At 69.6% G+C, this 54155-nt stretch carries 51 protein-coding genes, 4 pseudogenes and 1 riboswitch; of the genes and pseudogenes, 36 read left to right on the forward strand and 19 right to left on the reverse strand.

Translation table 11 applies throughout. The annotated features are described in order from the left end of the window. Positions 1 to 229: 229 nt before the first annotated feature. The 3 genes from ACGFNK_RS44210 to ACGFNK_RS44220 all read right to left on the reverse strand — a co-directional run bounded on the left by ACGFNK_RS44210 (position 230) and on the right by ACGFNK_RS44220 (position 3529). Entirely contained in the window at positions 230 to 1564 is a 1335-nt protein-coding gene (locus tag ACGFNK_RS44210) for an ABC transporter substrate-binding protein (protein ID WP_393426588.1), read from the reverse strand. Between the two features lie 80 nt (positions 1565 to 1644). Beyond that, on the reverse strand, positions 1645 to 2595 hold the full coding sequence (locus ACGFNK_RS44215; protein WP_386346349.1) for a carbohydrate ABC transporter permease: 951 nt from the start codon (positions 2593 to 2595) through the stop codon (positions 1645 to 1647). Between the two features lie 4 nt (positions 2596 to 2599). Next, positions 2600 to 3529, reverse strand: coding sequence for a carbohydrate ABC transporter permease (locus ACGFNK_RS44220; RefSeq protein WP_393426592.1), 930 nt, complete (start codon positions 3527 to 3529; stop codon positions 2600 to 2602). A gap of 278 nt (positions 3530 to 3807) precedes the next feature. Here ACGFNK_RS44220 and ACGFNK_RS44225 point away from each other — a divergent pair, with 278 nt between their 5' ends. Next, on the forward strand, positions 3808 to 4809 hold the full coding sequence (locus ACGFNK_RS44225) for a LacI family DNA-binding transcriptional regulator (protein WP_393426595.1): 1002 nt from the start codon (positions 3808 to 3810) through the stop codon (positions 4807 to 4809). Positions 4810 to 5327: 518 nt separating this feature from the next. Here ACGFNK_RS44225 and ACGFNK_RS44230 read toward each other — a convergent pair. Next, a complete protein-coding gene (locus tag ACGFNK_RS44230) occupies positions 5328 to 7496 on the reverse strand; it encodes an acyl-CoA dehydrogenase (RefSeq protein WP_393426598.1) in 2169 nt (722 codons plus the stop codon). A 233-nt stretch (positions 7497 to 7729) separates the two neighbouring features. Here ACGFNK_RS44230 and ACGFNK_RS44235 point away from each other — a divergent pair, with 233 nt between their 5' ends. From ACGFNK_RS44235 to ACGFNK_RS44285, 11 genes and pseudogenes are all read left to right on the forward strand, one after another. Further along, on the forward strand, positions 7730 to 9208 hold the full coding sequence (locus ACGFNK_RS44235; RefSeq protein WP_393426601.1) for an MFS transporter: 1479 nt from the start codon (positions 7730 to 7732) through the stop codon (positions 9206 to 9208). A gap of 305 nt (positions 9209 to 9513) precedes the next feature. Then, on the forward strand, positions 9514 to 10164 hold the full coding sequence (locus ACGFNK_RS44240) for a class I SAM-dependent methyltransferase (RefSeq protein ID WP_393426604.1): 651 nt from the start codon (positions 9514 to 9516) through the stop codon (positions 10162 to 10164). 51 nt (positions 10165 to 10215) lie between these two features. Beyond that, positions 10216 to 10449, forward strand: a complete 234-nt coding sequence (locus ACGFNK_RS44245; RefSeq protein ID WP_393426607.1) for an antitoxin — start codon at positions 10216 to 10218, stop codon at positions 10447 to 10449. Beyond that, positions 10446 to 10865: a type II toxin-antitoxin system VapC family toxin gene (locus tag ACGFNK_RS44250; protein WP_393426610.1), complete on the forward strand. Its 420-nt coding sequence runs from the start codon at positions 10446 to 10448 to the stop codon at positions 10863 to 10865. The genes ACGFNK_RS44245 and ACGFNK_RS44250 overlap by 4 nt, the downstream gene beginning before the upstream one ends. Before the next feature lie 102 nt (positions 10866 to 10967). After that, positions 10968 to 11957 (forward strand): N-acetylmuramoyl-L-alanine amidase, encoded by a 990-nt coding sequence (locus ACGFNK_RS44255; protein WP_393426613.1) that lies wholly within the window; start codon positions 10968 to 10970, stop codon positions 11955 to 11957. Positions 11958 to 12135: 178 nt separating this feature from the next. After that, the gene (locus tag ACGFNK_RS44260) at positions 12136 to 12621 is read left to right on the forward strand and encodes a hypothetical protein (protein ID WP_393426616.1); all 486 of its coding nucleotides are present in this window, start codon (positions 12136 to 12138) and stop codon (positions 12619 to 12621) included. Between the two features lie 347 nt (positions 12622 to 12968). After that, positions 12969 to 13274 (forward strand): hypothetical protein, encoded by a 306-nt coding sequence (locus ACGFNK_RS44265; protein WP_393426723.1) that lies wholly within the window; start codon positions 12969 to 12971, stop codon positions 13272 to 13274. Next, positions 13273 to 13429: pseudogene (locus tag ACGFNK_RS44270) on the forward strand (N-acetylmuramoyl-L-alanine amidase); the annotation flags it as partial. The gene ACGFNK_RS44265 and the pseudogene ACGFNK_RS44270, both read left to right, overlap by 2 nt. 161 nt (positions 13430 to 13590) lie before the next feature. Then, positions 13591 to 14481, forward strand: coding sequence for a hypothetical protein (locus tag ACGFNK_RS44275; protein WP_393426619.1), 891 nt, complete (start codon positions 13591 to 13593; stop codon positions 14479 to 14481). A 118-nt stretch (positions 14482 to 14599) separates the two neighbouring features. Next, positions 14600 to 15619: an LLM class F420-dependent oxidoreductase gene (locus ACGFNK_RS44280; protein WP_393426622.1), complete on the forward strand. Its 1020-nt coding sequence runs from the start codon at positions 14600 to 14602 to the stop codon at positions 15617 to 15619. Positions 15620 to 15674: 55 nt separating this feature from the next. Then, complete coding sequence (locus tag ACGFNK_RS44285; protein ID WP_393426625.1) at positions 15675 to 15965, forward strand: hypothetical protein; 291 nt, start codon at positions 15675 to 15677, stop codon at positions 15963 to 15965. Positions 15966 to 16020: 55 nt separating this feature from the next. On the opposite strand, the gene ACGFNK_RS44290 is transcribed toward ACGFNK_RS44285, so the two are convergent. Genes ACGFNK_RS44290 through ACGFNK_RS44300 form a run of 3 tightly spaced genes read right to left on the reverse strand, consistent with a single transcriptional unit; the run spans position 16021 to position 19267 of the window. Then, positions 16021 to 17091: a prenyltransferase gene (locus ACGFNK_RS44290; RefSeq protein ID WP_386346376.1), complete on the reverse strand. Its 1071-nt coding sequence runs from the start codon at positions 17089 to 17091 to the stop codon at positions 16021 to 16023. Then, entirely contained in the window at positions 17088 to 17846 is a 759-nt protein-coding gene (locus tag ACGFNK_RS44295; protein WP_393426628.1) for a methyltransferase domain-containing protein, read from the reverse strand. Before ACGFNK_RS44295 ends, ACGFNK_RS44290 begins: the two co-directional genes overlap by 4 nt. Further along, on the reverse strand, positions 17840 to 19267 hold the full coding sequence (locus ACGFNK_RS44300) for a glycosyltransferase family 4 protein (RefSeq protein WP_393426631.1): 1428 nt from the start codon (positions 19265 to 19267) through the stop codon (positions 17840 to 17842). Before ACGFNK_RS44300 ends, ACGFNK_RS44295 begins: the two co-directional genes overlap by 7 nt. 220 nt (positions 19268 to 19487) lie before the next feature. Here ACGFNK_RS44300 and ACGFNK_RS44305 point away from each other — a divergent pair, with 220 nt between their 5' ends. Further along, complete coding sequence (locus ACGFNK_RS44305) at positions 19488 to 20243, forward strand: TetR family transcriptional regulator (RefSeq protein WP_393426634.1); 756 nt, start codon at positions 19488 to 19490, stop codon at positions 20241 to 20243. A gap of 76 nt (positions 20244 to 20319) precedes the next feature. Here ACGFNK_RS44305 and ACGFNK_RS44310 read toward each other — a convergent pair whose 3' ends face one another. Both ACGFNK_RS44310 and ACGFNK_RS44315 read right to left on the reverse strand, forming a co-directional pair. After that, positions 20320 to 20553, reverse strand: coding sequence for a ferredoxin (locus tag ACGFNK_RS44310; RefSeq protein WP_033324547.1), 234 nt, complete (start codon positions 20551 to 20553; stop codon positions 20320 to 20322). A 3-nt stretch (positions 20554 to 20556) separates the two neighbouring features. Further along, complete coding sequence (locus ACGFNK_RS44315) at positions 20557 to 22020, reverse strand: aldehyde dehydrogenase (RefSeq protein ID WP_393426637.1); 1464 nt, start codon at positions 22018 to 22020, stop codon at positions 20557 to 20559. A gap of 206 nt (positions 22021 to 22226) precedes the next feature. Here ACGFNK_RS44315 and ACGFNK_RS44320 point away from each other — a divergent pair, with 206 nt between their 5' ends. Continuing rightward, positions 22227 to 23252, forward strand: coding sequence for an MBL fold metallo-hydrolase (locus ACGFNK_RS44320; protein WP_393426640.1), 1026 nt, complete (start codon positions 22227 to 22229; stop codon positions 23250 to 23252). 8 nt (positions 23253 to 23260) lie between these two features. Here ACGFNK_RS44320 and ACGFNK_RS44325 read toward each other — a convergent pair whose 3' ends face one another. Further along, entirely contained in the window at positions 23261 to 23953 is a 693-nt protein-coding gene (locus ACGFNK_RS44325) for a phosphotransferase (protein ID WP_393426643.1), read from the reverse strand. Between the two features lie 88 nt (positions 23954 to 24041). Continuing rightward, a riboswitch (cobalamin riboswitch) is annotated at positions 24042 to 24124 on the forward strand. A gap of 124 nt (positions 24125 to 24248) precedes the next feature. Here ACGFNK_RS44325 and ACGFNK_RS44330 point away from each other — a divergent pair. The 8 genes and pseudogenes from ACGFNK_RS44330 to ACGFNK_RS44365 form a co-directional block, all read left to right on the forward strand. Continuing rightward, entirely contained in the window at positions 24249 to 25496 is a 1248-nt protein-coding gene (locus tag ACGFNK_RS44330; RefSeq protein ID WP_393426646.1) for a prenyltransferase/squalene oxidase repeat-containing protein, read from the forward strand. Between the two features lie 59 nt (positions 25497 to 25555). Next, the gene (locus ACGFNK_RS44335; RefSeq protein WP_393426714.1) at positions 25556 to 26212 is read left to right on the forward strand and encodes an SCO2322 family protein; all 657 of its coding nucleotides are present in this window, start codon (positions 25556 to 25558) and stop codon (positions 26210 to 26212) included. Between the two features lie 377 nt (positions 26213 to 26589). Next, entirely contained in the window at positions 26590 to 27699 is a 1110-nt protein-coding gene (locus ACGFNK_RS44340) for a CbiQ family ECF transporter T component (RefSeq protein ID WP_393426717.1), read from the forward strand. Beyond that, positions 27696 to 29438: an ABC transporter ATP-binding protein gene (locus ACGFNK_RS44345; protein ID WP_393426649.1), complete on the forward strand. Its 1743-nt coding sequence runs from the start codon at positions 27696 to 27698 to the stop codon at positions 29436 to 29438. The genes ACGFNK_RS44340 and ACGFNK_RS44345 overlap by 4 nt, the downstream gene beginning before the upstream one ends. After that, complete coding sequence (locus tag ACGFNK_RS44350; protein WP_393426652.1) at positions 29435 to 30259, forward strand: ECF transporter S component; 825 nt, start codon at positions 29435 to 29437, stop codon at positions 30257 to 30259. The genes ACGFNK_RS44345 and ACGFNK_RS44350 overlap by 4 nt, the downstream gene beginning before the upstream one ends. Positions 30260 to 30854: 595 nt before the next feature. Beyond that, positions 30855 to 31661 (forward strand): MHYT domain-containing protein, encoded by an 807-nt coding sequence (locus ACGFNK_RS44355; protein WP_393426655.1) that lies wholly within the window; start codon positions 30855 to 30857, stop codon positions 31659 to 31661. 42 nt (positions 31662 to 31703) lie between these two features. After that, on the forward strand, positions 31704 to 33707 hold the full coding sequence (locus ACGFNK_RS44360) for a nitrate- and nitrite sensing domain-containing protein (RefSeq protein ID WP_393426658.1): 2004 nt from the start codon (positions 31704 to 31706) through the stop codon (positions 33705 to 33707). Between the two features lie 25 nt (positions 33708 to 33732). Then, a pseudogene (locus tag ACGFNK_RS44365) lies at positions 33733 to 33870 on the forward strand (ECF transporter S component); the annotation flags it as partial. Positions 33871 to 33881: 11 nt separating this feature from the next. Here the strand turns inward: ACGFNK_RS44365 and ACGFNK_RS44370 are convergent. Further along, on the reverse strand, positions 33882 to 34352 hold the full coding sequence (locus ACGFNK_RS44370) for an Lrp/AsnC family transcriptional regulator (protein WP_393426661.1): 471 nt from the start codon (positions 34350 to 34352) through the stop codon (positions 33882 to 33884). Positions 34353 to 34453: 101 nt separating this feature from the next. Here ACGFNK_RS44370 and ACGFNK_RS44375 point away from each other — a divergent pair, with 101 nt between their 5' ends. Further along, a complete protein-coding gene (locus tag ACGFNK_RS44375; protein WP_393426664.1) occupies positions 34454 to 35845 on the forward strand; it encodes a pyridoxal phosphate-dependent decarboxylase family protein in 1392 nt (463 codons plus the stop codon). Positions 35846 to 35921: 76 nt separating this feature from the next. Here the strand turns inward: ACGFNK_RS44375 and ACGFNK_RS44380 are convergent, their stop codons facing one another. Further along, on the reverse strand, positions 35922 to 37469 hold the full coding sequence (locus ACGFNK_RS44380; protein ID WP_393426667.1) for a fused MFS/spermidine synthase: 1548 nt from the start codon (positions 37467 to 37469) through the stop codon (positions 35922 to 35924). A 38-nt stretch (positions 37470 to 37507) separates the two neighbouring features. Here ACGFNK_RS44380 and ACGFNK_RS44385 point away from each other — a divergent pair. Further along, positions 37508 to 37691 (forward strand): annotated as a pseudogene (locus tag ACGFNK_RS44385) (IS110 family transposase); the annotation flags it as partial. Between the two features lie 343 nt (positions 37692 to 38034). Next, positions 38035 to 38760 (forward strand): GAF and ANTAR domain-containing protein, encoded by a 726-nt coding sequence (locus ACGFNK_RS44390; protein ID WP_393426670.1) that lies wholly within the window; start codon positions 38035 to 38037, stop codon positions 38758 to 38760. A 78-nt stretch (positions 38761 to 38838) separates the two neighbouring features. Here ACGFNK_RS44390 and ACGFNK_RS44395 read toward each other — a convergent pair whose 3' ends face one another. Together ACGFNK_RS44395 and ACGFNK_RS44400 are read right to left on the reverse strand one after the other, a co-directional pair. Further along, positions 38839 to 39327 carry a pyridoxamine 5'-phosphate oxidase family protein gene (locus ACGFNK_RS44395; protein ID WP_393426673.1) on the reverse strand — a complete coding sequence of 163 codons (489 nt, stop codon included), beginning with the start codon at positions 39325 to 39327 and terminating at the stop codon, positions 38839 to 38841. 1 nt (position 39328) lies between these two features. Beyond that, complete coding sequence (locus ACGFNK_RS44400; RefSeq protein ID WP_393426676.1) at positions 39329 to 39553, reverse strand: hypothetical protein; 225 nt, start codon at positions 39551 to 39553, stop codon at positions 39329 to 39331. Between the two features lie 350 nt (positions 39554 to 39903). Here ACGFNK_RS44400 and ACGFNK_RS44405 point away from each other — a divergent pair. Continuing rightward, a pseudogene (locus ACGFNK_RS44405) lies at positions 39904 to 39969 on the forward strand (hypothetical protein); the annotation flags it as partial. 103 nt (positions 39970 to 40072) lie between these two features. After that, a complete protein-coding gene (locus ACGFNK_RS44410; protein WP_393426679.1) occupies positions 40073 to 41659 on the forward strand; it encodes a carboxylesterase/lipase family protein in 1587 nt (528 codons plus the stop codon). Between the two features lie 44 nt (positions 41660 to 41703). Here the strand turns inward: ACGFNK_RS44410 and ACGFNK_RS44415 are convergent, their stop codons facing one another. Next, on the reverse strand, positions 41704 to 42873 hold the full coding sequence (locus ACGFNK_RS44415; RefSeq protein ID WP_393426682.1) for a steroid 3-ketoacyl-CoA thiolase: 1170 nt from the start codon (positions 42871 to 42873) through the stop codon (positions 41704 to 41706). A 338-nt stretch (positions 42874 to 43211) separates the two neighbouring features. Here ACGFNK_RS44415 and ACGFNK_RS44420 point away from each other — a divergent pair, with 338 nt between their 5' ends. From ACGFNK_RS44420 to ACGFNK_RS44445, 6 genes are all read left to right on the forward strand, one after another. Continuing rightward, on the forward strand, positions 43212 to 44447 hold the full coding sequence (locus ACGFNK_RS44420; protein ID WP_393426685.1) for a cytochrome P450: 1236 nt from the start codon (positions 43212 to 43214) through the stop codon (positions 44445 to 44447). 456 nt (positions 44448 to 44903) lie between these two features. After that, on the forward strand, positions 44904 to 45350 hold the full coding sequence (locus tag ACGFNK_RS44425; RefSeq protein WP_393426688.1) for a hypothetical protein: 447 nt from the start codon (positions 44904 to 44906) through the stop codon (positions 45348 to 45350). A 55-nt stretch (positions 45351 to 45405) separates the two neighbouring features. Further along, positions 45406 to 45873 (forward strand): hypothetical protein, encoded by a 468-nt coding sequence (locus ACGFNK_RS44430; RefSeq protein ID WP_393426691.1) that lies wholly within the window; start codon positions 45406 to 45408, stop codon positions 45871 to 45873. A gap of 189 nt (positions 45874 to 46062) precedes the next feature. Then, positions 46063 to 46194, forward strand: a complete 132-nt coding sequence (locus tag ACGFNK_RS44435) for a hypothetical protein (protein ID WP_393426694.1) — start codon at positions 46063 to 46065, stop codon at positions 46192 to 46194. An 82-nt stretch (positions 46195 to 46276) separates the two neighbouring features. Then, positions 46277 to 46450 carry a hypothetical protein gene (locus tag ACGFNK_RS44440; protein ID WP_393426697.1) on the forward strand — a complete coding sequence of 58 codons (174 nt, stop codon included), beginning with the start codon at positions 46277 to 46279 and terminating at the stop codon, positions 46448 to 46450. A 174-nt stretch (positions 46451 to 46624) separates the two neighbouring features. Further along, positions 46625 to 48286 (forward strand): hypothetical protein, encoded by a 1662-nt coding sequence (locus ACGFNK_RS44445; protein ID WP_393426720.1) that lies wholly within the window; start codon positions 46625 to 46627, stop codon positions 48284 to 48286. Here the strand turns inward: ACGFNK_RS44445 and ACGFNK_RS44450 are convergent. Then, on the reverse strand, positions 48240 to 50291 hold the full coding sequence (locus ACGFNK_RS44450) for a phosphatase PAP2 family protein (RefSeq protein WP_393426700.1): 2052 nt from the start codon (positions 50289 to 50291) through the stop codon (positions 48240 to 48242). The two genes, ACGFNK_RS44445 and ACGFNK_RS44450, sit on opposite strands and share 47 nt — an antisense overlap. A gap of 300 nt (positions 50292 to 50591) precedes the next feature. On the opposite strand from ACGFNK_RS44450, the gene ACGFNK_RS44455 reads away from it, so the two are divergent. Further along, the gene (locus ACGFNK_RS44455; RefSeq protein WP_393426703.1) at positions 50592 to 51263 is read left to right on the forward strand and encodes an O-methyltransferase; all 672 of its coding nucleotides are present in this window, start codon (positions 50592 to 50594) and stop codon (positions 51261 to 51263) included. A gap of 18 nt (positions 51264 to 51281) precedes the next feature. Here ACGFNK_RS44455 and ACGFNK_RS44460 read toward each other — a convergent pair whose 3' ends face one another. Then, positions 51282 to 51677 (reverse strand): hypothetical protein, encoded by a 396-nt coding sequence (locus ACGFNK_RS44460; protein WP_386356475.1) that lies wholly within the window; start codon positions 51675 to 51677, stop codon positions 51282 to 51284. A gap of 139 nt (positions 51678 to 51816) precedes the next feature. On the opposite strand from ACGFNK_RS44460, the gene ACGFNK_RS44465 reads away from it, so the two are divergent. Beyond that, on the forward strand, positions 51817 to 52233 hold the full coding sequence (locus tag ACGFNK_RS44465) for a DUF1992 domain-containing protein (protein ID WP_388672555.1): 417 nt from the start codon (positions 51817 to 51819) through the stop codon (positions 52231 to 52233). A gap of 130 nt (positions 52234 to 52363) precedes the next feature. Here the strand turns inward: ACGFNK_RS44465 and ACGFNK_RS44470 are convergent, their stop codons facing one another. Further along, positions 52364 to 52669: a hypothetical protein gene (locus tag ACGFNK_RS44470; protein WP_386356481.1), complete on the reverse strand. Its 306-nt coding sequence runs from the start codon at positions 52667 to 52669 to the stop codon at positions 52364 to 52366. 5 nt (positions 52670 to 52674) lie between these two features. Then, positions 52675 to 53352, reverse strand: a complete 678-nt coding sequence (locus ACGFNK_RS44475) for a hypothetical protein (protein ID WP_393426708.1) — start codon at positions 53350 to 53352, stop codon at positions 52675 to 52677. Positions 53353 to 53496: 144 nt separating this feature from the next. Between ACGFNK_RS44475 and ACGFNK_RS44480 the strand changes: the two genes are divergently transcribed. Beyond that, positions 53497 to 54018, forward strand: coding sequence for a GNAT family N-acetyltransferase (locus tag ACGFNK_RS44480; RefSeq protein ID WP_393426711.1), 522 nt, complete (start codon positions 53497 to 53499; stop codon positions 54016 to 54018). Positions 54019 to 54155: the final 137 nt, after the last annotated feature.

Below are 54155 nucleotides of genomic sequence, written 5' to 3' on the forward strand. Positions count from 1 at the left end.
GGGGGGCCGTGCGGTGGGGGGGGGGGGGGGGGGGGGGGTGCCCCGGGGCCGCGCGGGTGGGCTACGGCGGGGGGGGCCCCGCCCCCCGTAGGGGGCCCGAGACTGTGACATGTGCGGCTCCGCCGCGATGGTGGTCCCCCCGCTCGAGCGAAGCCGAGCGGGGGGAGCGACCAGCCCCCACCGGCCCGCAGCCCCATCACTGCACTTCCAGCGGAGCGCTTTCGCTCGACTACTCGACGGTGAAGCCCTGCTCCTTGCCGTACTTGACGGAGGCGTCCTGCCAGGACTTCAGACCCTCGGAGAGCTTGGTGTTCGAGACGTACGCCTTGCCGACGGTGTCGTTGAAGATCGAGTTGGCGTACTGCTGGAAGGGCAGGTACGACCAGTCGTCGGACACGTTGGCCGCGGACTCGGCGAATATCTCGTTGGCCTTCTGCCCGCCGAAGTACTCGAACTCGGTGTTCTGGAAGTCCTCGGACTCGAGCTCCGCATTGGTCGCCGGGAAGGCGCCCTCCTTGATCCGGCTCTGCACACCGGCACCGGAGTTCGCGTACTCGACGAAGGCGTAGGCGAGTTCCTCGTTCTCGCCCAGCTCGGGCAGGGCGAGGGAGCTGCCGCCGTTCTCCGCGCTGGCCTTGTCGCCCTTGGTCCAGGCCGGCATCGGCGCCGCGCGCCAGTCGCCGGCCGCCTGCGGCACGCCGGTGACGAAGTTGGCGGGCATCCAGGCGCCGGTGACCAGAGTGGCGATGGTGCCGTCGCCCAGGCCCTTGTACCAGTCGTCGGTCCAGCCGGTGATGGGCGCGAGGAGCTTCTCGTCGATGAGCGGCTGCCAGGTTTCGGTGTACTTCTTGGCGCCCGCGTCGGAGAAGTCGACCTTCACATTGGTGCCGTCGACCTTGTAGGGACGCGAACCGGCCTGCCACAGCATGCTGGTGGTGCCGCCCGCGTCACCGGCGTCGGCGGCGATGAAGGCCTTGGGGTCGGCCTTGTTCAGCTTGCGGGCCGCCTCGACGTACTCGTCCCAGGTGGCGGGCACCGTGATCTTGTGCTTGTCGAAGACCGCCTTGTTGTAGAACATCGCCATGGGGCCGGAGTCCATCGGCAGGCCGTAGACGGCCTCACCCTCGCTCACGGCGTTCCACGGGCCCGGGGTGTACTTGTCCTTCAGCTTGTCGGCGCCGTAGGGCGCCAGGTCGGCGAGGCCCTTGGTGAGGGCGTACTGGCTCACCGCGAAGTACTCGACCTGCGCGACGTCGGGGACGCCCTTCTCGGCGGAGATGGCGTTCGTCAGGGCGGTGTAGTGCTTGTCGCCGGACCGCTCGCCGACGAGCTCCACCTTGACCTTCGGGTACTTCTTCTGGAAGTCGGCGGCGACCGTCTTCAGCGTGGGCTCCCAGGCCCAGACCTTGATCGTGCCGCCCTTCTCCAGGGCGGCCTGCATGTCGTCGGCGGAGACCGGCTCGTTGCCGGCGCTGTCGTCGGAGTCACCGCAGGCGGTCGCGCCCAGGGCGAGGACGGAGAGGACTGCTATGCCGCGCATCAGGCGGTTTGTGGTTATGCGCATGGAGGTGCTTCCACTTCTTCGTGGGTGGGACAGGGCGAGGGTTTTGACGTTGTGTGGGGGCGTGGGGCCTTCGGGGACGGTCACTCCTTGACGCTTCCGGCGGCGAGCCCGGACTGCCAGTACTTCTGCAGCAGCAGGAACGCGGCGATCAGCGGCACGATGGTGAGCAGCGAACCGGTGATCACCAAGTTGAAGATCACGTCACCGCCGATCGTCTCGGCCTGGGAGTTCCAGGCGCTCAGCCCCAGGGTCAGCGGGTACCAGTCCGGATCCTTGAGCATGATCAACGGGAGGAAGTAGTTGTTCCATGTGGCGACCGTGGTGAACAGCAGGACGGTCACGATGCCGGGGGCGAGCAGCGGCAGGGCGACCTGGAAGAAGGTGCGCGCCTCACTCGCTCCGTCCACACGGGCGGCCTCCAGCAGTTCGGTGGGGATCGCCTCGGTGGCGAACACCCACATCAGATACAGGCCGAAGGGCGAGACGAGCGAGGGCAGGATCACCGCCCACGGAGTGTCGGTCAGCCCCATCTTGCTGAACATCAGGAAGGTCGGCACCGCGAGTGCGGTGCCCGGGACGGCGACGGCACCGATGACCGTGGCGAAGACGCCGCGCTTTCCGGGGAAGTCGAACTTCGCCAGCGCGTAGCCGCCCAGGATCGCCAGGAAGGTGGCCCCGCCGGCGCCGAGGACGACGTACAGCAGCGTGTTCAGCAGCCAGCGGGTGAAGATGCCGTCGTTGTACGTGAACGTGTCGCTGATGTTGGACCAGAGGGCGAAGTCGTCTGCGAACCACAGCCCGGACGAGTCGGCCAGCCCCTCCTGGGTTTTGGTGGCGCTGATGACCAGCCAGATCAGCGGCACCACGGTGTAGAGCAGCATCAGGCCGGTGAGCACGGTCAGCAGCACACTGCGCTTGGGGCGCCCGGGGGTGTGCTTCTTTCCGGGCGTACGCAGCCGGGGCGTGCCCTTGCCGGAGCCTGCGGCCGGAGCGGTCGGAGACTTGGCGGCGGCGGTGAGAGGGGTGCTCATCGGGTCACGCTCCCTTGCGCATGCCGCGAAGCTGCACGATGTAGGCGATCACCATGGTGATCAGCCCCATGATGATGGCGACCGCCGCGGAGTAGTTCTGCTGCTGGCCGTTGAAGGACAGCGAGTACGTGTAGAAGTTCGGCGTGTAGTCCGTCGTGATGGCGTTGCGCGCCAACTGCCGCAGGATGTTCGGCTCGTTGAAGAGCTGGAAGCTGCCGATGATCGAGAAGATCGTCGCGATGACGAGGGCGCCGCGGATGGCGGGGAGCTTGATCGCGGTGATGACGCGGAACTGTCCGGCGCCGTCGATCTCCGCGGCCTCGTAGAGCGAGTGCGGGATGACCCGCAGCGCGGAGTAGAAGATCAGCATGTTGTAGCCGACGAACTCCCAGGTGACGATGTTGCCGATCGACGCCAGGACCAGATCGGTCGAGAGCGGGTCGGGCAGGGTGACGCCGAAGGCGTCGTTGATGTCGCCGACCAGGCCGTAGCGGGTGCCGTACATGAAGCCCCACATCAGAGTGGCGACCACGGCGGGCACCGCGTACGGCAGGAAGATCGTGATCCGGAAGAAGTCCTTGCCGTACAGCCGCCCGCTGTCCAGGGCGAGCGCGATGAGCAGGGCGATGCCCAGCATGATCGGCACCTGGACGACGAGGAAGAGGGAGACCCGGATGAGGGAGTCCCAGAACCGGTCGTCCTCGAGGGCCTGGGTGTAGTTGTCCAGGCCGACGAACTGGTTGCCGCCGATCAACTGGTCACGGAACAGGCTGAGATAGATCGAGTACGCGATCGGCGCCAGGAAGACGAGGGCGAAGACCGCCACGAAGGGGCCGATGAACCCCCAGCCCGTCCAGGAGCGGCGGCTGTGTTTCGCCGAGGGCCGGGGGCCTGGAGGCCGGTCCGCGGCCACCGGCGGTTGTAGCGTCGTCATGTCGTTCCTCGTTCATCCATCCCGGAACCGGCGTTGTGCGCCGCCGAAGATGTTTGCGTAAACATTCCGCTTTGCAAGTGTCCATGGGCTGTTATGTTTACGTAAACATCTGATGGCGGAATGTCTACACTGCCCCGATCACGACGGTCAAGGGTCGGCAGCGGAAACTGCGCCCCGAGCGACAAGGGAGACGGGTGGACACTGCGGACAACGCATCGGCGCCGAGAGCACGAGTGCGTACCAGGACAAGGGCAGGTCGCCGCACCCAGAGCGCGTCCATGGCGGATGTCGCCCGGCTGGCCGGCGTCTCCTCACAGACGGTCTCCCGGGTTTCCAATGGTTATGAAGGCGTGACCGAGGAGACCCGCCGACAGGTGCTCGCGGCCATGGAGGAACTGGGCTACCGCCCCAACAGCGCCGCACGGGCCCTCAAACGCGGCGAGTTCCGCACCATCGGGGTCATCACCTTCGGCCTGGCCACCACGGGCAACGTCCGCACCCTGGAGGCGATCGCCACCTCCGCGGCCCACGAGGGCTACGCCGTCACACTCCTGCCCGTCGCCGTCCCCACCCAGAACGAGGTCCGCGGCGCCTTCTCCCGCCTCGGGGAACTGGCGGTCGACGCCGTCATCGTCATCCTGGAGGTGCACCTCCTCGACGCGGTGACCCTCTCCCTGCCACCGCACGTCCGCATCGTCGTTGCCGACTCGGACGCCGGAGACCGCTACACCGTGGTCGACACCGACCAGGCCGGCGGCAGCCGCACCGCCGTACGCCACCTCCTGGATCTAGGCCACCACACGGTCTGGCACCTGGCAGGCCCCGAGGAGTCCTACGCGGCAGAGCGCCGCGCCCAGGCCTGGCGCACCGAACTCACCGAGGCCGGACGCCCCACACCACCTCTCGTACGGGGCGACTGGTCGGCCGAGTCCGGCTACCACGCCGGTCTCGAACTCGCCCGCCAGAAGGACTGCACAGCGATCTTCGCCGCCAACGACCAGATGGCACTCGGCCTGCTGCGCGCCCTGCACGAACAGGGCCGGAAGGTACCGGACGACGTCAGCGTCATCGGCTTCGACGACATCGCCGAGGCCGGCTCCTTCCTGCCTCCCTTGACCACGGTCCACCAGGACTTCGCCGAGGTGGGACGGCTCTGCGTGGAGGGCGTGCTGCGGCAGATGCACCATGACGAGACGGAGCACGGCACGACGCTGGTGCCAACGCGGCTCGTAGTACGTAGCAGCGCGGGGCCGCTGAGCGCTCGGCTGGAACGGGGATGAACCTGCGGGTTCGTTGTGCCTGATCGCGCCGTTCCCCGCGGGGTGCCTCCGGCGGTTGGGCGGCTGCGGGGGCTGGTGGGTGGCTGGTCGCGCCGTTCCCCGCGGGGTGCCTCCGGCGGTTGGGCGGCTGCGGGTTGGTGGGTGGCTGGTCGCGCCCCGCGGCGGAGCCGCTGATGTCACAGCCCCGCGCCCCTGGGTGGGTGGTGGGTGCGGGGCCGTGGGCCGGTGCGTCAGCCCGTCGCAGGCCGGGCATACGGCCCTGGCCTGGTACAGGGTGCGGGTTCTCCGAGACAGAACCTAAGCGACGGGCATACGACGCACCGGCCCACGACCCCTCCCGCCGGAGGGAGGCTGCGGGAGCGTTGGGGTGCGGGCTTTCCCGGGGTGCTGGAGTCGCAGGTTTTTAGGGGCGCGGGGAACTGCGCGACCAGCCACGGCGGACCCGCAGGATCAAACCGCGCCCAGCGGAGCGCTATCGCGCCGGACTTCGCCAAGGCCGCTCATCTGCTGGGGGCGCCTCAGTCCCTCGGTAGCCCGAGGATCCGCTCGGCGACCACGTTCAGCTGTACCTGCGTCGTGCCGCCGGCGATGGTCAGGCAGCGGGAGAGCAGGAAACCGTGTGCGGCGCGCTTCCCCGCTCCCTCACACAACGCGCCCTCCGGGCCGAGGAGTTCGAGGGCGAGTTCGGCGACCTTCTGCTGGTGCACGGTCTGGACGAGCTTGCGTACGGAGGCTCCGGCGCCCGGCTCGACACCCGACACCTGCTGCATGGTCGTACGAAGCCCGATGCAGGCCAGCGCGTGCGCCTCGGCGATCAGCGCGCCGAGCCGGAGCCGTACGGCATCGTCCAAGTCCCTGGCCAGGAGCGCCTCGATGCCGGTACCGAAGGTCAACTGATCGGCCATGTGGACGCGTTCGTTGCCAAGGGTGTTGCGGGCAACCTTCCACCCGTCGTCGACGGACCCGACCACCGCATCAGCCGGGAGGAGGGCATCGTCGAAGTAGACCTCGTTGAACAGTGATTCCCCGGTGATCTCCTTCAGCGGACGGACATCGATACCCTCCGTGTTCTTCATGTCGACGACGAAGTACGTGAGCCCCTTGTGCTTGGGCGCCTCCGGATTCGTACGGGCGAGCAGGATCCCGTAGTCCGCCCAGCGGGCCGAACTGGTCCACACCTTCTGCCCGTTGACCCGCCAGCTCCCGTCGGCGGCCCGCTCGGCGCGCGTCCGCAGCGAGGCGAGGTCGGACCCGGCGCCGGGTTCCGAGAACAGCTGGCACCACAGCACGTCCCCGCTCAGCGTAGGCAGCAGATACCGCTCCTGCTGCTCCCGCGTCCCGTAGGCGATGAGCGACGGTACGACCCAGGTGGCGATCCCCAGATCACTGAGCCGTACGCCCGCAGCGGCCAACTCCTCCTGAACGGCAAGCTGTTGGACAGGCCCGGCACCGAGCCCGTACGGGGCGGGCAGATGCGGGGCGGCGTACCCGGTGGGCGCCAACTCCCGTCGTACTGCAGCCGGTTCGAGACCACGCACACGCTCAACAACCTCACGGGCGTCCGCACGGTGGGCCGCTGCCTCCCCCGGCAGATCCAGCCTCAACTTCCTCCGTACGCCGCCCTCCGCGAGCCGCACAGCACGCAGCCGGTGCACGTCGCCCGAGCCGAACAGCTGCCGCGCCACCACCGCCCGCCGCAGATACAGATGGGCATCGTGCTCCCAGGTGAACCCGATCCCGCCGAGAACCTGAATGCAGTCCTTGGCACAGGAGTACGCGGCGTCCAGGGCCTCGGCGGCAGCGAGGGCCGACACCAACTCCCGTACGCCGTCCGGCTCCTGAACCGCCCGAGCCGCGTCCCAGGTGAGCGCCCGGGCCCGTTCGACCCGTACCAGCATGTCGGCGCACAGATGCTTCACGGCCTGGAACCGCCCGATGGGCTGCCCGAACTGCTCGCGAACCTTGGCGTATTCGGAGGCGGTGTGCAGCGCCCAGGCAGCGGTGCCGCAGGCGTCCGCGGCGAGGACGACAGCTGCCAGGTCGCGCACGAGCGCTGAGTCGACGGCCGCGATGGGCAGTACGCGGTCGGCGGGTACACGCACCCCATCCGCCCGGACCTCGGCGGTGGCCCGCGTAGGGTCGACGCCCTCGTGCGCCCGTACAACGAGATCGGCGGCATCGACGGCCGACCACACCACCCCGCCCACCCCATCCGAGGCGGCCAGGATCAGCAGGTCGGCGTCGGCCCCGGACAGCACCGGCGGGGCGGTCCCGTCCAGGAGGTACCCGCCCTCCTCACGCGGGGCAGCGGTCAGCGAACCCGCCCCGAACGCCACGGCCCCCACCCGCTCCCCCGCCGCCAGCGCCCGCACCAACCCGTCCGCCTCCGCACGGACGAGCACCAGCGAGGCGATCAGGCTCGGGACGTACGGCCCCGGCAGCGCGGCCCGCGCAGCCTCCTCCACCACGACGGCCAGGTCGAGGAGGTCGCCGCCACCACCGCCGTACGCCTCGGGCAGATGCACACCGAGCAGCCCCTGCGCGGCGAGCCCGTCCCAGTACGGAGGTCTGCCCTCGCCGGGCGAATCGAGGAGTTTACGCACTTCCTCGGGCGGCATGGCCCGAGCGATCCAGCCGCGCACGGCTTCGGCCAACTCCCGCTGTTCACGCGTGATCCCGATCCCCATGCAGGCCTCGCCTCCCCAAGGTCGGCGAAAGAGTAGAACACGTTCCAATCTGATGGAAGGTCAGACACTGCCCGGATGCTGACGATGGGTCAGATGGTCAAGAATTCGTTAGGGACCCAAAGCAATGGAATAGTTGCCTTGGCGCACGGGGTTCACCGTGCACGTACCGCACGCACGTCCCCCGGAGGCACGACCCGATGTCCCAGCCCCAGACAACGACGGACCAACGCCCCATGCGGAGGCCGATCGGCAGCGATTCCGGCACCGGCGCCGGAATCGTCCCGGTACTGGCCTTCGCGGGCATCGTTGTCGCGGTGATGCAGACCCTGCTCGTGCCGATCATCAAGGACCTGCCGGAGCTGCTGAACACCTCCCCCGGCAACGCCACCTGGGTCATGACCTCGACCCTGCTCGCCGGCGCCGTGGCCACACCGATCATGGGCCGCCTGGGTGACCTCTACGGCAAGCGGCGGATGCTGCTGACGAGTCTGGCCGTGATGGTGGTGGGTTCGCTGATCGCCGCTTCCACCAGCGAACTGCTCGTGATGATTACCGGCCGCGCCCTCCAGGGCTTCGCGATGGGCGCCATCCCGCTCGGCATCGGCCTGATGCGCGACGCGCTGCCGCGCGAGAAGCTCGGCTCGGCGATGGCCCTGATGAGCTCGTCGATCGGCGTCGGCGGCGGACTGGCGCTGCCGCTGGCGGCGCTGGTCGCACAGAACGCCGACTGGCACGCGCTGTTCTTCGGCTCGGCAGCCCTCGGTCTGGTCTCGATCGTGCTCACCCTCGTCTTCGTACCGGAGTCCCCGCTGCGCGCCAAGGGCACCTTCGACGTACTCGGCGCACTCGGCCTCTCCGCGGGCCTGGTCCTCTTCCTCCTGCCGATCACGAAGGGCAGCGACTGGGGCTGGGGTTCGGGCACGACGCTCGGCTTGTTCGCAGCGGCGGCGGTCGTCCTCTTCCTCTGGGGCGTAATGGAGCTGCGTGTCCAGGCCCCCCTCGTGGACCTGCGCACCACGGCACGCCGTCCCGTGCTCTTCACCAACCTCGCCTCGATCATGGTCGGCGTCGCCTTCTACGCCGTATCCCTTGTCCTGCCCCAACTGCTCCAGCTGCCGACGGCGACCGGCTACGGCCTCGGCCAGTCGATGGTCGTAACGGGCCTGTGCGTGGCACCGCTCGGCCTGACGATGATGTTCACGGCTCCGGTGTACGGGCGCCTGTCCGCCAAGTACGGCCCGAGGACCACGCTCATGATCGGCATGCTGATCATCGCGGTCGGATACGGCGCCGGCCTCGGCCTGATGAGCGCGGCCTGGCAGACGGTCGTCATCGCGGTGGTCCTCGGGGCGGGGATCGGCCTCGCGTACTCCTCACTCCCCGCGTTGATCATCGGGGCCGTGGACGCGTCCGAGACGGGGGCGGCGAACGGTCTCAACACGTTGATGCGGTCGGTCGGTACGTCCGTATCGAGCGCCGTGATCGGGATGGTGCTGGCGAACACGGCGAACCAGGTGAACGGGGTCGCGATCCCCACGATGCACGGGTTCAGGGTCTCGTTCTTGATCGCTGCCGGGGCTGTGGCGGTGGGGCTGCTGTTCGCACTCCTGCTGCCTCGCCAGGCCAGGACGCGCGCTCCGCGGGTGGAGCGGTTCGAAAGCCGCGGGTCGGTTGTGGCTGAGCGCGCCCACGCCGCACGCTCCGCCGGGTAGCGCCGTACGACGGTGCGGGTGATCTGTGGCTGAGCACGCTCACGCCACAGGCTCCGCCGGGTAGCGCCGTAGGCCGGTGCGGGTGATCTGTGGCTGAGCACGCTCACGCCACAGGCTCCGCCGGGTAGCGCCGTACGACGGTGCGGGTGATCTGTGGCTGAGCACGCTCACGCCACAGGCTCCGCCGGGTAGCGCCGTACGACGGTGCCGGTGATGTGGCTGAGCACGCCCCGCGGCGGGCGCACCCCCGAACACCCGCTTACGGCACCATGGGCGCCCACAGCCCCGTACAACCAGGAGAATCCATGCCCGCGGCCCCCAAGCCCGAGACCCTCGCCGCCTTCGAGCAGGCCAAGGGCTTCATGCCCACCCGCGAGGGCCTCGCCCTGCACGCCGCCGCAACCGAAGCGGCAGCACTCGGCCTCCCTCTCCTCGAAGTAGGAACGTACTGCGGCCGCTCCACCATCCTCCTCGCCGACGCCGCCCGCGAGACCGGCGTCACCGCGATCACCATCGACCACCACCGCGGCAGCGAAGAGCAGCAGCCCGGCTGGGACTACCACGACCCGGAGACGATCGACCCCGACCTCGGCCGAATGGACACGCTCCCCACCTTCCGCCGCACCCTGCACAAGGCCGGCCTGGAGGACCACGTGGTCGCGATGGTCGGCCGCTCACCCCAGATCGCGGCCTTCTGGCGGACACCCCTCGGCCTCGTCTTCATCGACGGCGGCCACACCGACGAACACGCGACCGCCGACTACGAGGGCTGGGCCCCCCATATCGCCGAGGGCGGCCTCCTCCTGATCCACGACGTCTTCCCCGACCCGGAGGACGAGTTCACCGGCCAGGCCCCGTACCGCGTGTACCTCCGCGCCGTCGCCTCCGGCGCATTCACCGAGGTCTCGGCCACCGACTCGCTGCGTGTCCTGCGGCGGACGGGAGCGGGGATCTGAGGCCCCCGCGATTTGACTGCAAAATGACGACGCCGACTATAGAATGCAGTCATGACGACTGCATTCACCGTACGGGACGTCCCCGACGACATCGCCCGCACCATCAAGATCCGCGCCGCCGAGGCCGGCCAGTCCATACAGGGCTACCTCCTCGGCCTCATCATGCGGGAGGCATCGAAGCCCAGCCTCGCCGAGATGGTCGCCCGCGCCGAGCGCTACGCGAGCGACCAGGTCACCCACGACGACGTCCTCGCCGCCTTGGACGAGGGACGGAGCGGCCGGTGATCGTCGTCGACGCCTGCGCGGTCACGGAGTTCCTCACCTCCAGCGGCATGCTCGCCCGGCGTGTGCGCGAGCGGATCGCGACCGAGGACGAGATCCACGCCCCGTACCTGATCGACACGGAGGTGGCCTCGTCGGTCATCGGCATGGGCAAGGGCACCAGGGGCGGCAAGCCGAAGCTCGGCAAGGGCGAGGTCGACCACTATCTGAAGGAGTTCGCCGACCTGCCCCTCACTCGCCATCCGGCACTTCCCCTCACTGCCCGCGTGCGTACGTTGGCCGCGAACCTGTCGGTGTATGACGCGACGTATGTGGCGCTGGCCGAGGTCCTCGGCCTCACCCTGGTGACCACCGATTCCCGTATCAGGCGAGGCGTCGGGCGGATCGCCAAGTGCGACATCGTCGACTTCGGCACCTGAGCGTGAGTCCACGCGGCAGAGCCGCGCGTTGACGCAGACCCGCCCCTCTTTGGAGCGCAGCCACCGCACCGGACTCCGGCGAGTCCGCTTAGGGTGGCAGGCGTGTCGTATGTAGGTCCGGACTTCGATCCTCCCCGCCCGCCGCGCCGTTCCTGGCGCAGACCCCTGACCGTCGCCGTCGCCGCGCTCGTACTGGGCGCGTTGGTGGGGTGGCTGGTGTGGCAGGCAGTGGGGGATTCGGGAGGGGACGGCTCGGACGGATCGGTGGCGCAGTCGTCGCCGTCGCCAGCGTCGCCGGATACGTCCGCATCGGACGCACCCTCCTCACCCATCACCGGGACGGACGACGGCGACGCCAAGGAGCCCGGCAAGTCCCCCGCCCCTTCCAGCTCCTCGACCTCCCGCCCCGCCGCCTCCGGCCCCCTAAAGGGCAAGGTCTTCGTCATCGACCCAGGCCACAACCCCGGCAACTTCCGCCACACCACCGAAATCAACCGCCAGGTCGACATCGGCACGAACTCCAAGGAGTGCGACACGACCGGCACGTCCACCAACGACGGCTACACAGAAGCCCGTTTCACCCTCGACGTCTCGCACCGCCTCCGCACCCTGCTCGAACAGCAAGGCGCCACGGTCAAGTTCACGCAGGACGGCGACCGCCCCTGGGGCCCATGCGTCGACGAACGCGCCCGCATCGGCAACAAGGCAAAGGCGGACGCCGTGATCTCCATCCACGCGGACGGCTCAGGGCCCGGCAACCGCGGCTTCCACGTGATCCTGCCGGGCGCCGTGAACGAGGGTGAAGCCGACACCCGCCCGATCGTCGCCCCGTCCCGCGAACTCGGCGAACGCATCGCCGGCAACCTCGTCAGCGCCACCGGCAGCGCGCCCTCCAACTACATCGGCGACGGCACCGGCCTCGACGTACGCACGGACCTCGGCGGTCTCAATCTGTCAACGGTTCCCAAGGTGTTCATCGAGTGCGGCAACATGCGCGACAGCAAGGACGCGGCGCTGCTGACCAGCGGCGCGTGGAGGCAGAAGGCGGCGCAAGGGATCTCTGAGGGAATCGTCAGTTTCCTGGCGGAGTAGGAGGTTCGAGGCCTCACAGTCGCCATGCACACCTCAAATCTAGCTCAAGACCATTGCAGAAGCACACCCCCTCTTGATCAGCTGTTCTCGACCGGAGGCGATCAAAGCTTTCTCTTTTCCGATCATGGGGGATCACTTGAAGTTCCAAACAATCCGACGCGGGGCCACCGTTGCCACCTTGTCCATGACCCTGATCGCTGTGGGCGCCTCGGCAGAGGCTGCGCCAAGCACGAAGAACACCAATGTCGCGAGCGCGGAAGCGACCACATCCAGCCTCAAGAGGATGATCAATATTCGCTCAACCGGGACCAAGTGCGGCAAGACAGTTATCGCGGAGGCTTCGGGCAGAGGACGCATGACACTGCGTATAGACGAGACCCGAAGCACAGGCTCGGTGCTCTCGAAGAACATCGAACTTTCGAAGGGTGCCATCAGCGCGGGTGTCGGCTGGGACGTGACGAAGTCGCGCAGCATCACCGTGAGCGGCTCCAAGGAGGTGCCTCCCGGCAAGTACGGCACGCTCAAAGCCTACGTGAAGTACACCGGGAAGAAGTTCGACGTGGAGGAATTTCGCCACGGAATCCCTGATGACTGGGTGACCATTCGGAAGAACAAGACGGCCTACAGGCCGATCGGCGTCTGCTTCAAGTACAGCGAGCGATAGCCGGGCCCGCAACACGCCCCAGTCCTTGACGAAGCGGCTCGCCGGGGACGTCCCCGGCGAGCCGCTTCTCGCTATGGGAAACGCAAGCCTGCCCCATAGCGAGCGCACAGTTGAACCTTATTGATCAGACTTGATCAATAAGATGAGCATCACGGTAAGCAACCTGCGCCAGCACCCATTTCCTTGACGCAAACCGAACAACTGAAGCGGCCCACACAGGCGATATCGTCGTCCAATACGCGTAGCAGCGCCGACAACGCGCAATACGACCGACGAGCCATACCCTGGATGCCCTGCGTGTCGGGCTGCTTGAGAGCGTGGCACGTCACCCTGCAACCATTCTTGCGGTGACGTCGACCGGACGCGGAACCTACCGTCGTACCGCTCCCGACCGGTACGGCTTCCCCCCACTCACCCTGCGCCGCACCAAGCAACACTTCGGCTACGCCACCGGCGATCTTGTACGCGCAAATGCCCCCACCGGCAAGAAGCAGGGCAGCCGCAAAGGCCGCGTCGCGTCCGCACTACCGGCAACTTCAACATCAAGACTCTCCACGGCCTCGTCCAGGGCGTTCACCACCGGCACGTCCGACTTGCTCCAACGAGCCGACGGCTACGCCTACACGCCCCGGACGGAGGCGTCATGCGCCTGACCTGTGCGGTCTCAATCTGTCAACGGTTTCCGAAGCCTTCGACAGCCAGCCAACTGCGCGACAGCAAGGACGCGGCGCTGCTGACCAGCGGCGCGTGGAGGCAGAAGGCGGCGCGTGGGATCTCTGCGGGAATCGTGAGTTTCCTGCGGGGGTAATGATCTGCGAACGGATCCGGCCACACACCCCTCGCAGTCGGACGATAGTGTCGCCCCTACGATGAGGGGCCACCCCCGCGCTTCACACCGCGGCCATACGGCGACATGGTGACAGCGACGCCTCCACCGAAGACGAGACGACGACTGATGAAGGACTTGAAGTGAATATCCGCTCCCTCACTCGAGGCGACGGCGTGGTGATCGGAGCAGCGGTGTTGCTGTTGATCGCGTCGTTCCTTGACCTCTATTCGCTCGACGGGGCCCCTGACGACTACGCCATCCCGAATGCCTGGGGAAGCGCGCCGGTGCTCATGGGCGTCGTACTTGCCGGCATCATCGGCGCCGCGCTCATCGTCGTCGCCCACGGGCTGCCGCAGGCACCCAAGGTCGCGGGCCTCGACATCGCTCCGTTCGGCATCGCGTTCACGGTCTTCGCCGCCTGGAGCGCGCTCGGCAACGTCTTCGACCCGGCCGGCGGCGCGGACAACATCGGCCCCAACGCCGGTGACGGCGGGGTCGAGGCCGGCATCGGCCTGATCCTGGCACTCATCGCCACCCTCCTCCTCGCCGCCGCCGCGATCGCCACCCCCCTCGTCCCGGCCCTGAAGGGCGCCCTCCTCCCCGCCCCCAAGCCCGCCGCCCCCCAGCCCTACGGCGCCCAGCCGCAGGGTGGTTACGGCTACCCGGGCGCCCCCGGCGCCCAGGGCCAGCCGGGTCAGCCCTTCGGCGGTCAGCCGGGACAGCCGCAGCCGGGCCAGCCGTTCGGCGCGCAGGGCGGCCCGCAGCCCGGTCAGCAGCAGCCTCAGCCGCAGCAGGCCCAGGCGCCGCAGGCTCAGCAGCAGCCGCCCGCCGCGGAGTTCTCGCCGTTCTGGTTCGCGGTGCCGGTCCCGCGTCCGCTGTACGGGGAGGACGGCTCCCCGACACCGATCGCCGAACTGGCGCCCGGTACCTGGTACTTGGCCGTCGAGCAGCGCGGCCCCGGTCTGGTGGCCCAGACGCAGGACGGCCGTCGAGGCGTACTGCAGGACACCAGCGGAATCCAGCGCGGCTGACCCGCCCGCTTCCGCCCACACCTCACGGCCAACGGCCCTTCGCTCTTCCGAGCGAGGGGCCGTTGTCGTACAGTCACCGTTCTCGGCTGATGGCTGACGGACCGTCAGGAGGCGGCTCATGCGACTCGGTCTCGCACTCGGCTACTGGGGGCGCGGCCCCAACGCGGACCACGTCCCGCTGGCGCAGGAGGCGGAACGCCTCGGCTACGACTCCGTGTGGACCGCCGAGTCCTGGGGCTCCGACGTCTTCACCCCGCTGACGTGGATCGCGGCGCAGACGTCCCGCATCAAACTCGGCACGGCGGTCGCCCAGATGGCCGCCCGCTCCCCCACGACGACCGCCATGCACGCGCTGACCCTCGACCACCTCTCGGGCGGGCGCATGATGCTCGGCCTCGGCCTTTCGGGCCCGCAGGTCGTGGAGGGCTGGTACGGCCGCCCGTTCCCGAAGTCACCGCTCACGGCAACGAGGGAGTACGTCGATGTCATACGCCAAGTCCTCCGCCGCGAGGCCCCGGTTGAGCTGAACGGCCGCTTCCACACCCACCCGTACCAGGGCCCGGACGCCACAGGCCTGGGCAAACCCCTCAAGCCCATCACCCACCCCCTGCGCCCCGAACTCCCCGTCCTCCTGGGCGCGGAGGGCCCGAAGAACATCGCGCAGACGACCCGGATCGCGGACGGCTGGCTCCCGTTGTACTGGTCTCCCCTGCGCCCCGACGTATACGAGGCGTCGCTGACGGACGTACGAGACGACTTCCTGATCGCCCCCATGGCCCAGGCCAGAGTGTGCGACGACGTATCGGAAGGCCTCCTCCCCGTAAAGACGATGCTCGGCTTCTACATCGGCGGCATGGGCCACGCGAAGCGCAACTTCCACGCCGACCTCATGGCCCGCATGGGATACGAGGCGGAGGCGCGGCGAATCCAGCGCCTGTTCCTGGAGGGCCGCCGGGAGGAGGCGGTCCTGGCCGTCCCCGACGCCTTCGCGGACGAGATCTCCCTGGTCGGCCCGCGTGAACGGATCGCGGAACGCCTGGAGTTGTGGCGGAAGGGCCCGGTGACCGACCTGCTGGTCCTGTCCCCCGACCGCCACACCCTCCGAGTCCTGGCGGAGCTCAACGAGGCCTCGGCGTAAGGAAAATCGCGCCGCCGGGCGGTTTCATCCCGGATTCAAGGGCTACTCGGCGAGCATGTCCCCTCGATATCGCACCAACCAGGCAGGCAGGGTCATCGCGATCGTCGCCGACATCATGGCGTTGATCCTCGGACTGTGGATCCTGATGTACCTGCTGGACGCGAACCGGGCGAACGACTTCGTGCAGTTCATCCAGGACGCGGCCCGCTGGCTCGCCGGCTGGTCCCACGACCTGTTCACCTTCGACGAGGACTGGGCCCGGGTCGTCGCCGGGTACGGCCTGGCCGCCGTCGTGTACCTCTTCGTGGGGCACGTCATCGCCAACCGCATGTACCGCCACCACTGACACCACTGAGGCGCTACGCCCAAGGCGTTACGCGCAAAGCGTTACGAGCACAACGCTACGAACAGCAGTCGGCGTCCAGCCCCCAAGGCAACCGCTCCCCGCTGAACACCGCACACGTCGCCTCGTCCCCGCCCAGTGCGGCCACGGCGAGCAGCAGCGAGCCCGCCGTCCAGGCCGTCAACTCCTCGGGCCAGACCGCCTCGTCCTCGAAGACGTAGCCCGTCCAGTACAGGCCGGTCTTCGGGTCGCGGAGGTGCTGGATGGACTGGAGGATCTCCAGGGCCCGGTCGGACTCGCCCACGGCCCAGAGCGCCAGGGCGAGTTCGGCGGACTCGCCGCCCGTCACCCAGGGATTGGGCACGACGCACCGTACGCCGACTCCCGGCACCACAAAGCGATCCCAGTCCCGCTCGATGCGTTCCTTCGCCTCGGGCCCGGTGAGCGCCCCGCCCAGCACGGGGTAGTACCAGTCCATGGAGTAACGGCTCTTGTCGAGGAACCGCTCCGGATGCCGCCGTATCGCGTGCCGCAACGCCCCCACCGCCAACTCCCAGTCCGGCTGCGCCTCTTCCCGCTCCTCGGCGATCGCGAGCGCGCAGCGCAGGGCATGGTGGACGGACGAACTTCCGGTCAGCAGCGCATCGTCGGCCCCGGTCCCGTCGTCCTCGCACCGCCAGCCGATCTGCCCACCCGCCAGCTGGAGCCGCAGCACGAACTCCATGGCCGAGTAGACGGTGGGCCACATCCGGTCCAGGAAGGTGTCGTCGCCGGTCGCCAGATAGTGGTGCCAGACCCCGACGGCGACGTACGCGCAGAAGTTGGTCTCCCGACCGCGGTCGGTGACGTCGGCGGCGTCCCCGTCGGCATAAGCCGCGTACCAGGATCCGTCCTCGTTCTGATGCCGCGCCAGCCAGTCGTACGCCCGCTCTGCCGCCTCGTGCTCGCCCGCCGCGTCCAGCGCCATCGCGGCCTCGGTGTGGTCCCACGGGTCGAGGTGGTGCCCGCGGAACCACGGTATGGCGCCGTCCGCCCGCTGCACGGCGAGGATGCCCCGCACCGTCTCGGCGGCCTGCTCCGCGGTGAGCACCCCGGCCAGGACGAGGTGTTCTGTACGGGGTGTCGTCACGAAGCGTCCACCGAGGCGTCGGTCGAAGCGGCCTCAACCGGCAGATGCGGCTTGGTCGCGTACGCCACGAAGGACTTGCCGATCAACGGGTTCAGCGCCTGCTCGGCGACCCGCGTGGCGAGCGGCTTCTTCATGATGTCCCAGACCAGAAGCTGGTGATACGCCCGCACCGGCAGCGCCTTGTCGTTGTCGACGCCGAACGCGCACTTCAGCCACCAGTACGGGCTGTGCAGCGCGTGGGCGTGGTGCGTGCCGTACGGCTTCAGTCCCGCCTCTTGCATCCGGCCGAGCAGTTCATCGGCCTTGTAGATGCGAATGTGGCCGCCCTCGACCTCGTGATACGCGTCGGACAGCGCCCAGCACACCTTCTCGGGCCCGTAGCGCGGGACCGTGACGGCGATCCGCCCGCCCGGCTTCAGCACGCGCACCATCTCCGCGAGTACGCCCTTGTCATCGGGTATGTGCTCCATGACCTCGGAGATGATCACGACGTCGAACGACTCGTCGGGGAACGGGAGTTGAAGCGCGTCTCCCTCCATGGCGACGGCGCTCGCGCCTTCCGGCGCCTCCCCCGCCTCCTTCATCGCGGCAAACCAGGTCGCGACCTCGCGGATCTCCTCGGCGTTCTGATCCAGCGCCACGACCCGCGCTCCGCGCCGGTAGCACTCGAAGGCGTGCCGGCCGGCTCCGCACCCGAGGTCCAGTACGCGGTCGCCCGGGGCGAGCGGGAACCGGGAGAAGTCGACGGTCAGCACGTGGCCCTGCTTTCGCGATCGGTTACGACTACTTCTGCGGCTGCTTGTTCGACAGCTTCGGCCTCAACAGCGCTGACGGCGGCGGGCCGACGGGCTCCCCCGGCGTCGGCGATCGCCTCGCGATACCGCGCCACCGTCCCCTCGGCCGCCCGCGCCCAGGTGAACCGCTCAAGGACCCGCGCACGCCCGGCGGTTCCGAGCCGCGCACGCAGCGAGGGGTCTCCGAGAAGCCTGCTCAGGGCGCCGGCCAGCGCCCCGGAATCACCCGGCGGGACAGCCAGGCAAGTCTCACCGTCCCTTCCCGCCACCTCGGGAATCGCCCCGCCGGTGGTGGCCACGAGCGGCGTCTGAGTCGCCATCGCCTCGGCGGCGGGCAGCGAGAAGCCCTCGTACAGGGAAGGCACGCAGGCGACCTCGGCGGACCGTACGAGGTCGACCAGTTCCTCGTCCGAGATCCCCTTCACGAACTCGACGGCGCCTTCGAGCCCGTATCGCTCGATGGCCTGGGCGACCGGTCCGTCCTCGGCGCGCTTGCCGACGACGACGAGGTGGGCGGCGGGGTGCTCGGTGCGCACCTTGGCCAGCGCCTCCAGGAGGAAGACGAGCCCCTTCAGCGGCACGTCCGCGCTGGAGGTGGTGACGATGCGTCCCGGTGTCTGCGGCACGGACGGATCCGGCGAGAAGAGGTCGGTGTCGGCGCCGATGTGCACGACGTGGATGCGTTCGTCGCGTACGCCGAGGTGGTCCACGATCTCCTGACGGGACGTGCCGGAGACGGTGAGGACGGACGGGAGGCGTCGCGCGACGCGCTTCTGCATGCGGGTGAAGGCGTACCAGCGGCGTTTGGAGGCGCGCTCCCGCCAGCCGTTCGCCGCGTCCAGCTCCAACTGCCGGTCCACGGTGATGGGGTGATGGATCGTCGTGACGAGGGGCGCGCCGATGCCGCCCAACAGGCCGTAGCCGAGGGTCTGGTTGTCGTGCACGACGTCGAACTCGCCGCGACGGGCGCGGAGATGGCGCCGGGCCCGCAGCGAGAAGGTCAGCGGCTCGGGGAAACCGCCGGTCCACATCGTGCCGACCTCGAGGGCGTCGATCCAGTCGCGGAACTCGCCGGGCTTCGGGGTGCGAAAGGGGTCCGAGGGACGGTACAGGTCGAGGCTGGGCAGCTCGGTGAGGGAGAGCCCGCCCGGTGCCTCAGCCGCGTCGAGCACGTCCACGTCGAGTACGGGGTACGGCTGGGCGCCGATGACCTCGATCCGGTGGCCGAGGCGGGCGAGCTCGCGCGAGAGGTGCCGTACGTAGACGCCCTGGCCGCCGCAGAACGGGTTCCCTTTGTAGGTGAGGAGCGCGATGCGCAACGGTCGGTCGCCGTCGGCGGCCGAGCCCTCCTCGGGACCCGCCTCCATGGCCTCAGCGGTCACTCCGGGCCCCCTTCTTCCAGCAGTTTCCCGCGAGATTACTTCGGGACGGTAATCTAGAACAAGTTTCAGACTTGATCGTTCAGGGAGCACTGAATCTACCGGCAGGTAGCCCTCCTGTGAGCGGTGGATCGGGTGATTCACGCCACGGCGAGGCCCTACTCTGCTGTCGCTCCCCCCGCCCCCCACCGACCCTCTGCACGAACGTCACGGAACGGGACACATGCCAGCGGAAGCCAAACCTTCGGCGAAGACGGCACAGCCGAAGACCGCGCAGCCGACGACGAAGGCCGAGCGTTCGGCCGCGGACGCCGGGCGCTCGGCCACGGGCGCCGAGAAGCCCGCCGCGCGGAGCGCGCACGCGGCACTGCGAACGGTCCAGCCGGACTCGCCGCCGCTCACCGAGCGTCAGGAGGCGCGGCGCCGGCGCATCCTGCATGCGAGCGCGCAACTGGCCAGCCGGGGCGGCTTCGACGCGGTGCAGATGCGCGAGGTCGCGGAGTCCTCGCAGGTCGCCCTCGGCACGCTGTACCGCTACTTCCCGTCGAAGATCCACCTGCTCGTCGCCACGATGCAGGACCAGCTCGCCCACATGCACGGCACCCTCCGCAAGAAGCCCCCGGCCGGCGACACGGCGGCGGAACGCGTCGCCGCGACCCTGATGCGCGCCTTCCGCGCCCTCCAGCGCGAGCCGCACCTCGCCGACGCCATGGTTCGGGCCCTGACGTTCGCGGACCGCAGCGTCAGCCCGGAGGTGGATCAGGTGTCCCGCCAGACCACCATGATCATCCTGGACGCCATGGGCCTGGACGACCCCACCCCCGACCAGCTCTCCGCGGTCCGCGTCATCGGCCACACCTGGCACTCGGCCCTCATCACCTGGCTCTCGGGCCGCGCCTCCATCGCCCAGGTCAAAATCGACATCGAGACGGTGTGCCGCCTGATCGACCTGACGGAGCCAGGCGGCAAATCGACGTGACGGAGCCAGGCGGCGAACCCGCCTGACCGAGCCGGGCGGCGAACCGGCCTGACCGAGCCGGGCGGCGAGGAGTGACTCACTCCTCCGGCGGAAACACCGGCTCCCCCGACCCCACCAGGCTGATCATGATCGCCTCCACCGGGCAGCCCTCCGCCGCCTCCAGGACCTTCTCGTTGGCATCCGTGTCCGGGTCCAGGGGGTGGGACTGGCGGGCGGAGTCGAGGTGGAAGGCATGGGGAGCCTGGTTGACGCACTGGGACGAGCCGATGCAGACCGAGCGGTCGACCTCGATGTGCCAGCGGTCACCCATCTTCTAGGCCTCACCCTCATAGCCGTTGGGCAGGTGGATCATCTTGTGCTCGAAGTACTCGCCGTACCCTTCGGGCCCGAACTCCCGCCCCAGACCGGAGTTCTTGTAACCGCCGAACGGGCCGAGCATGTCGAGGCTGAAGGTGTTGACCGAGTACGTGCCCGTACGGACCTGACGCGCGACCTCGATGCCACGCTCGACGTCCGCGGTCCACACGCTGCCGCTCAGCCCGTAGTCGGAGTCGTTCGCGATCTTCACGGCCTCGCTCTCGTCGCCGTACGGAATGAGGCAGATGACCGGCCCGAAGATCTCTTCGCGGGCGATCCGCATGGAGTTGTCGACGTCGCCGAAGAGCGTCGGCTCGACGTACCAGCCCTTGTCGAAGCCGGCCGGACGTCCGCCACCGGTGAGGATCTTGGCGCCCTCCTCCTGGCCGATGCGGATGTAGTCGAGGGAACGCTGCTGCTGACGCCGGGCAACCAACGGGCCGAGTTCGGTGGCCGGGTCGAGCGGATCGCCGATCTTCAACGCGCCCGCGACGGCGGCGAAGGCCTCGGCGAACTCGTCGTAGCGGGTGCGCGGCACGAGGATGCGGGTCTGGGCGACGCACGCCTGCCCGTTGATCATCCAGGCGAAGGGGGCGATGCCGCCCACCGCCGTCTGCGCGTCTGCGTCCGGCAGGATCACCGCGGCCGACTTGCCGCCCAGTTCGAGGGTGACGCGGGTGAGGTTGCGCGAGCAGACCTCCATGACGCGTTTTCCGGCACCGACCGAGCCCGTGAAGGACACCTTGTCGACCCCCGGATGCCCGACCAGGTACTCACTCACCTCACGGTCGGCGGGCAGGATCGACAGCACACCCTCCGGCAGCCCGGCCTCGGCGGCGATCTCCGCCAACAGATAGGCGTCCAGGGGGGTTTCGGGCGACACCTTCAGGACCGCGGTGCAGCCGGCCAGCAGCGCGGGAGCGAGCTTGGCGGCGGCGGTGAACTGCGGCACGTTCCACGGCACGACGGCCGCGACCACGCCGACCGGTTCGCGCCGCACCAGGATCTTCCCGAGGACACCGTCACGCTGCTCCTCGTACGTGAAGCCGCGCGCGGTGGTGATCGCCGCGTCCCACACCATCATCGAGGCGAGCGCCTGCACCATCACGGAGGAGGTGTACGGGGTGCCGTTCTCGGAGGAGATGACGCGGGCGATCTCCTCGTGCCGTATGGCGAACGCGTCCTTGATCCGGCCGACGACCTCGATCCGCTCGTCGAGCGTCATACGCGGCCAGGGGCCCTCGTCGAACGCCGTACGCGCCGCCGCCACCGCCCGGTCCACATCGGCCGCCGAGGCGTGCGGCACCCTCCCGATGACCTCCTCCGTGTGCGGCGAGACCACCTCGATGACGTCCTGGCCCAGCGGGTCCGTCAACTCCCCGCCGATGAACAGCTTTCCGTGTTCCACGAGCTCGGTCATGAGCTACTGCCTCCTGCGGAGCCGGGCGATCCCAGTTGCTGATCCCAGTTGCTGATCTCAGTCACTGACTTCCTGACGCTGTTTCAGATACACACGAGGAACTGATACCAGTTCTAGTTATAGTGAGCAATGGCCATGCCGAAGAGGACCGAAGCGGACCGAAGCGGGCCGCACAGGACCGGGCTGAGAACCAGGACGGGGAATCCATGACGCAAGTGACCGACCACGGCGGCGGCGTACGGTCCATCAGGGTCCCCATCCCTGACAACCCGCTCGGCTACACACTGGTGTACGTCCTCGACACCGACCGCGGCCCGGTCCTGGTCGACACAGGCTGGGACGACCCGGAGTCCTGGGAGACACTGGCCGACGGCCTTGCGGAATGCGGCACTTCGCCATCCGAGATCCACGGGGTCGTCATCACCCACCACCACCCCGACCACCACGGACTGTCCGGCCAGGTACGGGAGGCCTCCGGCGCCTGGGTCGCGATGCACGAGGCGGACGCGTCGATCGTCCGGCGCACGCGCGGGACGCGGCCCCAGCGCTGGTTCACGTACATGACGGACAAGCTCACGGCTGCCGGGGCACCCGAGGAACACGTGGCGCCCCTGCGCACGGCCCACCCCCGCACCCTCCCCGGCCTGTCTCCCGCCCTCCCCGACCGCGAGATAGTCCCCGGCGAACTCCTCGACCTCGCGGGCCGCCGCCTCCGCGCGATCTGGACGCCCGGCCACACTCCGGGCCACGTCTGCCTCCACCTGGAGGAGAACCACCCGGCCCAACTCCCCGGCAGAGGCCGTTTGTTCTCCGGCGACCACCTCCTCCCGGAGATCACCCCGCACATCGGCCTGTACGAGGACCCGGACGACGCCACGGTCATGGACCCCCTCGGCGACTACCTCGACTCACTCGAACGCATCGGCCGCCTGGCCCCCGCCGAGGTCCTCCCCGCCCACCAGCACGCCTTCACCGACGCCCCTTCTCGCGTACGGGAGTTGCTGACCCACCACGAGTCCCGCCTGACCGACCTGCTCTCCCTCCTCACCGCTCCCCTCACCCCCTGGCAGCTCGCCGAACGCATGGAGTGGAACCGCCCCTGGGACCAGATCCCGTACCCCTCAAGAAACATCGCGGTCTCCGAGGCGGAGGCCCATCTGCGCCGACTGGTGAAGCTGGGGCGGGCGGAGGCGGTTACGGGGAGCGATCCGGTGACGTACGTGGCGGTGTGAGGGCGGGGCTAGCTCAGCAGCGTACGGATCAACTTGTCTGCCTCGGTGAGGAGTTCGAGTTCGTGGGAGCTCATCGTCGGTTGGGTCGCCCGGCGTTGGAGTGCCTGGGGCAGGGCTCGTAGGAGGGGTGGGGCGGGGCAGGGGGTGAGCAGGGCGGTCAGCATGGTGTGGGCCAAGGGGGCTCGGGGGTCGTCGTCGGCGACGGCCACCTGGGCCAGGATTACGGCGGACATGGCCCAGTCGAGGCCGGGTGGGCCCTCCTCGGTGTTGGCCCAGTCGATCACCATCGGGCCGGATGGGGTCACGATCACGTTTTCCGGGTGCAGGTCCAGGTGCAGGACGCGGGCCGTGGGATTGGAGGAGAGGCGGGGCGAGATCGTGTGCAGGTGGGTCAGGAGGTGGGCGATGGTCGTTCCAGCCGCACTGGCGGTGAGTTCGCCCGCCGCCACCGCTTCGAGCATGGTCGGGCCCGACAGGCGCTCCATCACCAAGTCGGTGCGCGCGTCGGCCGTCCGTACGCGCGGCACCGGATAGCCGTGGCCGCGTACGTGTTCGATGACGGCCGCCTCGGCGGGCGCGTCGCCGTACCCCTCGCGGTAGCGGCGTAGCACCCACGCCCCGTCCTCCGGATCGTCGAGCGCGTACACATCCGCCGTACGGCCGGAGCCGAGCAGGGCGCCGAGCTGTAAGTGGCTTCTCATGCGCCGAACCTATCGGCGGCCCGCAGCCGGGCCTCAGCGTCTTCTTACGTGCCGGTACAGTAAGCAGGTCGTCATCACACCCGTACGGGGGGAAGCCGGTGCAAAACCGGCGCTGACCCGCAACCGTGAGTCGTCCGCAGTCTCGACAGCGGGCGGTGAGCCGGAATGCCCCATACGGAAGTGACTGGCTCGACGTCACCGGGGAACGCCGGTGGCGGGCACCGTCGAGGCATACGGAGCCGAGCCGCCCGGGGCTCTGGGCTGCCCGGCTCCCCGTAGGGAGAAACCGCCGATCATGAAAATTCGCCGTAGCGCCACCGTGCTGGCCGCCACCGCCGTGATCGGTGCGGCCTGCGCGCCGGTCGCCCTCGCCGCCGAATCGCCCTCCCCGTCGCCGTCCAAGACGTTGCCGTCCGGGCTGTTCGGCAGCACGGATCCGACGTACGACGGCGTCTGGCGGCAGTCGCTCGCGCTGCTCGCCCAGCACACCGTGGGCGTGAAGCCCGCGGAGACGGCCGTCAACTGGCTCGTCGCGCAGCAGTGTGAGAGCGGTGCGTTCGCGCCGTACCGCGCGAACGCGAGCGCGAAGTGTGACGCCAAGACGCTGGTCGACACGAACAGTACGGCCGCCGCCCTGCAGGCCCTGGAGGCGCTCGGCGGACACGGCGCGGCGCCGGACAAGGCCCTGGCCTGGCTGAAGTCCGTGCAGAACAAGGACGGTGGCTGGGGCTACGCGGCGGGCGGCGCGAGCGACACCAACTCGACGTCTGTCGTGATCGGCGCGCTGGTGGCCGCGGGCGAGAAGCCTCAGCAAGTGCTGTCCAAGGACGGCGAGTCCCCGTACCAGGCGCTGCGGGCGCTGTCCGTCCCCTGCGACGAGGACGGCGGGGGCGCGTTCGCCTTCCAGCCGGACAAGAAGGGGAACCTCGCGGCGAACGCGGACGCGACGGCGGCGGGCGTGCTGGGAAGCCTGGGCAAGGGGTTCGTGACGGAATCCGGGAAGGCCGCGGCGGGGGACTCCGCGTGTGCCGACGGTGGCGACAAGTTCACGCCCGAGGACGGTGCGCGGGGCGGCTCCGCGTATCTCGCGAGCGCGGTCGCCAAGGACGGCTACCTGAAGTCCGCCCTCGCCGGCGCCGAGGACCAGCCCGACCACGGCAACACCGCCGACGCCGTCGTCGCGCTCGCCGCCGCGGGCCGCACCACCGAGGCCGCGAAGCCGCTCGCCTGGCTGGAGAAGAACTCCCGTTCCTGGGCGGCGCAGAGCGGCCCGGCCGCGTACGCCCAGCTGATCTTCGCGGCGCACGCGACCGGTACGAACCCGCGCGACTTCGGCGGCGTGGACCTGGTGAAGCAGCTCGGCTCCAGCGGCCCGGAGGGCGGGAACGCCACCGTCACCGACACCGCCGTGCCCAGCAAGGAGAAGGAGCAGGATGAGGACGGCGGCGTCAGCGTCTGGTGGATCATCGGCGTCGGCCTTGTCGGCGGCATGGGCGTCGGTTTCCTGATCAGCAGCCGCAACAAGAAGCAGCCGAAGCAGTGATCCGCCTCCGCCGCCGTAGGGTCCTGCTGATCCTGGCCCCACTGTTCGCCGCGCTCACCATGCTCGGCTCGACGGGGCAGGCCCACGCGGCCGGTTACCGCTACTGGTCCTTCTGGGACCGCGACGGCGGCACCTGGGTGTACGCGACCCAGGGCCCGTCGACCGCCCGCCCTTCCGACGGCGACGTCCAGGGCTTCCGCTTCTCGGTGAGCGAGGACTCCCGGGATGCAGCGAAGCCGCGCGGGGCCGCGGAGTTCGCGACGATCTGCGCGAAGACGCCCGCGCGGGACGGTTCGAAACGGGTCGCCCTCGTACTCGACTTCGGCACGAACGCGGACGCGCCGTCCGGCGAGACGCCGCCCCGTGCGCGTACGGCCTGCGCCCGCGTCCCGGAGGACGCGACGACGGCGGACGCGCTCGCCGCGGTCGCCAAGCCTCTGCGCTACGACACGAACACCCTGCTGTGCGCCATCGCGGGCTACCCGCGCACGGAGTGCGGCGATCAGGTCTCGGCCGCAGAGCCGACGACGACGCCTTCGGACACGCCTCCCGATACCAGCGATACGAGCGCCTCCGGCGAGAGCGAGTCCGGTGGCGACTCCGGTGGCGACTCCGACGCTCAGGGCCCGTCGCTGGGCCTGCTCGCGGGCATCGGGGCCGTGGCGGTGCTCGGCGCGGCGGCGGTCTGGCAGACGCGTCGGCGGCGGCGCGACTGACGGGCGGAGGGTGCGCGATGAGCGAAGCCAGTAGTGCTGCGGGCAAGGCAGCAGCCCAGGATGCGCCAACCGGCAACTGGCCGTCCGACAACCGGCCGTCCGACAACCGGCCGTCGGACAACCGGCCGTCCGGCAAGCTGCCAGCCGGCGAACGGCCATCCAGCAGCCTGCCAACGGACAGTCAGCCACCGAGCCACCGGCCTGCCGGCAACCTGCAAGCCGGCAAACGGCCATCCGGTAACCCGCAATCCAGCGAACGACCCTCCAGCAATCCGCCAGTCGGCAACCCGCCGTCCGGCAAGCTGACAGCCAGCAACAGGCCCGCCGGTAACCCGACAGTCGGCAACCCGCCATCCGGCAACCCCCGCCGCCGCTCCCTGCTCAGCCCGCCGCAGGCGACCCGCTCCAACGCCCTCCCCCCAGGCGCCTGGTGGCTCTGGGCCCTCGGTCTCGGCACCGCCGCCTCCCGTACCACGAACCCCCTCCTCCTCGCCCTCCTCATAGCAGTAGCGGGCTACGTAGTAGCCACCCACCGCAGCCAATCCCCCTGGTCCCGCTCCTACACCGCCTTCGTCAAACTCGCCCTGGCCGTACTCGCCGTCCGCCTCGCCTTCGCCGTCTTCCTCGGCTCCCCCATCCCCGGCACCCACACCCTCGTCACCCTCCCCGAACTCCCGCTCCCCGACTGGGCGCAGGGCATCCGCATCGGCGGCCGAGTCACCGCGGAGGGCCTGCTCTTCGCGCTGTACGACGGCCTGAAACTGGCCGCGCTCCTCATCTGTGTGGGCGCCGCGAACGCCCTCGCCAACCCTGCCCGCCTCCTCAAATCCCTCCCGGGCGCCCTGTACGAGGCGGGAGTCGCGGCCGTCGTAGCGCTCACCTTCGCCCCGAACCTGATCGCGGACGTCCAGCGTCTGCGCGCCGCACGCCGTCTGCGTGGACGGCCCGACCACGGGATACGCGGCCTGCTCCAGGTCGGACTCCCGGTCCTGGAGGGTGCGTTGGAGCGTTCGGTCGCGCTCGCGGCGGCGATGGATGCCCGCGGTTACGGCCGTACCGCCGAAGTAGCGCCCGCCGTCCGCCGCACCACCGCCGTACTCACCCTCGGCGGCCTGGTCGGCGTCTGCGCGGGAACGTACGGCCTGCTCACCGCCGAAGGCGGCACCTACGGCCTGCCCGTGCTGCTCGCCGGACTCTGCGCGGCCCTCGCCGGGCTCTGGCTCGGCGGTCGCCGCTCGCTGCGTACGCGATACCGGCCGGACGTGTGGGGCGTACGGGCGTGGCTGGTCGCCGGGTCTGGTGCGGGGGTCGCGGCGCTGCTGATCCTGTACGCCGCGTACGACTCCGCCGCCCTGCACCCCGGCGTCGTACCCCTGGCGGCCCCCACCCTCCCCCTCTGGCCGGCCGCCGCGATCCTGCTCGGCCTCGCCCCGTCCTTCATCGCCCCCACTCCCCCCACTTCCTCTGCCTCCAAGGAGCCCTCATGATCCGCTTCGAGGATGTCTCCGTGACGTACGACGGGGCGACCGAGCCGACTGTCCGGTGTGTCGAACTCACCGTTCCCGAGGGCGAGTTGGTGCTGCTGGTCGGGCCGTCCGGCGTCGGTAAGTCGACGATCCTGGGTGCGGTGAGCGGGCTGGTCCCGCATTTCACGGGCGGCACCCTGCGCGGACGCGTCACAGTGGCGGGCCGTGACACCCGTACCCACAAGCCGCGCGAACTCGCCGATGTCGTCGGCACGGTGGGCCAGGACCCGCTCGCGCACTTCGTGACGGACACGGTCGAGGACGAACTCGCCTACGGCATGGAGTCGTTGGGCCTCGCGCCGGACGTGATGCGTCGCCGTGTCGAGGAGACCCTGGACCTGCTGGGCCTCGCGGACCTCCGCGACCGCCCGATCTCCACCCTCTCCGGCGGCCAGCAGCAGCGGGTCGCGATCGGCTCGGTCCTCACCCCGCACCCCAAGGTCCTGGTCCTCGACGAGCCGACCTCGGCGCTCGACCCGGCCGCCGCGGAGGAGGTACTCGCCGTCCTCCAACGCCTCGTGCACGACCTCGGCACCACGGTGCTCATGGCCGAACACCGCCTCGAACGCGTCATCCAGTACGCCGACCAGGTCGCCCTCCTCCCGGCTCCTGGCGCCCCGCTCGTGCTGGGGTCTCCGTCCGAGGTCATGGCCGTCTCGCCGGTGTACCCGCCGGTCGTCGCCCTGGGGCGACTGGACGGATGGTCGCCGCTGCCGCTGACGGTGCGCGACGCACGCCGGAGGGCGGGGGCGCTGCGGGAACGGCTGTCAGAGGTGGCGTACGAGGACGAGTCCTCGAGCGCGGCTCCGGCCGCGGCGCCCGCACCCCGTCCCGTACGACCCCGCTCCCGCCTCTTCCGCAGGCGTGACATCACAACTCCCCTGCCAGGGACCTCAGTTGCGGCCGCGATCGACAGCCTCACCGTCCGCCGAGGCCGCACCGAAGTGCTCCACGACGTCACCCTGACCGTCGCCCCCGGCGAGACCATCGCCCTCATGGGCCGGAACGGTGCCGGAAAGTCCACCCTGCTCAGCGCACTGGTCGGGCTGGTCGAGCCGGCGTCGGGTTCCGTACGGGTGGGTGGTGCCGTACCGCACCGGACGGCACCCCGTGAACTCGTCCGCCGCGTCGGCCTCGTACCGCAGGAGCCTCGCGATCTGCTGTACGCGGACACGGTGGCCGCCGAGTGCACGGCCGCGGACCGGGACGCGGGCGCAAAGCCGGGCACCTGCCGCGTCCTGCTCTCCGAACTGCTCCCCGGAATCGCGGACGACACTCACCCCCGCGACCTCTCCGAGGGCCAACGCCTCACCCTCGCCCTGGCCCTCGTCCTGACGGCCCGCCCACCACTGCTCCTCCTGGACGAGCCGACCCGCGGCCTCGACTACGCGGCGAAGTCCCGCCTGGTGACGGTCCTGCGGGACCTGTCGACGGCGGGCCACGCCATCATCCTGGCCACCCATGACGTGGAGCTGGCCGCCGAACTCTCCCGCCGGGTGGTGATCCTCGCCGATGGCGAACCGGTGGCCGACGGCCCCACCACTGAGGTCGTCCTCGCCTCACCCTCCTTCGCCCCGCAGGTGACGAAGATCCTGACTCCGGAGAAATGGCTGACGGTCTCGCAGGTACGCGCGGCCCTGGGCGTAACGGAGCCGGAGACGGCAACCCCGGAGACAGCAGAGCGGGGGACGGACACGTGACTTCCCAGGCGCAGGCCCAGGCTCGCGCGATCCGTCTCGGCCCCCGCTCCATCACCGCCCTCGCACTTGTCAGCGCCATCGGCCTCGCGGCCTTCGCCTGGCCCCTGTTCGCCGGGCCGACGTCCCAGGTCAGCGCCCATGCGCAGGACGCGCCCTGGCTGTTCGCGGGGCTGCTCGTGCTGCTGGTCGGGGTGGTGGGCGCGGCGGTCTCGGAGTCGGGGATCGGAGCGAAGGCCGTGGCCATGCTCGGGGTGCTGGCGGCGACGGGGGCGGCGTTGCGGCCGATCGGTGCCGGGACGGCCGGGATCGAGCCGATGTTCTTCCTCATGGTGCTGAGCGGCAGGGTGCTGGGCCCCGGCTTCGGCTTCGTGCTCGGGGCGGTCACGATGTTCGCGTCCGCGCTGCTCACGGGCGGGGTCGGGCCATGGATGCCCTTCCAGATGCTCTGCATGGGCTGGTTCGCGATGGGCGCGGGCCTCCTCCCGGGCCCCGACCGCCTACGGGGCCGTGCGGAGTTGGCGATGCTCGCCGCGTACGGCTTCGTAGCGGCCTTCGCCTACGGCACGCTCATGAACCTGTCCGGCTGGCCCTTCATGAACGCACTCACGTCGAGCGTCGCCTTCGACCCGGAAGCGGACGTCGCCACCAACCTGACCCGTTTCCTCGCGTACTGCCTGGCCACGTCCGTCGGCTGGGACCTCGGCCGAGCGACAGTAACGGTCGCCCTGACCCTCACCCTGGGCACGACCGTCCTCAAGGCGCTGCGCCGGGCCACCCGCCGGGCGGCTTTCGAGACGCCGGTCACGTTCGAGCACCCGTAGATCGGGGGCGGTTCTCTGCGACACCACGAGCACGCCGGCGTCGGCGCTCGCGCAGCCGTCGCGGTCGTTGCGGTCGTCGCGGGTCGTTGCGGTCGTCGCGGCCAACGGGGTCTCCCTGACCGCCTTCCTGTGGCATCTTTCGGCCATGTGCGGTGCGTGCGGAGCCCTGCTGGTTCTGGACGGCCCGCCGCACGACCCAATGAGCCCATCATGCAAGGGAGTTCAGGCAGGTCAGGAGCGTAATCGGGGCCGTCCGCCACCCTCGATGCGGCCCTGTGCCTGTTCGGTGCGCTGGGACCGGCGACCGTATTGATGACGCTTTTGCGGTAGTTACTGGTGGATCAGGCGGCATGACGAGCTGCGTCGGCGGGAAAGGTTCAGGCCAGGTAAGGGGAGTGTGAAGCACTTGCGTGCAAACGGGGCTGGAACCCACACCGCAGTACTTTGAAGCCTCACCGACCTCCGGCAAGGCCCCCCTTGGCGTGATCTGTTTGTCAGGCGACCGTGGCGTGATCTCACCCCTCGGGCCTCTGGTTGCCGGCGGCACCACCGTGCGCGCTGTGCTGTCCACGCGGCGGGCGAGAGGGGTTTCCCCATGGGACATATGGACCACTTCAGCGCCGGATGGGTCACCCCCGTCCTGTCCTACGCCATGGCCTGCGTCGGCTCGGCGCTCGGCCTGCGGTGCACGGTCAGGGCCCTTGAGGCCGACGGCGCCTCGAAACGGAACTGGCTGCTGCTGGCCTCGTTCGCGATCGGCTCCGGCATCTGGACCATGCACTTCGTCGCGATGATGGGATTCGGCGTCGAGGGCACCCCCATCCGCTACGACGTCCCGCTCACCGTGCTCAGCCTCGCCATCGCCATCGCCGTCGTCAGTGCCGGCGTCTTCACCGCCGGGTACGGGAGCTCGCGCGTGATGTCGGTGGCGCTCGGCGGGCTCGGCACCGGACTGGGTGTCGCCGCCATGCACTACACCGGCATGGGCGCGCTCAACCTGCACGGCGCCGTCGACTACGACCCGCTCCTCGTCATCGCCTCCGTCGTGATCGCCGTCGTGGCCGCGACCGCCGCGCTCACTCTCACCCTCATCGTGCGCGGCCCCGTCCTCGCCGCCGTCGCCGCGCTCGTCATGGGGCTCGCGGTCAGCAGCATGCACTACACCGCCATGTACGCCGTCGACGTCAGCCTCGCGCCCAGCAGCGCGGAGCTGTCCGGGGCCACGGCCACCGAGTTCCTCTTCCCGCTCGCCGTGCTGCTCGGCTCGTTCCTCTTCCTCGCCTCCGCGTACGTCGCGCTCTCCCCGACCGGCAAGCGCGACGAGTCCGCCGTCGCCGCCGAACTGCTGCGCGACGTCGAGGGCCCCACCGCGCCCGCTACCGCCACCACCGCGACCGCCTGAGCCGGACGTCCGCAGAGCCGCAGACCCTCGAAGAGGTATCCCATGCGTGTTACCCGTACAGCGGAACGGCTGCGCCCCAGATCGGTCCGGGCCAAGATCGTCGCCCTGCTCATGCTGCCCATCATGTCCCTCATGGCGTTGTGGGGCTTCGCCGCGGTGAGCACGGCCTCCAGCATCGGCGACACACAGCGGGTCAAAGAGATCAACGCCGAACTCCTCGCCCCGGTCGACGAGTTCGTCACCGCGCTGCAGACCGAGCGGACCGCCGCCACGCGCCACGCGGCCGCGCCGGACAAGGCCGGCCTCGACGCTCTCAAGGCAGCGGGCAAGGCCACCGACAAGGCCGCCGACGCCTTCCGCGACGGCGCCAACGCCTCCACCGCGGACGCCGGGCTCCTCGACTCCGGGCTCCCCGTCCGCATCGACCGTCTGAAGGCCGAGGCAGCCGGACTCGCGGACCTCCGCGCGCAGACCGACGCGAAGGGCACCGCCCAGAAGGCATTCACGGGGTACTCGACGGTCATCGAGCAAGCCTTCGCCGTCACCGGCGCGCTCACCGGCGAGAACGGCACCGACGCCGCCTCCGAGGCACGGGTCGTCCTCGAACTCGCCCGCGTCCGCGAGGCCGTGGCCCAAGAGCAGGCACTCCTCGCCGCGGGGAGCGGGGCCGGGACGCTCACCACGGAGCAGTACACGCTGTTCACCGGCGCCGTCGCCACCCAGCGGGAGCTGCTGAAGCCCGCGGTCGCGGACCTGAAGCCGGCGCACGGGACGGCGTACAACGCGGTGCTACGGGGCGCGAGTTACGGCACCCTCGCTGCCGTCGAGAACCGGGTGCGCAGCGCCGGGCCCGGCACCTCGGCCGTCTCCGCGGGCTTCCTGAAGGACTGGGACGAGGCCGTCGACGCCGTGCTGAAGGGGCTCACCGAGGCCGAGTCGGACGCCGGCACGGGCGCCACGGCCAAGACGAACCCGCTCGGCTCGGACATGCTGGGCGCCTCCGGTATCGCCGTCGTCCTCGGTCTGGTGGGCGTGCTGCTGTCGCTGCTCGTGTCCGTGGTCGTCGGCCGCGGACTCATCGTCGAACTCCTCGACCTGCGCAACGACGCCCTCGAAGTCGCCGGGCGCCGACTTCCGCGGGCCATGCGCCGCCTGCACGCCGGGCAGGGCGTGGACATCGACGCCGAGGCCCCGATGCGCCGCCTCGTCGGCGACGAACTCGCCCAGGTGGGCACCGCGCTCACCGCCGTGCAGCGGGCCGCGCTCAAGGCCGCCGCCGAGCGCGCCGAACTGCTCAGCGGCATCTCCGGGGTGTACGTCGGCCTCGCCCGCCGCAGCCAGGTGCTGCTGCACCGCCAGCTCGACCTGCTCCACCAACTGGAGCAGCGCCCGCGCGACCCGGCCGAGGTGCAGGAGCTGTACCAGGTCGACTACCTCGCCACCCGGATGCGCCGTCACTCCGAGAGCCTGCTCATTCTGTCCGGTATCGCGCCCGGACGCGGCTGGCGCGACCCCATCCCGCTGTTGGACGTCCTGCGGGCCGCCGTAGCGGAGATCGAGCAGCCGGGACGGGTCCAGATCTGGGCCGCACCGGCCGCGTCCATCAACGGCGGCTCCGTCGCCGACGTCATCCACCTGCTCGCCGAACTCGTCGAGAACGCGGCTTCCTTCTCACCGCCCAGCTCCATGGTCCAGCTGCGGGCCACCCGGCTGCGCGAGGGACTCCTCATCGAGATCGAGGACAGCGGCTTCGGCATGAACGAGGAGGGGCTGGCCGAGGCCAACCGCAAGATCCAGTCCGAGAAGGTCGACCTGCTCGACCCCAAGCAGATCGGACTCTTCGTGGTCAACCGCATCGCCGCCCGGCAGGGACTGGGCGTCGAACTGCGCTCCTCGCCGAACGGCGGGGCCACGGCGGCCGTCCTCATCCCCGAGAACCTGATGAGTGACGACATGCCGGCGCACGACGCCGCGTTCTCCGCCGGCCGGCACGACGGCCGGTCACTGGCCCCCGCGTCGGCGTTGATCACGCGGCAGCGGGGGTAACGGGCGCGGCGGTTCCCTGAAACGGCCGGTCGGGGTCGTGGCCGCGGCGGTCTCGGAGTCGGGGATCGGGGCGAAGGCCGTGGCCATGCTCGGGGCGCCGGCGGCGACGGGGGCCGCGTCGCGGCCGATCGGGGCCGGGACGGCCGGGATCGAGCCGATGTTTGCGGACTGTTTTCAGGAGCCGGCGTGCCGCTCCAGCAGGGGCCGGACGCTGAACGGCTGCACCTCGAGCAGAACCATGACGGTGTTGGACCGGACAACCCCCGGCGCTTCGAGCAAGAGGTTCGTGATGCGGTGCAGGTCCTCGGTGTCCCGGGCGACGACGCGCGCGAGCAGGTCGCCGTCGCCGGTGGTGACGAGCAACTCCACCACCTCGGGAATGCGCAGGATCGCCTCACGGGTGGGCCGCCCCACGCGCTGGCTGATCGACAGCGTGATCAGGGCCAGCAGTGGATAGCCGAGACCCGCGGGTGCCACGCGCCGACTGGGCTCCCTGAGCTGACCGCTTTCTTCAAGTCGCTTCAGACGCGCCTGCACGGTGTTGCGGGCCAGCCCGAGTCGATCGGCCAGGGCAACCGTCGTGGCCCGTGGGTCCGCGTCGAGCGCCAGGAGGATCCGGGCGTCGAGGCCGTCGACATCTCGCATAGTGCTCAGTGTGACACAGCATGCGCGCACCATATTGAGCATTCTGCTTATAAATTCTGCCGCATATTGCGCATTCCGATGAGCCTTTCTAGGTTCCCGCCATGCAAAGAGCGCAATGTGACAACACCTCGGCGAACCAGGAAACCCATGTCGACAGCCGGGTGTGGGGTGATGAGGACGAGATCGTGGCGGCCGCCATGGACTACGCCTGGCGGCGCATCCTGCAGGCTCCGGATCCGACGGCAGGGGCCCGCCCCGCCGCCGACCTCGCTCTCGCGGCCGGTACGGCCATCACCGCCTGGGGGATCGGCGGCGCCGCGGCCCTCAAACTGTTCGACCAGGTCCTGGCACCCGCCACCCGCGCCCAGAGCGGATCGATGAACCTCGCGTACATCCCTGCGGCTCCCACCCGTGCCGCACTCGCCTTCGACGCGGTCACCGGCGCGGCGAACATCTTCGCGGGCACCTGGGAGGCCGGAGCCGGTGCCATTTACGCCGAGAACGAGGCACTGAGCTGGCTCACCCAGCTGCTCGGATGGCCCAGCACCGCAGCAGGATGCTTCGTCAGCGGCGGCACCATGGGCAATCTCTCGGCTCTCATCACGGCACGCGCCGCTGCCGCCGCATCCCGGCCCCGGCCGACAGACGGCTGGAAGATCGTGTGTGCCGACAGCGCCCACTCCTCGATCAGGTCCGCAGCACAAGCAATGGACGTCGAGGTCGTCACCGCACCCGTGGACCAGCGGGGACACCTCACCGGAGCCGCCGTGAACACGGTCCTGGACTCCACGACCGGTGTCTTCGCCGTGGTGGCGACCGCCGGGACCACCAATGCCGGTCTCATCGACGACCTCGCGGACATCGCCGACGCGTGCGAACGCCACCACGTGTGGCTGCACGTCGACGGTGCCTACGGCGGAGCAGGCCTGGCCGCCCCAAGCGTGCGGCACCTCTACACCGGCATCGAACGCGCCGACAGCTTCATCGTCGATCCCCACAAGTGGCTCTTCGCGCCCTACGACTGCTGCGCACTGCTCTACCGGGATCCCGCAGCCGCACGCGCCGCGCACAGTCAGTCGGCGCACTATCTCGACGCCATCGATCGCGACGTCCACAATCCGGCGGACCTGGCCCTCCACCTCAGCCGCCGTGCCCGCGGTCTGCCGTTCTGGTTCAGCCTGGCCGTCCACGGAACCGAGCGGTACTCGAATGCCGTGGAACAGACGCTGAACACCAGCCGGCTGGTCGCCGATGCCATACGCGCCAGTGACCATCTACGCATCACGATCGATCCCGAGCTGTCCGTGGTCCTCTTCGAGCGCCCCGGGTGGGGCCCGCAGGACTACGCGTCATGGTCCGCCCGGGCGGCCGAAACGGGCGCCATGCTGTGCGTGCCGACACAGTGGAACGGCGCAACGGTTCTGCGCATGGCCTTCGTCAACCCGCACACCCGTGCCGACGACGTCATCGACGTACTTCGCATGCTCCGCTAGTGCTGTGACCGCACAGATTCGCCGGTTCGCTCAGGCCGCGGCGACGAAGGGCCGTCCGCCCCAGCGGATGCCTTTCTCACTGGCTGCTCTGTGGGCTGTAGGGCTGGAGGAGTTGGTCGACGGGTGCGTAGTCGTCGGTGAGCAGTTGGGCATCGTCGATCCAGGAGGTGAGGTCGTCGCCGGTGGCGATCTTCCAGCCGGTTTGCCGGGCGTCCAGCGCTTCCTGGGTCGCGCGTAGGTCGACTGGCCGGTCGGAGGCGAGCACCACCATATTGCCGCCCCCGGAGGTGGCGGTCGGGTCGAGACCGATATCGGCGGGTTCGCCGACGAGGGCGACGTGCTCGAAGGTCTCGCTGAGGGTGGCTACTTCGGCACGTGCGAAGTCCATGCCCCCGTGGTCGATGAGGTTGGCAACGTACAGGCCGTCCTCGCCCAGCACCCGCCGTACGTCAGTCATCGCTTCCATCGTGGTGAGGTGCCACGGCACGCTGACGCCCCCGAAGGCGTCGCCGACGACGAGGTCACGACTGTCGGCGTCCAGTCGCCGCAGGCCGAGCCTGCCGTCCTCGACGCGTACGTCGATACCGCGTCCTGATCTCAGACCGAGTTGCTCACGGTTGATGCGTACGACCCCGCCGTCGATCTCGGACACCAGGCTGCGCGTCCCGGGCCGCGTGGCCGCGAGGTAACGGGGGAAGGTGAGCCCGCCGCCGCCCAGGTGGTGGGCCGCAAGTGGCTCACGTTCGGGAAAGGCGGCATCGACCACCGACGCGATGGCGCGCACATACTCGAACTCCAGGAAGGTCGGGTCATCGACGTCGACGTAGGAGTGCCGCAAGCCGTCCAGTACGAGTGTGCGGCCGCCGTCCCGGTCGGGGTCTGCGACGACCCGTGCGCAGTGGTATTTGGTCTCCGTGTCGCAGGCACCGGGCGCGACCGTGGTGGCGAGGCCGCCGGCGATGACCACGAGTGTGAGGGCTGGGGTGCCGGTCCACCCGCGTGTACGCCACTCGGTCAGCGCCGCGCCGACCACCAGCAGCGTTCCGAGGCCGATCAGTATGCCGCTGACCGGCAACCGCGATACGAGGACGAAGCCGGTGAGGACGGTGCCGACGATGGCGCCGACGGTGCCGACGCCGGAAAGCCGGCCGACAACCGTTCCGGTCTCGGCGAGGCTGGTGAGACGCAGCTTGGTCACGATCGGCGTCACCGCGGAGAGCAGCGCGCCCGGCACGAGGATGGTCCCCGCCGCGATCAACAAGAGCAGCGGTGCTGCCCACTCCGCGGTGGTGCGCAGCACGGCAGGGGTGAGCGCCACGACCGCTCCCGACACCCCGAGCGAGGGGCCTATGAGCCGGCGTGGATCGACCTGGTCGGCGATGCGCCCACCCAGCCAGGAGCCGGCGGCGATCGCGGTGAGGGCGATGCCGATCACCATGGTGCTGGTCTCGAGGGTGAGGCCGAGGTAGGGAGCCAGCAGCCGCAAAGCGACGATCTCGACCACCAGGACTGCGGCCGAGGACCCGAACACAAGGACGGCAGCGGCACGGGAACCCAGGCCGTAGCGGCCAGGCGTGCCCTCGGCAACAGACGAGGAAGACGACGATCCGGTCACGGGCGACATCCTTGCATGCGGCTCAGCGACCGAACGGCAAGGCGAAAATTGTGGGCTTCGCCCCGGACTTGGCGGCTGAGGCCACCGGCACGTCCAACCGGATACGCGGCCTGCTCACCCCCTTCCACCCCAGCTTCCGAACCCATGTTCGGGCCGTGTCCGGACCACCAGGCCGTGACCTGCCTGCTGGAACGCCACGGCTCCCCGGCCGCGCTGCGAAAGGCCGGTCGAGGCCCTGCTGGAGGAGCACTGGCTGGGGTCTGGGTCAGAAGCTGCCGGCGGACGTGCGGATCCGGGTCCATCCGGCGGGAAAGACGGTGACGGCGATCGTGCCGTGTCCCACCGCCGTCTGCCGCAGGACCCGACTCGGCCGAGTCGGCTGCCTTTGGACTCATAGGTTCCGCGGAGCAGAAAGTGGTACTCGGGGGAGCAGGAGGCCACGCTGCGCCGACGGTTACACCGGCGTCAGGCAGTGGTCGCACTGGAGGTGTTTCTTCGGATGTTGGACTCCGTCGCCCCGGTAGCGCAACGAGATGACGACCGAGAGGCCACGGGCCTTGCGAAGGAACCCCTGATGAGCGCCGACGACGCGTACGACAGCAGCGACATCACCCAGTGGCTGCTGGAAACCGACTCACTAGAAGACTTCCTGCAGACGTTGGCCGACGCAGCCGTCGAACTGTCCCGCGCCCAAGGCGCCGGCCTCACACTGGAACGGGACGGCCGCCCGCTGACCGTGGTCAGTGCCGGCACCGCCGCGACAAAGCTGGATGAGAAGCAGTACGGCCAGGACGACGGCCCCTGCCCGCAGTCGCTGCGCACCGGCGTTGAACTGCTCATCAACGACATGACCGAGGAGACCCGGTGGGGCGACTACCCCACCTATGCCGTCGCCTGCGGGATCCGTTCCTCCCTCTCCCTGCCGATCGCCGCCCACACCCACACCGCCGGCGCTCTCAACCTGTACGCCGCGCCTCCGAAGGCGTTCGAGCAAGCCGATGTCACCGCGTTGCGCGCACTCGCCTCGCAGGCCACCGGCGCCATCGCACTGGCCCAACGCCTCACCGACACGCAGGAATTCGCCACCCAGCTCCAGGACGCCATGAAGTACCGCAGCGTCATCGACCAAGCCCTCGGCGTGGTCATGGGTCAACGCAAATGCACCGCCGAGGAAGCCTTCGGCATCCTGCGCTCCGCCTCCCAGAACCGCAACATCAAACTCCGCGACCTGTGCACCGAACTGCTCACCAACCTCACCGGCGAGCCCCCCACCGCACCCGAACTGCGCTCCCGACCCTGAGCTCGGCCTGGGCCCGGAGCCGAACAAGGGATGGTGGGCATGGTGCCGCCGCCTACGGTCCGGGAGATCTGGGGCAGGTCAGGTGAGGTCGACCGGGATTCGATGGTCCGGCTGCCCGTCCTTGGCCAGGATCGAGTGCTCGTTGGCCACCGCGCGGTACAGCCTCAAGCCGACGGCGTCGTCCACGTCGGCGGCCGTCCAGACGCCGCCGCCGTGCGAGAGCGAGCGGCGGGAGAACACCTCGAGCGCGTGCTCGGTCCCTGGGCCGTCTACCGGTTCGGCTACGGCGGGCACGTACACGCCTTGGCCGGTGCCGATCGGAGCCGACGAGTCGAAGATCGCGATGCCCACCTCGGGGCGCACCGCGATGTTGCGTGAATGTACGGCCTGGGGCGAGGAGACCCAGAAGAACTCGCGGCAGTTCAGGTGAGCGAAGTAGACCGGCGAACTCCACGGCCGTCCGGACGCGTCGGCAGTGGCGAGCACCATGTACAGACTCGCGTCAACGATGCCCCGCGCGATCTCGGCAGGTGATGCAGGCGATCCAGGCGATGTATCGGGACTCATCTCAGCGGCTCCTGCGGTACGTGAAGTCGAAGTCCTTCTCCCATGCGGCCGAACCGTCGGCGTCCGAGCCGTCGTACGCCTTCTCCCAGACGCCACGGATCGTGTTTCCGTCCTCACTCACATGCCCAGTGAACCGCTGCCGGAACGCCGACGGCGAGAAGTCCGGCGTCTCCCGCAGCAGCCGCCGCCTGGAGATCGCCGAAACCCCCAACACCGCCATCGCCATACGCGACTCAAAGAACCCGACGGGGACCCCATCGACCCACCATCGCCCCGTGGCGTGATTCCTTCGTTTCTTGTGGAGAGTTCAGGCGTCCGCCGTTCACTTCATTGACACGAGTCATCTCCGGTCATAGTTTCCGCTGCGTACTCGTGGCACCTGATGGCACGTCAATAACCCTGGCCCCCCGGTGGGTTCAAAGGTCGAACGTCGACTGCTGATGGCACGTGTACACGAGGTCCCACAACGACGTGCCCGCGCACCGAAGGAGTGACGGCTCATGCCCGACACCGCGTCCCGGCGATCGACCCTGCGTCTGCTGGGCGGCGCGATACCAGCGGCACCAGCGGCTCGCAATGCGGGCGGGAGAGGAGCGCCGGGTCACCGTACGCGTCGACGAACGCGCCCTCTCCTCATGGGACGCCGAACGCCACGACTGGGGGCTCCGAACCGGCCGCCGCACCGTATGGGTCGGAGCCTCGCGGGCGAGCTGCGCCTGCGTACGGTCGCGGAGGTGCACACGTGATGCGCCGCCTCACCATGCGTCGTCTCGCTGTCGTGCTGACCGCACTGGCCACCACCGTCCTCACGGCCGGGTCCGCCGCGGCGGCGCCCGCCCCGACCGCGCAGAACCCCGCCCTCGTCCGGACCGAGTCCGGCTGGGTCCGCGGGGAGACCACCGCCGAGGGGCGGCAGTTCCTCGGTATCCCCTACGCGAAACCGCCCGTCGGCGACCTCCGCTGGCGAGCCCCACGGCCCGTCGAGCCGTGGTCCGGCGTACGCACCGCGGAGGACTTCGGCAATCGCTGTGTACAGACGGCGAGTTGGGACCCCGGCTACGAGAATCCCAGCCACACCGAGGACTGCCTCGACCTGAATGTGTACGTCCCCGAGGGCGCCGGAAAGCGGCCGGTCATGATCTGGCTGCATGGCGGCGGGCTCACCGCCGGCGCGGGCGAGGACATCGTGCCGGACACCTTCGCGCGGCGGACCGGCACGGTCGTGGTGACCGTCAACTACCGCCTGGGCGCGATGGGTTTCCTCGCCACCTCCGGCCTCGACCGCGAGACGCGCGATCGCGTCTCGGGCAACTTCGGGATGCTCGACCAGCAGGCGGCCCTGCGCTGGGTGCGGGCCAACATCGGCCGCTTCGGCGGTGATCCGGGCCGCGTCACCATCGCGGGCGAGTCCGCGGGGGGCCGCTCGGTCTGCACGCAAATGGCCTCGCCGACCTCAAGGGGCCTGTTCCGCGCGGGGATCGTCCAGAGTGGTGCGTACGCGGACTGCGCGGCCCGCACGCACAAGGAGGCGGTGGCTCAGGGCGCGGACTTCATGGAGAAGTTGGGGTGCGCGAGCGTCGCGTGTGTGCGCGGCAAGCCCGCCAAGGAAGTCCTCGCCGCCCAGGCCGACTTCGACTGGGGGCCCGTGGTCGGCGGCGACTTCCTGCCGGTGCAGCCCTTCGAGGCGTATGCGACCGGGGCGGCCGCCCGTGTCCCCGTACTCAACGGAGCCAACCAGGACGAGGGGCGGATGTTCGCCTTCGCCCAGTTCGACGCGAACGGGACGCCGCTCACGGCCGAGCGCTATCCCGAGGTGGTGCGAGCCGTGTTCGGTGCGGAGCAGGGCGAGCGGGTGCTCCGGCGCTACCCGGTGTCGGACCACCCTTCGCCGAGCCTCGCGTACGGCACCGCCTTTGGGGACTTCCTGATGGCCTGCCCGGCGCTCCGACTCAACGACGTGCTCGCGGCCCGCGGACCGGTCTACGCGTACGAGTACGCCGACCGCACCTCGCCGCCCTTCGCCTCGCTGCGGAACCTCGGCACGGACTTCGACTTCGGCGCGACCCATGTGAACGAGGTGCAGTACCTCTTCAAGCATTTCGGTCTGAAGTCTCCGCTGAACGCCGAGCAGCGGGTGCTCTCGCGGCAGATGATCCAGTACTGGGGGTCGTTCATCCGGGACGGCGTGCCGCGTGCCGACGGGCAGCCGACGATGCCGGACGGGCAGGAGAAGGTGCTCTCCCTGCGTACCGCCTCACAGGGCGGCAACAGCCAGAGCACGACTGTCCACCGTGAGCATCAGTGCGACCTGTGGGACCGAGACCGTCCTTAGAGACTGTGGCGGCGGCCTTCGATCCGTGGGCCGCCGCCTTCCCTCTACAGGCGCTGGATGATCGTCCCGGTCGCCAGCGCCCCACCCGCGCACATAGTGACGAGCGCGAACTCCTTGTCCCTGCGCTCCAGTTCGTGGAGCGCGGTCGTCAGGAGCCGCGCACCCGTCGCGCCCACCGGGTGACCCAGCGCGATCGCGCCGCCGTTGACGTTCACCTTCTCCAGGTCCTGCTCGAAGACCTGGGTCCAGCTCAACACCACTGATGCGAAGGCTTCGTTGATCTCGACGACGTCGATGTCCTTCAGCGACATGCCCGCCTTGCCGAGCACGGCGCGCGTCGCGTCGATCGGCCCGTCGAGGTGGAAGTGCGGGTCCGAGCCCACCAGCGCCTGGGCCACTATGCGTGCCCGCGGGCGGAGTTTCAGCGCCCGGGCCATCCGCTTGGACGCCCACATCAAGGCGGAGGCACCGTCGGAGATCTGCGACGAGTTGCCCGCCGTGTGCACGGCCGTCGGCATGATCGGCTTGAGGCCGGACAGCGCCTCCATGGACGTGTCGCGCAGCCCTTCGTCCCGGTCGACGAGGCGCCACATGCCGTGACCGGCGCGCTGCTCGTCCTCCGTGGTGGGCACCTGTACGGCGAACGTCTCGCGCTTGAAGCGCTCCTCGGACCAGGCGATCGCGGCCCGCTCCTGGGAGATCAGCCCCAGCGCGTCCACATTCTCGCGTGTCAGCCCACGGTGACGAGCGATCCTCTCCGCCGCCTCGAACTGGTTCGGGAGGTCTACGTTCCACTCGTCGGGCGTCGGCTTTCCCGGCCCATGCTTGGAGGCCGACCCGAGCGGCACCCGGGACATGGCCTCGACGCCACAGCTGATGCCGACGTCCACGACCCCGGCAGCGATCATGTTGGCGACCATGTGCGAGGCCTGTTGCGAGGACCCGCACTGGGCGTTCACGGTCGTCGCGGCCGTCTCACAGGGCAGCCCCATGGCCAGCCACGCGGTACGTGCGGGGTTGCCCGACTGTTCGCCGGCGTGGGTGACGGCGCCGCCGACGACCTGCTCGACACAGTCGGCGGGGATGGCCGTACGGCCCAGGAGTTCACGATAGGTCTCGCCCAGGAGATAGGCGGGATGCAAATTGGCGAGCGCGCCACCGCGCTTGCCGATCGGAGTGCGTACGGCTTCGACGATGACGGGTTCCGCGACCATGCTCTCGCCCCTTCCTCGCGCCGAACTAGAACGCGTACTAGTTCTCAGTGCAGTCTGCTGAGCAGACGCCCGCCGCCGCAAGGGTCTTGCACGCTCCGAAGTCGCGATCTGCACGATCTCCGCACGCAATTAGCCCTGTCGCGCCTCTTGCTACTTCTAGAACCCGTTACTACCTTCACGGCAATTCGCATTTCCTGATGGACCGTCAGAACCTCGATCGCCCCGAGCGCTTCCGACCTCCAGAGCTCCAGAGCTCCAGAGCTCCAGAGCAGCAAAGCTTCAGACCGCCAAAGCTTCCACCCTCCAGAACCCGACCGTCGCACGACCCGGAGTTGCCGATGCCCTGTCCAGCGCTGCCCGACGGGTTCGATTTCACCGACCCCGATCTGCTGCACCACCGCGTGCCTCTCCCGGAGTTCACCGAGCTGCGTCAGGCCGAACCGGTCCACTGGATCCCACAGCAGCCCGGCATCGCGGGCTTCGAGGACGAGGGCTACTGGGCCGTCACGCGGCACGCTGACGTCAAGTACGTCTCCACGCACCCCGAGCTGTTCTCCTCCTGGCTCAACACCGCGATCATCCGCTTCAACGAGCACATCCCGCGCGACGCCATCGAGGTCCAGCGGCTGATCCTGCTCAACATGGACCCGCCCGAACACACCCGCGTCCGCGGCATCGTGCAGCGCGGCTTCACCCCGCGCGCGATCCGGGCCCTGGAGGACACGCTGCGCCGGCGCGCCCACTCGATCGTCCAGGAGGCCGTCGCTCAGACCGGTCCCTTCGACTTCGTCACCCAGGTCGCCTGCGAACTGCCCCTCCAGGCGATAGCCGAGCTCATCGGCATCCCGCAGGAGGACCGCCTCAAGATCTTCGACTGGTCCAACAAGATGATCTCGTACGACGATCCGGAGTACGCGATCACCGAAGAGGTCGGCCAGGAGTCGGCCACCGAACTCATCTCGTACGCCATGAACATGGCCGCCGACCGCAAGCAGTGCCCGGCCAAGGACATCGTCACGCAGCTGGTGGCGGCCGAGGACCAGGGCAACCTCACCTCGGACGAGTTCGGCTTCTTCGTGCTCATGCTGGCCGTCGCGGGCAACGAGACGACCCGTAACGCGATCACGCACGGGATGCACGCCTTGCTCACCCACCCCGACCAGTGGGACCTCTACAAGCGGGAACGCCCTTCCACCACGGCCGAGGAGCTCGTCCGCTGGGCGACCCCCATCGTGTCCTTCCAGCGCACCGCGACCCAGGACACGGAACTCGGCGGACAGCAGATCAAGAAGGGCGACCGCGTAGGCCTCTTCTACTCCTCCGCGAACAACGACCCCGCCGTCTTCGACTCCCCGGAGGTCCTCGACATCACTCGCGACCCGAACCCCCACCTCGGTTTCGGTGGCGGCGGACCGCACTACTGCCTCGGCAAGTCCCTGGCCACCCTCGAGATCGACCTCATCTTCAACGCCATCGCCGACGCCATGCCCGGCCTCCGCCTCGTCGGCGACCCACGCCGGCTGCGCTCCGCTTGGGTGAACGGCGTCAAGGAACTCCAGGTCAGCGCCAGTTGACCAACGGAGTCTCGCAGATCAGGAGGCGGGGGCATCCCCCCTACGCCCCGCCCCCGCCTCCTGCCACCGCGTCGATGAAGGCAGTGCGAGAGGAAGAAACACGCCAATTGACCGGTAGCCGTCGGGCCTATGTCTGAACAAATACCCGTAGCCGCGATCCGGCTCATTCTGTGATCGGAGTCACGGACTCACTTTGAGTGGTGGAGATCGCGGGGAGAAGACGTGACAGAAGTTCACATCTTCGCCTGTTGATCAATACGCATCGCTACGGCTGGCGCGGCGAGCCTTACAGTTCGCTGCCGGATGACTGGTAGGAACCTTTCCCTTCGGGGCCAACCTGTGCGTAAGTTGTGGCGGCTTCGCCCGCGGGACCTCATGCGCTCCGCGTGCAGCGGGCGGTGAGCCCGGTTCGCCGGGCTGTTCAGTCATCCATGTGCAGACAACAGGGGGATACCTATGTTCATCTTCAAGAGATCGACCATGTGCGCGACCGTCGCGGCGGTCGCGATGGCGGCCTTGGGGCTGGCGGCCCCGCAGGCGTCGGCCGCCTCTGAGGCAGCTGCCGCCAATGTGTGCGGCTCCGGATACACGCTGAGGAAGGCAATTCCTCTGCCGGTCGGAACTGCTCCCGCAGAACGCCTCGCCACCCTCTTCGCCTACGAGAACGGCGGAAAGGGCTGCGCCATCCTCGACAACAACGCGGGGAACTCGGAGTACATGTACCTCAAGGTCTGCAAGGTGGACGGCACCGGCTGCGACACCGACTCGGGCAACTTCAGCCAGTACGCGGGCCCTGTGTACGTCTCCAGCTTCGCCTGCGCTCCGGTGACCGCCAAGATGGGGCAGACGTCCAGCAGCCTCTACATCGACTACAAGTCCAGCCGCGTGTTCCCCTGTGGCTGACGGTACGTCCAGCCGGTCCCGGAACCGGAACTCCGTACGCTCTCTCCTCCTCGCCGTGGTGGCGGCACCGCTCGTCCTGACCGCCTGCGGAACCCAGGACGAAGGGGTGGCGGAAAGCAGGTTCACGGCGAAGTCGGCGGCTGCCGCCGAAGGCGAACCCGTCGGGCCCAGGAACACCGACGTTCCCGAGGCCGGCGACTACGGCTTCGGCGCCCCGGCGGCCACGGCGCACAACGGAGAGGTCGTCGCCTACGTGCCGCGCCTGGACCGCAGCCGCGTGGTCGTGCCGCTCACGATGCACAACACAGGCGAAAAGCGCGCCTCTTACACGGTCACGGTCACGGCCGACAGAGGCGAGAGGGGTGCTCCGGTGACAGTGACGAAGAAGGCCCTCAACGTGTCCTCCGGCACGACATGGCCGGCACAGGCCGACATCACCGCTCCGGGGGTCTGGGTCCCCGAGGACACGAAGATCAGCCTGACGGTGACCAAGGACGACTACCCGTTGGGCGACTCTCGCTGACCGACCGGTGGCCTTCCGACGGCCCTTGGGCGGCCCGCTCTTCGTCGGCTCTTCGTCGACCGCAGGTCAGCCGAGCAACGCTGCCCTCACTCCCGCATGGCCGTATGGGCGGGGTGGGGGCAGTTCTTCCCTCATGAACGCCCGCCCGGGAACTTGAGATTCCGAAGACGAACGCAAGCGTCCCTGGCCGTGTCAGCGGCCGGCGGGATGCTGACGGGGCTGCTGCAGGCCACCGCCTGGGCTGCCGATCCGCCGGCCGCCGGCGCCACCGCCTGGGCTGCCGATCCGACGGCTCGCTTCGCCGAGAACATGACGCCGTAGCGCGCGTACGCACGCCGTAAGACCGCACACGACCGGGGCCGCCGCACAGCGGCCCCGGCACCGCACTGAAAGGGAATCATCCATGGGGTCCGGCGCAAGCGTCATCATCGCGATGCCGCTGTTCCTCTATCTCTCTCTGATGGCGCTGCTCTGCCTCAAAGTCGGTACCAAGACCTCATGGAAGGTGGGCTGGCTGATGGCCGCCGGCTCCGTTTTCATGCCGCTCGCCTTGTTCGTCGCCTTCCTGATCCCTTGAACCTCACCGGTGATTCGGGGTATCGGCTGGTGACCACGGTTGGGATGAGTCGTTGCACGGCTCGTGAGCCCCCGGCGCCCGCATCCCAGTGACCCAGTGAACGTTTCCGTGCCGCTCGACGTCTTCGCACGTGACACAGCACAGACACAGCCTCGAAGACTTCGAACGGAAACGCTGACCGTGGTCTCTGCCGCCGAGCTGTCCCCCACCCGTCCGCCTTCCGGTCCGGTGGAGCCGGCCGGTACGCGGAAGGAGTCGTTCCGGGAGCTCAAGGGGTTCTGGCGACGGCATCGTGTGCCGTTGCTCGCCACGCTCCCGACGGTTCCGTTGTACGGGGCGTGGTTCGTGTTTCTCGCCACCGGCGGCGGGGATCTCGCGGCGCAGCAGGCGTGGGCGGAGTTCGCGTCGCGGCACGGGGGCTCGGCGTACAGCCTCTTCTGGTACGGCGGGATGCACACCGCCAACTACAGCCTGATCTCGCCGTACTTGATGGCCACCTTCGGCGTGCGCACGGTCACGGTCGTCGCCGGGCTGCTCGCCGCCTGGCTGGCCGCGGTGCTGCTCGTGCGTACGGGGATCCGCCGCCCCCTCGGCCCCGCGCTGCTCGCGTCGCTCGCCCTGTGGTGCAACGTCGCGTCCGGCCGTACGACGTTCGCGCTCGGCGTCGCCTTCGGGCTCGCGGCCTGTGTGCTGCTCACGCGGGAGCGGCGGCTGCCGCTGGCCGTGGCGTACGCGGCGCTGGCGACCATGGCGAGCCCGGTGGCCGGGCTGTTCCTGGTGGTGGCGGGGGCCGGTTACGCCCTCGTACGGGACCGGGGGCGGGCCTGCGCACTCATCGCGCCGCCGTTCGTGGTGGTCGCGGTGACCACGCTGCTGTTCCCGTTCCGAGGCGAGCAGTTGATGCCCGCTGACCGCATCTGGCCGCCCGTCCTGTTCGGTGCCGTGCTGTTCGCCCTCGCTCCGCGCCGCTGGCTGGTGCTGCGGTGGGGCGGTCTGGTGTACGCGGCCGGGACGGTGCTGACGTATCTCATCCCCTCGCCCATCGGCACGAACGTGGAGCGGCTCGCCGAGCTGTTCGCACCCACCGCCCTGCTCGCCGCGCTCCTCACGCAGAGGGAGAAGAAGGGGCCGAGACACAGGCTCGTCGCCCTCGCCGTGACCCTGGTCGTCTCCGTGGCCTGGGTCGGCACGAAGACCGTCGACGATCTGCGGATCTCCACCAAAGTGCCCGCCTGGGCCGCCGACACGCGCGGTGTCGTCCGCGCCCTGGACCGGCTCGGCGCCGAGCGCACCCGGGTCGAGGTGGTCCCGGCCCGCAACCACCGCGAGGCCACCGCGCTCGCCCCGCATGTGAACCTCGCCCGCGGCTGGAACCGGCAGCTGGACATCGAGCGCGGGCGGCTCTTCTACGACGGAACGTTCTCGGAGTCGACGTACCGGGCCTGGCTGGACCGCTGGGCCGTCGGCTTCGTCGTCCTGCCCGCCGGGAAGCCGGACGGCTTCGCCGAGGACGAGGCGCGCCTGGTCAGGAGCCGGCCCGCCTGGCTGGAGCCGGTCTGGCAGGACGCGAACTGGCAGGTGTACCGGGTGCGCGGCGCGGTGCCCCTGGTGTCGTCGCCCGGCTCCGTCGTACGGGCCTCCAGCGCCGAGGTCGTCGTCCGGATGAGGAGGCCCGGCTCGGTCACCGTGCGCGTGGCCTACTCGCCATGGCTGTACGCCGAGGGCGGCTGCCTGGAGAAGCGCGGCGAGTTCACGCGGCTGACGGTGACCGAACCGGGCGCGTTCCGGATCAGCTCGGGGTACGGTCCTTCGCCTGGTCAGGCTCCGCGATGCTGATCTCCGCGGGTTTGGCACGCGAGCTGACCCGGGGTCCCTGGAGCAGGTAGGTCAGCGCGAAGCCGGCACCGACGACGGCCGCGCCGCCCGCCGCGTCCAGCACCCAGTGGTTCGCGGTCGCCACGATCGCCGAGACCGTGAACAGCGGATGGAGAAGCCCCAGCCCCTTCATCCACAACTTCGGCGCGAGGATCGCGATCACCAGACCGCACCACAGTGACCAGCCGAAGTGCAGCGAGGGCATCGCCGCGTACTGGTTCGTCAGTGCGGTCAGCGTCCCGTAGTCCGGCTGGGAGAAGTCCTGCACGCCGTGCACGGTGTCGATATAGCCGAGGCCCGGCATCAGGCGCGGCGGAGCCAGCGGATAGAGCCAGAAGCCGAGCAGCGCGAGGATCGTCGCGAATCCGAGCGCCGAGCGGGCCCAGCGGTACTCGGCGGGGCGGCGCACATAGAGGATGCCGAGGACGCTCAGCGGCACCACGAAGTGGAACGACGTGTAGTAGAAGTCGAAGAAGACCCGCAGCCAGTCGACGTTCACCACCGTGTGGTTGACCCAGTGCTCGATGTCCATGAACAGGAACTTCTCGATCGCCAGGATCTGCTCGCCGTGCTGCTCGGCGGTGGCCCGGGCCGCCTCGTTCGAGCCGCCATGCGCCTCCAGCCTGACCTGCTGGTACGCGGAGTAGCCGACGCGGATCAGCAGCAGTTCGAGGAGCAGGTTCGGGCGGGAGAGTACCCGGCGCAGGAAGGGCAGCAGGGGTACGTGTTTCCAGCGGGCCTCGACCGGTGGCGCGTACTGCGTGGGGATCGGGACCTGGTAGTGCGGAGAGGTGCGGGACAGGAACGGAACGGCGCAGGCGGCGGTGAGCGCGGCGAGCAGGACGACGTTGTCACGCAGCGGGTGGAGCACCGGCATGTTCGGCAGCATCATCTTCGCCGGGAGCGTCATCACCAGGACGACGGCTACCGGCCATACGTACCGGTCCGAGGCCCTCTTGCCGACCCGGCCGACCAGCGCGAGCAGCACCCACAGCAGCTGGTGCTGCCAGGTCGTGGGCGACACCGCGATCGCCACGCAGCCGGTCAGCGCGACGGCGAGCAACAGCTGCCCGTCACGCGCGTAGCGCACGGCACGGCGGAGGCCCAGGACCGCGACGGCCGCGCCCACCAGCAGGAACAGAGCGATCTCCAGCGGCCCGGTCAGGCCGAACCGCAGCAGCGCGCCGTGCAGCGACTGGTTGGCGAGGTCGTCGGCGGGCCGGCCGAGGCCGACTCCGGCCAGGTGGTGCACCCAGTACGTGTGCGAGTCGTGCGGCATCGCCGCCCAGGCAAGGGCCGTGCACGCGGCGAAGGTGACGCCGGTGGAGAGCGCGGCCCGGCGGCGGCCGGTGAACCACAGCAGCGGAGCGAAGAGCAGCACGGTCGGCTGGAGGGCCGCGGCGACGCCTATCAGCAGCCCGCTGGTCCGCTCCCCCCGGACCGCGAAGCAGCCGAGCAGCACCAGCAGCACCGGGATGATGCTGGTCTGGCCGAGATACAGCGTGTTGCGCACCGGCAGGGACAGCATCAGCAGGCTGATCGCCACGGGTGCGGCGAGCAGGGCCGTGCGTCTGCTCACGGGCTGCGGCAGGGCACGGGCCGCGACCAGGCCGAGCGCGACGACCAGCAGCAGGGTGCCGAAGGTCCAGCCCCAGCCGAGGGCCTGCTCGGCCGCGCGCGTGAGCGGTTTGAGAACGAGTCCGCCGAATGGCGTGCCCGTGAAGCGCGTCGAGTCGTACAAGGATCCGTTCACATGCAGCACGCCGCCCGGACCGACCCAGGTCTCCAGATCCGTCAGGCGTTCCCCCTTCGGCGTGCTCAGGACGACGGTGACCTGTCGTACCGCCAGTACGGCGGCGATCACCCAGAGGGCCGCGCGCACCACGCCCAGCCGTGCCTTCGCCGTGCCCGCGGCTCCCGCCGCGAAGGCATCGCCTGGTCGTCCGCTGTGCTCCACATTCGCCACGCCCCGTCGGCCCTCCCGCCCCGTTGGTCACCCGAGTCCCATGGGTGTCATCTGTTCGTTTTCACCGTGCGAACACTATGAGGCTCGCACTACCCCCGTGGAGAGACGCAGGCAACCCCCGCTTTACCTGACGTCCTTCCATCTTTTGTCCGGAAGAGGGTGTGGCGCGACCGGAGGTTGCGGTGGCGTCCCTCCGGTTTCGCGACCCCGCGTTATCGCCGGGCGGATACGGCGGCAGCGGGCTATATTCGACGGAGAACTAGTTAGCTCCTCTAACTAGGCAGACGAAAGGCATGGTGCATGACCGAGCCACGGCTCTGGAACGACGTGGACGACTACCTCACCGCGCTCCTCGCCCCGCCCGACGACGCCCTGTCCGCCGCACTGCGCGACAGCGACGCCGCCGGCCTGCCGCACATCAACGTCGCCCCGACCCACGGCAAGCTGCTCCACCTCCTCGCCGTGATCCAGGGCGCCCGCCGCATCCTGGAGATCGGCACCCTCGGCGGCTACAGCACCATCTGGCTGGGCCGCGCCCTCCCGGCGGACGGACGCCTGATCAGCCTCGAGTACGCCGAGAAGCACGCGGAGGTGGCCCGCCGCAACCTCGCCCGGGCCGGCCTCGACAAGATCACCGAGGTGCGGGTGGGCCCCGCCCTGGACTCGCTGTCGAAACTGGCCGACGAGGACCCCGCTCCGTTCGACCTGGTCTTCATCGACGCGGACAAGGTGAACAACCCGCACTACGTCGACTGGGCCGTCAGACTCTCCCGCCCCGGCAGCCTGATCGTCCTCGACAACGTCGTACGCGGCGGCGCCGTCACCGACGCCACCACCGACGACCCGGCCATTCGAGGCACCCGAGCGGCCCTCGAACTCTTCGCCTCCCACCCGAAGCTGGACGCCACGGCGATCCAGACGGTCGGTGTGAAGGGGTACGACGGCTTTGCGCTGGCGCGCGTACTGCCGTAGGCCTCGCACCGCCCGGCCTCACGCCTCGTGGTAGAAGCCCACGTTCACGCTGCGTGGGGCGGTGCGGTCCCGGACGATCAGTTCGCCGGACCCGTTCCGGGGCAGCTTCGCCGTCCCGCCGTACGGCAGCGGCTGCGGGGTCCCGCCGACCAGCACGAGCCGCACCTCGGACGAGGGGTCGGCGTGCGAGCCCCGCAGCCACGTCACCTGCCACGTCCCGTCGGGCCCGCACAGGAACTCGAGGTGCACCCGCGAGACGAACAGCCAGTCGTCGGGCGTCGCGAGGCGGCAGAAGCCCCGGTCCCGCCCCACCCGCAGCACAGCACCCGGTTCGCTGGGCGAGTCGGCCATCTGCATCCCGGCCGTCGCACCCGCGTCCGCCTCCGACACCGTGGCCATGGTGAGTTCGAGCACGTGCGCTCCTTCGGTTCCCGCAAATCCAGTGGTTCGGCGCCGCAGCATGGTGGGGCCTGGGTGGGCCCCGCGCTCCGGCGACGTATTGCGGCCGAATGATAGATCGCCCGGGTGACATGCCGTCCGGCACACTTGACGCATGACCGAGCGAAAACCTCCCGGGGTCAGCTTCGAGTCCTGGGTCGACAAACAGATCCGCGAGGCGGAGGCGCGTGGGGAGTTCGATCACCTCCCCGGCGCGGGGAAGCCACTGCCCGGCGGCAGCGACACCTCGTACGACGAGTTGTGGTGGATCAAGCAGAAGATGGCTCGCGAGGGGCTGTCCGTGCTGCCGCCGACGCTGGCGTTGCGCAAGGAGGCGGAGGATGCGGTTGCGCGGGCGTTGGACGCCCCTTCCGAGCGGGTGGTTCGGGAGATCATCACGTCGATCAACGTGAAGATCCGGGAAGTGATGTTCAAGCCGCCGCCGGGGCCGCCGTTGGGGCTCAAGCCGTACGACGTCGAGGCGGTCGTACGGGACTGGCGGGAGCGTCGCTCCGCCGGGAGTGCGGATTGAAGCTGCGGGTTCGTCGGTCGCTCCCCCACTCTCGGCTTCGCTCGAGCGGGGGGACCCCCATCGCGGCGGAGCCGCACATGTCACAGCCCCGCGCCTCTGAAGGGGCGCGGGGCTTGCGGTGTGCGGGAGTTCAGATGCGCAGTAGGCGTTCCGCCAGCTCTCGGTAGTCGCGTAGGGCCAGCCGTAGCTGCTCGGTGTCGGCCTTGTCGTCGCCCGTTCCCTGCCAGGACGTGCGCAGGGTGCGGCGGCGTTGGGTGACGGCCTCTGTGAAGCGGGCCGCCACCTCCTCCAGGACCTGGTCTGCCTCTTCGAGGGACTCCCGCGGGCCGTCGACGAAGCCGGTGACCGCGTGCTGTAGGCGCAGGGTCCACTTGTCGGCCTCGTCGTGGGCCATCAGGCGACCGCCGGAGACGCCAACTGCCGGGTTGTCAGTCATTCGACTCAACTCCCCTTCGCGTGGTGGCGCCTGTTGAACGCCCACGGTGTGTGCAGGCGTTCGCCGAGGCGGTTCGAGCGGGTGGGGGCGGGCTCGTCGGCCGCGCGGTGGTGCGTTGTGTCCTCGCGGACCGGTGTCACCAGGTCCTCGAAGAGCGCGCGGGCCTCGATCATGGCCTCGCGGAGTTCCTCCGTACCGGTGCGGCTCTCGTCGCCGTCGGCGAGGGGCGCGTGTGCGGCCCGGTGGATGCGCCGGTAGCCGTGGACGTGGTGTCCGTGGTGCACGGAGAGCGCGGAGAGCTGCTCGTCGTAGCGGTTGCCGTCGGGGAAACCGCGGGCGCCGGCCAGTTCGCCGAGCAGCCGGTCCGCCTCGGCCACGGCCTCCCGTGGCGAGTCGACGAACCGCTCCTGGGCGGCGGCCCAGCGCGCCTCGTACCGCTCCCGCGCCGCGGGCTCCAGCGGCTGCCTGCGCAGCGAACCGTGCCGCTTCACACGGTCCGCAAGCTCGCGTTCGGCGGCCTTGGCGTCGCCGTCGTGCTGGGCGACGGCCCGGTCGTACTCGGGCCCGAAGCGCCGCCGCAGATTGCGCCCGCCGCCCGCTCCGCGGGGCATGGCGAGCCAGACGGCCGCGCCGATGATGATCGCCGCGACCACGATCAGAACGATGATCACGCCTGTGGACATGGAATACCTTCCGGTTACGGCCCGTTGGGGCCGGCTCCCTGCCCGAGTTGCCCTCAGAGCGCCGCCCAAACGACTCGGCCGCGGGCCGGGGGCTCGGGTAATTGGCTTGCGGACGGCGGACCGTACGTACGGACAATGCCCACCATGACCACTCGTACGACGACGCCGACGTCCTGGACCGTCGCCCCCGAGCCCTTCGACTCGCCCGCCGCGGCTGCGCTCTGGCGGGCGTACTACACGGAGGTCAGCGACCGCTGGTATCTGCTCCACCGCGGGCACACCACCGACCCGGCCGAGCTGGAACGCGAGATCGCCGCCGAAACCGGGGCCGAACTCGCCCCGCCCACCGGAGTGTTACTGCTCGCCCGGTACGACGGCGAGTCGGCCGGCACAGCGGGCGTGCGGCTCCGGGACGCGGGCACGGGCGAGCTCAAGCGGGTGTTCGTAAGGCAGGATCTGCGCGGCAAGGGCGGCGGTGCCGTACTGCTCACGGCGGCCGAGGAGGCGGCCCGCGGCCTCGGCGCCGAGCGGGTCGTCCTCGACACCCGCGGCGACCTGGTCGAAGCACGCGCGCTGTACACGCGGCACGGCTACGCGGAGATCGAGCGGTACAACGACGAGGAGTACGCCGAGCACTGGTTCACCAAACGGCTCCACTCCGCTTGAGCTCCGCTGTGGCAGGGCTCACCAGCCACGACGAACCTTCAACTTGCCCACCGGCGGGAGGGGACGTGGGCCGGTGCGTCGTATGCCCGTCGCGTAGGTTCTGTCTCAGGAAACCCGCGCCCTGTGTGAGCCGGAGG

This window comes from Streptomyces sp. NPDC048825, from assembly GCF_043198355.1.
Lineage (GTDB): Bacteria > Actinomycetota > Actinomycetes > Streptomycetales > Streptomycetaceae > Streptomyces > Streptomyces xiangluensis.

Bases quoted from the DNA above. Each gene is read 5' to 3' on its own strand.
- ACGFNK_RS44345 (WP_393426649.1), top strand. From the start codon at position 27,696: ATGATCCGCTTCGAGGATGTCTCCGTGACGTACGACGGGGCGACCGAG.
- ACGFNK_RS44400 (WP_393426676.1), bottom strand. From the start codon at position 39,553: ATGGCGATGGCGGTGTTGGGGGTTTCGGCGATCTCCAGGCGGCGGCTG.
- ACGFNK_RS44330 (WP_393426646.1), top strand. From the start codon at position 24,249: ATGAAAATTCGCCGTAGCGCCACCGTGCTGGCCGCCACCGCCGTGATC.
- ACGFNK_RS44220 (WP_393426592.1), bottom strand. From the start codon at position 3,529: ATGACGACGCTACAACCGCCGGTGGCCGCGGACCGGCCTCCAGGCCCC.
- ACGFNK_RS44215 (WP_386346349.1), bottom strand. From the start codon at position 2,595: ATGAGCACCCCTCTCACCGCCGCCGCCAAGTCTCCGACCGCTCCGGCC.
- ACGFNK_RS44320 (WP_393426640.1), top strand. From the start codon at position 22,227: ATGACGCAAGTGACCGACCACGGCGGCGGCGTACGGTCCATCAGGGTC.
- ACGFNK_RS44465 (WP_388672555.1), top strand. From the start codon at position 51,817: ATGACCGAGCGAAAACCTCCCGGGGTCAGCTTCGAGTCCTGGGTCGAC.
- ACGFNK_RS44420 (WP_393426685.1), top strand. From the start codon at position 43,212: ATGCCCTGTCCAGCGCTGCCCGACGGGTTCGATTTCACCGACCCCGAT.
- ACGFNK_RS44235 (WP_393426601.1), top strand. From the start codon at position 7,730: ATGCGGAGGCCGATCGGCAGCGATTCCGGCACCGGCGCCGGAATCGTC.
- ACGFNK_RS44285 (WP_393426625.1), top strand. From the start codon at position 15,675: ATGTCCCCTCGATATCGCACCAACCAGGCAGGCAGGGTCATCGCGATC.
- ACGFNK_RS44335 (WP_393426714.1), top strand. From the start codon at position 25,556: ATGCTCGGCTCGACGGGGCAGGCCCACGCGGCCGGTTACCGCTACTGG.
- ACGFNK_RS44355 (WP_393426655.1), top strand. From the start codon at position 30,855: ATGGGACATATGGACCACTTCAGCGCCGGATGGGTCACCCCCGTCCTG.
- ACGFNK_RS44225 (WP_393426595.1), top strand. From the start codon at position 3,808: ATGGCGGATGTCGCCCGGCTGGCCGGCGTCTCCTCACAGACGGTCTCC.
- ACGFNK_RS44380 (WP_393426667.1), bottom strand. From the start codon at position 37,469: ATGTCGCCCGTGACCGGATCGTCGTCTTCCTCGTCTGTTGCCGAGGGC.
- ACGFNK_RS44470 (WP_386356481.1), bottom strand. From the start codon at position 52,669: ATGACTGACAACCCGGCAGTTGGCGTCTCCGGCGGTCGCCTGATGGCC.
- ACGFNK_RS44390 (WP_393426670.1), top strand. From the start codon at position 38,035: ATGAGCGCCGACGACGCGTACGACAGCAGCGACATCACCCAGTGGCTG.
- ACGFNK_RS44230 (WP_393426598.1), bottom strand. From the start codon at position 7,496: ATGGGGATCGGGATCACGCGTGAACAGCGGGAGTTGGCCGAAGCCGTG.
- ACGFNK_RS44440 (WP_393426697.1), top strand. From the start codon at position 46,277: ATGGGGTCCGGCGCAAGCGTCATCATCGCGATGCCGCTGTTCCTCTAT.
- ACGFNK_RS44415 (WP_393426682.1), bottom strand. From the start codon at position 42,873: ATGGTCGCGGAACCCGTCATCGTCGAAGCCGTACGCACTCCGATCGGC.
- ACGFNK_RS44370 (WP_393426661.1), bottom strand. From the start codon at position 34,352: ATGCGAGATGTCGACGGCCTCGACGCCCGGATCCTCCTGGCGCTCGAC.
- ACGFNK_RS44245 (WP_393426607.1), top strand. From the start codon at position 10,216: ATGACGACTGCATTCACCGTACGGGACGTCCCCGACGACATCGCCCGC.
- ACGFNK_RS44325 (WP_393426643.1), bottom strand. From the start codon at position 23,953: ATGAGAAGCCACTTACAGCTCGGCGCCCTGCTCGGCTCCGGCCGTACG.
- ACGFNK_RS44280 (WP_393426622.1), top strand. From the start codon at position 14,600: ATGCGACTCGGTCTCGCACTCGGCTACTGGGGGCGCGGCCCCAACGCG.
- ACGFNK_RS44305 (WP_393426634.1), top strand. From the start codon at position 19,488: ATGCCAGCGGAAGCCAAACCTTCGGCGAAGACGGCACAGCCGAAGACC.
- ACGFNK_RS44360 (WP_393426658.1), top strand. From the start codon at position 31,704: ATGCGTGTTACCCGTACAGCGGAACGGCTGCGCCCCAGATCGGTCCGG.
- ACGFNK_RS44315 (WP_393426637.1), bottom strand. From the start codon at position 22,020: ATGACCGAGCTCGTGGAACACGGAAAGCTGTTCATCGGCGGGGAGTTG.
- ACGFNK_RS44425 (WP_393426688.1), top strand. From the start codon at position 44,904: ATGTTCATCTTCAAGAGATCGACCATGTGCGCGACCGTCGCGGCGGTC.
- ACGFNK_RS44475 (WP_393426708.1), bottom strand. From the start codon at position 53,352: ATGTCCACAGGCGTGATCATCGTTCTGATCGTGGTCGCGGCGATCATC.
- ACGFNK_RS44480 (WP_393426711.1), top strand. From the start codon at position 53,497: ATGACCACTCGTACGACGACGCCGACGTCCTGGACCGTCGCCCCCGAG.
- ACGFNK_RS44395 (WP_393426673.1), bottom strand. From the start codon at position 39,327: ATGAGTCCCGATACATCGCCTGGATCGCCTGCATCACCTGCCGAGATC.
- ACGFNK_RS44210 (WP_393426588.1), bottom strand. From the start codon at position 1,564: ATGCGCATAACCACAAACCGCCTGATGCGCGGCATAGCAGTCCTCTCC.
- ACGFNK_RS44375 (WP_393426664.1), top strand. From the start codon at position 34,454: ATGCAAAGAGCGCAATGTGACAACACCTCGGCGAACCAGGAAACCCAT.
- ACGFNK_RS44310 (WP_033324547.1), bottom strand. From the start codon at position 20,553: ATGGGTGACCGCTGGCACATCGAGGTCGACCGCTCGGTCTGCATCGGC.
- ACGFNK_RS44455 (WP_393426703.1), top strand. From the start codon at position 50,592: ATGACCGAGCCACGGCTCTGGAACGACGTGGACGACTACCTCACCGCG.
- ACGFNK_RS44410 (WP_393426679.1), top strand. From the start codon at position 40,073: ATGCGCCGCCTCACCATGCGTCGTCTCGCTGTCGTGCTGACCGCACTG.
- ACGFNK_RS44240 (WP_393426604.1), top strand. From the start codon at position 9,514: ATGCCCGCGGCCCCCAAGCCCGAGACCCTCGCCGCCTTCGAGCAGGCC.